Genomic DNA, 57671 nt, shown 5'->3' on the forward strand with positions numbered 1-57671 from the left:
CTCATTGAATAGATGACTGTCTAAAATTATCAGAATCCATTTTCATAGTAAGTCTGTAAATTCCAACAATCTTAGGATTTCTTTTAATTATCATCTCAGCAATATGATCTTTTCTTGTCCTGTTTGCATCAACAATAGCAACCATAACTGCATCAGGATTAATAGATAATACGTTTGCAATTACAGCTTCAACAGTCCTTGTATTAAAGTGTTTTTTTCTGAATTTTCATTTTTAGCAACATTTGTGGATTGCAATATCCTCCCACTTCTGTTGTTTAAAACAACTGTAAATTGATTGGTATCCTCTTCAGGAGTTCTATAAAATACTGCCTTTACATTCTCACCTGTTCCCATAAAAGTCTGATAAACCGGCTCTTTAGAAATTATACTTCCTGTTGTACCGTCTTCCCAATATGCAAATTCTGAACCTGCATTTGCTTCTGCAGTCAACTTTAGTAATGTACCATATTCATAATTATATTTATAATTTACAGGTAAACTTACAGTTTCAGTATTAAGATTTACAGAACCATTTCCAATAATACTGACCTCTAAAAGGCTTTCTGGTTTTTCTTCTGCATATGTAGTTATAATATTTTTAATGTTTCCTTCTAGGTCATATTTATATTCAATAGTAGTCCCGTTGTCATAAACAACCTTAGTCAAACGATCTAAATCATCATATTCTTCTTCCACACCATAAACTGAAACGGATATCAAAATAAACACACAAAAGCTCATTAAAAACAACATTACTTTTTTCATTTTTATCCCTCCCTGATTTTTTTTACTTCTTTTATAATTATAAATGTATTTCTAAATATTTGCAATAAACATTTCATTTAACAAAAAAAAGAAACAATGAATGCAATCAAAACTAAATACCCTGTAGTACTTTATTTGACTGAGTTTCTTAATGACTGTTATCATGTTTTTGATACTGGTGAAATTGAAGGGTTAGATTTTTTTCTAAATAAATACAAAAATAGCAAATATGAACCTGTGAAGAAATATGCGAACAGCTTAATTGCTGACTATTCAGCAGTAAAAAACAGCCTTATTTACAAGAATATCAGTAATGGACCTCTAGAAGCACACAACAATAGGATAAAATTTAAACACAGAAAATGCGGCGGAAGAGCTGGACTAAATTTATTAAATGCTTATTTTGTGCTTTCGGATTATAATTTTGAGTAACTATATTATTTTATAATCGTATTTCCGTAAGAGCCAATTATTGTTCTATTCCGATGTGCTTAAATCCACGACTTTCCATAATATCTTTTTATATATATTTCTAAAATCAAAAAATATATACAAAAATAGCCTCAAAGTATAATTGACAATTAGTGTTATTTAATTTATAATTTAAGTAAGGAAGCTTGGTTTCTTTGCTTGATATTTTTTATGAAAGGAGCATATACTTATGTTATTAACAAAATCAAATCTGGAGGATACACCAATGGAAAAACGTCGAATAACTATTTCTAGCAAGAGACAAATAACTATACCCTCTAAATATTTCGAGGCTTTAGATTTAGATAAGGAAATCGACTGTATCTATGCAAATGATATGTTAATTCTAACACCTGTAAAAAAAGATGATCCTGCTTTTGCAGAAGAAATTTTAGCTGATTTAATTGAGCAAGGTTATTCTGGAGAAAAGTTGTTAACTAAATTTAAGAAAATCAATCGTAAAATAAGACCTGCTGTTGAAAAATTAATTGAAGAAGCCGATAAAATAGCAAAATCTACATCTTCTAATTATGTGGATCCAACAGATGATATCTTTGGTGACGAAGAAACGGAGGCTTAGTAATGCTTCCTGTAGATTAAACTCCCATTGCAAAAAAATATTTTAAAAAGCTCAAAGACAAAAAGCTTAAAGAAATTTATAAAAAAGTTATTATTAGAATTCGTGAAAACCCTTATATTGGGGAAGCCAAAACTGGTGACTTAAAAGGCATTTATAGTGTTGACATTTATCATAGCAAAATAAACTATGAGCTAGCTTACAGGCTTTCTCAACTTGAAAATGGCGATATGGTCATTATCATAATGGCAGGTACACGCGAAAACTTTTATACAGAATTGAAACGATACATGTAGTCAACTAAAAAAAGAGATACATAAAAGAAGATATCCTACTCTTTAATAAGGCTCCTAGGTATTATATGTAGAAAGATAATGTTTTAGCTTTTTTTCATCTAGGTAATGGATTCCCTCTAGACAATTCAGCAATTCTTCAAAGCTGCCTATTTTATTAAAATCTCTTATGCTATCCACCACAGTTCTCTCTAAATCTGTCATTCTAACATCAGTGGTATTTTTAGCTTCCACTACTCCATCTTGCATTCTGGAAGCTAAATAAAAGAACCCCACCAAGTAGCTTGATTACTTCTACTAGGCTACTCAGTGGGTTTTAGTTTTGACTTCAAGTATCTCATTGATTTGGTCTTCTATTGCCATAATCGAATCCGTATGTCTTTTTATCTTGGCAGTATCTTCCTCACTTTCCTCTCCCTCTTCTGCCACTTTATACAATTCCAAGTATTTACTTTGGTTTTCTTCTTATAAATAGGCTAATCGTTGTTTTTCTTTTAAAGTCAGCTTTTTATTTTCAATTACAATCTATTGGCAATAATTACATATGCTTAGGAAAACTTCACTTTAACTTATATGTTACTGCCGCACCACCGCCTGATTTAATTATTATGTTTTTATCTACAAGACTATTCAATATCCTAAGGCTCTTTGACTTATCAAATCTGGTTTTTGAATCAATTTCCTTTCTTGAAAGCTCTACCTCTTCTTTTAATAACTCATAAATAAGACCCTCAGCTTTAGATAAAGCTAATTGATTAATTCTAGTAATTGGAAGTATGATTCTGATTCTATTTTCACTCACATCAAAATCAGGCTTTGATATGCTATAAGTATATTCTTTGTTAATTCTCGCTATTTCTGTTCCAAATTTTTCAATAATATTTAATCGATTAAAAACCCCTGCTATTATTGGATTTCTCAAAACAGAAATATTTCCATATAAATATTCTTCCTTAGAAATACCTGCTGGCAAGCCACCAGGAGAATTTATTTCAATTCTGTCCTCATACATTGCTATTTGTATATATGAGTTGGTATCCCAAACTCTATGCACAATGGCATTTGCCAAAGACTCTCTAAAAGCTTCTTTGGGAATTAACTCTTTTTTTATTCTGTTATAGCCATCAATCTCTTCATATATATAATATTGTTCAAAAATATCTATTGCACCATCGAATTGAGTTAATAACGAACCATTGCTTATGGTTTTTCTGTACAAAATCTTATTAATGTCCTTCCCAAACTTAACGATATCAATCCCTGAAAATGCTATATCGCTCTGATCCGCTAATAGCTCTCCTGCAACATTATAGTATCCATCTTTATTATATAAATTAAGGGTTTTTAGAATATCTAAGTTGAGCCTTTCTATCCCCGCTTCCCTTTTTAACCTAGCTTCTAATATGTCAAATTTTAAGTCTTGAGAAGATGCTTTTCTATCTTCATAATTCATATTAATTCCTTCCATAGCTAGTCTTCTAAGTTCAAATCTATCTACCTCTATGGTTGCAGTATCCGCTCTTTTGTATACCTTTCCTTTGTAATAATAAGGCGTATCTTTACCTTTTTTAACTTCTACAATAATGACCGTCTTACCACCTATTTCCTTAATGTGAATTTCAAAATTTGGAACTGGAGCAAGAGAATCGTTAATCATATTTTCAATTCTTAATGATTCTTCTTTTGAACTCTCTTTTATACCCACCACATTTCCATGGTCATCTACCCCAAATATTATTTCTCCATCACTATAATTAGCATAAGCACTAACAGTTTTTAAAAAAGTTTTTGAAACTATTTCTTTGAATTCTAAATTATAACTTTCCTTAGTTTGCAAAAGGGTCACCTCCTTAATATTTATAGTACGATTTTACCATAAATATTTTATATTTGCAACTCTAACGTCTTCGTTGCATTTTTTGTTGCATTTCGTAACACTTTTTCTTTTTTCGTTGCACAACACTCTACAACGCTTAGGAAATTCATCAGTAAAACAAATTAGACAAGTATCTCGCCTCCTTGATCCATTATTTCAAATAGTCCTTCCGGTACCATCAGTTCCCACTCGTTGTTATAATAACTTTCTTCTTTTAAATCACTAACTAGGTATCTTCTACTCTTTCCTATCTTGCTCTTACAATAATCTATAAACTCTCTTGAAAGCTGCATCTCTTTTCGGTAATGGTCCAGAAGATATCCTACTTTTTGATAAAGCCCCTGGGCATCATATATAGAAAGATAATGTTTTAGCTTTTTTTCATCTAGGTAATGGATTCCCTCTAGACAACTCAGCAATTCTTCAAAGCCACCTATTTTATTAAAATCTCTTATGCTATCCACCACAGTTCTCTCTAAATCTGTCATTCTAACACCAGTGGTATTTTTAGCTTCCACTACTCCATCTTGCATTCTGGAAGCGACATATTTGTAGGTTACGTTGTCATATTCAAAATGATTAAACTTAGTTTCTGATGAAACATAGATCTCATAATAAACTTGATTTGCTAGTCCATAATATTCAAAGGCACTGTGGTGAGAGATATAAGCAGTGTCAGTTATTGCACAGGCTATTTGTAAAGAAAATCGTTCCATTATTAAAAACATCCTTAACACCGCAACATTCGGAGCCATTTTCATTTCCGCTCTGTTTGTTTGAAATTAAAAAGAAACCCACCAAGTAGCTTGATTACTTCTATTTATATTTACCCTTCCTCCTTTTTGCATTTTGAAAATTTTGCGAATGTATTTAAACGTCGGCTTAACTAAGGTTTACAAGATTCTAAGTCTTTTATACTGATTTTATCTTATTCTAAAAAAGACAAGAAATCGTTTCTTGTCTTTTTAAACCCACTTATATTTGCTATTAATTTTTTGAATTTTGAGCTAATAATTAAGCACCTGCAGTATTTAACTCACTGCCATTAAATACTGCTTAGTTCTATTTTTAAGTATTGCTTTTAGAAAAAAATACATATATAATAATTAACTATATGAATCAAGAAACATGATTTTGCAATATCCAAAATGTACATTCTAAAAGGATTATTTCAAATCATGTAAGTAATGTCTTTCTAATATTAATGAGTAATATCTATAAATTAAAATTTGAATAACAAAAATATTTTTTATATTAAGAAAGGAAGTTAATATATATGATTACAGATATGCATTTGGTTTTTTTTATATTGATAGTAACCACAATTTGCTTCTTAGTCCCTCGTTTTCGCTCTGATCTAGTAGCATTGACATCCTTGCTGGCTTTATTTTTAACCGGCCTTTTAACTCCCCAAGAAACATTTGCCGGATTTGCCAATAGTGTTGTTATAATGATTGCAGCTCTTTTTGTTGTAGGTGAAGGCGTATTTCAAACAGGTCTTGCTGATAGAGCTGGAAATGTCCTTGTCAAGTACACTGGAACAAGTGAATTTCGAATGACTTTTTTCATGATGATTCTAGTTGCAGTATTAAGTGGGTTTATGAGCAATACGGGAACAGTGGCTATACTTCTTCCTGTAATCGTAAGTCTTTGTAGGAAAATGAGTATTTCTCCTGGAAGACTTCTTATTCCTATGGCCTTTGCAAGCAGTATGGGTGGTACACTAACATTGATAGGTACAGCTCCTAACTTAATCGGTAGTGAAAGTTTAATTAATTATGGATATGAAGGACTTTCATTTTTTTCTTTTACCGCTATCGGAAGCATTTCACTATTAATAGGAATTGCATATTTATGGTTTGTTGGACGTAGAATGCTTGAAAAACCTGTAGTAAAAAATTCCGACAATTCTAAAAAAGTTGATGATGATGACCTAATCCGTCAATATAATATAAGTCCTTACATTCACTGTGTTGAAGTACCAGAAGACAGTAATTCTTTTAATAAGACCTTAAAAGATTTACAGTGGACATCTAAATACGGCGTTACTGTATTAGAAGCTGTTAAGAAAATTTCAAAAAAACGTTTTCAAATGCTTTCTAAAAATTATTTTAAGCACTTTACCGCTGGTGCCAATTGTGTTGTAGAAAACGGAGATACCTTAATAGTTTACTGTGATAATGAATCATTAAACAAATTGGTTAAAAACACCGACCTTAATATTATTGATTGCAACTCACATAAAGAATCTTATTTAGAAAGAGCACAATTAGCCGAGGTAATACTTACACCACAATCTCAGTTAATAAATCAAAAAATCAAAGATATTAATTTTAGAGATAAGTATAATCTTACAATCATTGCAATTAAACATCAATATGGAAAAGCAAGACGGTCATCTGATGATGAAAAGCTATTATAAGGTGATACTCTGCTAGTTCATGGAGAGTGGAAAGATATAAATCTTTTACATGAAGAAAAAGGTGATACAGTTGTTTTAAGTTATAATCAAGAACCTACTACTAATGTACAACATCCTATTAAATCTGTTGTTGCAGGAGGGATACTTTTGTGGATGATGAGCATGATGATTTTTGAGTGGATGCCTGCTGTAATGGCAGTTGTAATTGCAGCTCTTATGATGATCATTACTAAATGTATTCGCCAAGTAGATCAAGCCTATAGATCTATTGATTGGGGTACCGTTGTACTTATAGCTTGTATGCTTCCTATGGCTACTGCATTAGAAAAAACCGGTGGAATAGAATTTATATCAGAATTTTTAATCTCAAGTCTTGGCTCTATTGGACCTTTAGCCATATTAGCAGGGCTTTATGTAATTGCATCACTCTTTAGTCAATTTATAAGTAATACTGCAACAGCTGTTTTACTATATCCTGTTGCAATTTTAACTTCACAACAACTAGGTGTAAGCCCTATACCTATGGTAATGGCTGTTGCTTTTGCTGCAAGTATGGCCTTTGCTACTCCTGTGGCAACACCTCCTAATGCAATGGTTATGGCAGCAGGAAAATACACTTTTTTTGATTTTATAAAGGTTGGAATGCCACTTCAAATACTTATAGGAATATGCATAGTTTTTATGCTACGAATTTTTTTCCCTTTTTAAAAAAATAAGATTATTCTATTACTCCTCTTGCTCTAATATCACTGTAGACAGTTTTAATTTCACCATTAGCATCTTCATAAATTAAATACCCTCTACCATACCATATATCCCCTTCTTTAACATTTAACTTGCGCACATAAAATTGGTAGGTGGAATCATTATTTATTCTAGCCTTAATAATATTTTCGGTTTCTAAAGTAATTGAATCTTGTAACTCTTTATTTGATTTTAATAAAACCACGCCACTTTCTATCAATCTACACTCTTTAGAAATATTTCTATTTCTTCACCTTGATCCCACTCAATAGTAATATTCCCCTGAGCATTTGTGACTCTAACTCCAGTAGGAGTATTTGGAGGTGTATGGTCTATATAGTATTCTACATATGGTTTTATACTTGATACGTTACCTGCTGCATCATAGGCTTTACTCCTAATATAATATATACCATCATCATATGAAGAAATGTCAAAATTATAGCTTGCTCTAGCGTTTTTAGGTTCATCAGTTAAGTCTATATTTTGAATGTCACTCCAATTTATTTTATCTTGAGATATCTGAAATACAAAAGTTTTCACACCAACATCATCTGTTGCTCTTCCTAAAAGCCTTATGTTATTGGCATATCTTCCGGCTTCTGGCTCTACTGAAGTTATAACTGGTGGATTTGTATCCTCTAGAGTAGAAACTTCAATCTCATGGGAGTACTCTCCTTTGTTACCATAGATATCTGACATGGCATTAAAGCTTTCAACCTTTTCTGACCTACTTGGTGGTGTTGGTTGAACAATTTCTGATTCCTCTAATGTTCTCCATACTGGTATATCATTAAAAAAAACATAACCTGTTACTTTAGGCTTTGTTAATTCTAATATATTAAATTATAACTATCTAAGTGATCACACATGATGTTTTGTTTGTGTATATTAATTTTTCATAATAGCCCCCCACAATGTGATGAGCAATCATTTTATCTGTCAGAATAGTATTTTTGATTTGGGCTTTTGGGTTTATCTGGAATGGTTAACTCTAACAGCCCACCTTTAATCAACGGACTAAGTACCTTTTGACTAAAATAGCTTCTGCTTTTGATTTCTAGAAACTCTTGAATTTCTGATCTTGTTTTAGGCTCTCTACAAAACTCAAGTATCTTCGCTGTCATATCTTGGGTTTCACCATGTTCACTAGCATGTTCACTAGCATGTGCACCTGGCTTAGCGGTCAACGGAATAATCGTCTTAAACACATCTCCCTCGATGAATTCAGGATCGGCACCTGAGTATATCTTGTTGTATTTATAAATGTTCCGAACTCCTGAACCGAGTTCATCAACCCACCCTATCTCTTTGAATAATTTCGCAATCTTTGGATTCTTAGGATAAGGTGAAAAATCCTCAGGATCGATGATGCCATTTCCGTGAGGCTTATTGCCATTTTCAATATAGACTTTGTCTCTTCCTATGACCAACTTCGCAGGAAATGGATTGGAAAACTCTCTATGAATCAACAAATTTGAAATCGCTTCTCTGAAAATCTTATCCCTTAAAGTCACACGCTGATCACCCTCTAGATAGAATTTGTCATTGAGATGCTTCGCAATAAACTGCATTAATCTTTCATAACTTCTTAGAAGATTCACCCTAATATCATCCCGATCATCATACCGATCAAGATTCTCTCTTCTCAAAATTGCATCTGTTCTATAGTGTGGAAGCGCTGTTTGTATCATCAGTTCGCTACCAAAAATCAAAATGCCTGCAAGGGTAATACCTTGCTCACCTGTGATCTGATCCTTCAAATACATTCCTGCACTTTTAAGCAAATCGATGTTATCCATCGAAACCCACGGGTGACCGGGTCTTAAGTTTCCAACCGTTTTTCTAACCCTTGTAAACAATTCATCTTCCAGCTCATCCATGTCAGCATACGGGAAAATTCTGTTTTCTGTATATGTGGTTTGCTTTCTCATGTACAATCCAGACACCAGGTTTGTATTATTTGTAATGTCAAAATCGCCATCTTCGTTACGGTCAAAGATTTTCCCCTTACAACGATGTACCTGAGAACTCTCAGGTACGTTAATATACAAGATCGTCTTACCATCTACTTCAACATCTTCTACTGCCAAGTAAAAAGCAGGATTCAGAGTTTGTGGATTATTAAGCGATGTAACGAAATCTTTCTTCAGCTGATCCACAGAATCTTTATAGACGCCTACAATATCACCGTTATCCTTAACACCAATGAATAGATGCCCACCATGACGATTCAAAAATGCGCATACCGAATCATACACATCCTTATTTAACTTCTTTTTGCTTTCTTTAAATTCTACAGTTATGCTTTCGCCTTGACTGATTATTTTTTTCAGATTCTCTACTTTCATATTCAACACCTTTTATGCGTCTGCATAGCGACGCTTAGATTTAGTTTCTCCATTCGTAGAAAATAATAATCATGAATTTGAGAACTTAGATATCAACCCAAAAATATAAGCGGTATTCATTACTTGTCGAAATCCATTATTCCACACCCTCCTTCAAGCGAATGACATTTCCAGGTAAAGCTTCAAACATCTCCGGATAATGACCACACCTTGCACGAACTTGGTTATATTTCGCTTGGGTTCCATCCTTCTTTAGATAAAGCTTTCTGTTATATATCTCATCAGCAAGCTCTGCGGCATGCATCTTTCTTCCTTCGGCATCTTTTAACACGAGCTTCATGGCTTCTTGTAATGTCAGCTTAGGAGTCGAAGGGGCTAATATTTTTTCTATAGGACCTGCCTTTGGGTCGTACTTCAAGAGAATGTACAGTGGCTCGTTATCTTTTAGTATGACCACCTTGCCATTTTTCTCGACAACCTCGAACACGTCATCTAAATCAGTTTTTAGTTTTTCATAGGATATTAAGCTCTCTAAACTCACTTCCATAATTTTCACCTCATCAGTAGTATACCACATACTTTTATACAAATACAATAATTTTGTATGAGTTTTGTACTCTCGTTTTTCCATACCTTAACTTTGTACTAATTCCACTAACACTCATGGGAAAAGACTTAAGTAAGGCTACACCTATAATTAATTTCCTACAATGGGGAAATCTAATATAAAGAAAGGGAAATAATAAAAAGCCGAGTAGTTAATATATAACCACTCGGCTTTTTATTATAAAGTACTTTCTATATAAATATTTTAACAATCTCTAGTATATAAATCCCTTGTATATACTTTATCTTCTACATCTTTTATTTCATCTGACAATCTATTGGCAACAATAACATCACACATTTTCTTAAATTCCTCAAAATCTTTAATAACTTTTGAATTATAAAAATCATCTTCATTTTTTTTAATTGCACCCTCAATTAGAAGGTCAGCAAACTTTTGAGCTCTATCAGATTTTTCACCTATTACAATTCTAGATGGATACAAATTATCATAAAGTGCCTTGCCTTTTCTTAAAAACTCAGGTGAGAAAATAATATTTTCTGTTTCAAATTTTTCTCTTACCTTTTCTGTATAACCAACAGGCACTGTTGACTTAATTATCGTAACTGCATCAGGATTAATAGATAATACATTTGCAATTACAGCTTCAACAGTTCTTGTATTAAAGTAGTTTTTTTCAGGATCATAATTGGTTGGAATAGAAATAATAACATACTCCGCATCTTTAAATGCAAAATAATTATCACGCTGTACCACCCTTTCAAAGGGTGGTTTGTTTTTATCCCTATAAGGGGTCAATTTTAGATTATCATAAACAGTTCCCATTATAAACTGGTACACAGGATTGTTAGAAAGTATACTTCCATTTCTTTATAACGAAAAGTATAGGAATTTAATTTATTTTTCTTTTGAACAAATCTTAAATAATCATCCCATAATAACGGACTTGGTGTACCATGACAAACGTCATGATACGAGAAGGATGCCTCAGGCTCAATTAAGTACATTTTTATTCCGATTTTCTTGCTCTGACTATGCTATATGCTCTCGAATAAAGGCCTCTATCTTGAAATTCCTCAGAAAAAAACACAAAAAAATAAGCCCACCATAATATGATGAGCTGTAATCTTGATTCATATATACTCTTTATTGAGCTTTTTAATTTGGTTTCTGTTCTTCTAAAATGCTTATACATCAATATGTATAAACGAGTTCCTTCTATTATATAGAGGAAAATAAATAACACACTCAGATTCTCTCTAAGCTCAGCATTTTTCCGAAGCTAGATTCTATCTAGGGGGGTTACATGATTTATCTAGTTTTCCATATGGCCATCGGATGATTCTTTATACGTTCCAGAATCTTTTTATCATCAAATAAAAGCTCAGGAAGGTATTCTCCATTTTCAAATCTATCCAAGAACTCCTTCTCTTCCTTTTTAAGAACCATCAAATCAGAAATGTACTCTTTGACAAGCTTCTTAGCTGATTCCATCTCAAAATTATCTTTTCTTTTAATTACTGGAAGGAGATCAGTTTTAATCTTTCTCTGGGTTATGGAATCTATAGGCTTGGTGTCAAAGGTTTTGTTAATATCTTTAGCAGATACGGCAGCATAGAACACAACGCACTTTCTCAGTAATTCTTCTTCCGATTTGTCAAACAGTCCAAAGTGGATCATGTTTCTAGCATCATATAAATCTCTAGCTGCAGCTCTACTTAATAGTGCATTGATTTTACTTCCGTATATCTCAATAGGTGCTAAGGTCTTCACCTTGTATTCACTGGAGAAATGCTCAGTGATGATTGGTCTTTCCTCGGCTTCAAGTACATGAGATCTTAGAGAATAGTTGATTTCAATTTTAATGTTATCTTTATTACCACTGGCCCCCATGTAATCATGAACCCAGGAATCAAGGCTATGGGGATTCTTTGTCTTAGGATTTTTTGAATATCCCTGGGAGACCATATAACGATTAATGGTACTGTTAATGATTTCTCGGCTCTCAAGCATTTCTTCTCTGCTATTGGTAATTAAATAATCCAAATCTATATCTACCGAGAGACGAGGTAAATTAAAAATGGTAAGATTTATGGCAGTCCCACCCTTTAATGCAAGACTATCCTTTAAGATTGGATTTGTATTAAGATACTCCAAAATATCTGCAAGTCTTGTCACCTTTTCTAAGGTATCCCTGACAAAGCCAAGCTCCTCTGCTTTTTTTCCTAAATATATAATGTCGTAATTAGACAAGTATCTCGCCTCCTTGATTCGTTATTTCAAATAGTCCTTTCGGTACCATCAGTTCCCACTCGTTGTTATAATAGCTTTCTTCTTTTAAATCACTAACCAGGTATCTTCTGCTCTTTCCTATCTTGCTCTTACAATAATCTATAAACTCTCTTGAAAGCTGCATCTCTTTTCGGTAATGGTCCAGAAGATATCCTACTCTTTGATAAAGCCCCTGGGTATCATATATAGAAAGATAATGTTTTAGCTTTTTTTCATCCAGGTAATGGATTCCCTCTAGACAACTCAGCAATTCTTCAAAGCCACCTATTTTATTAAAATCTCTTATGCTATCCACCACAGTTCTCTCTAAATCTGTCATTCTAACACCAGTGGTATTTTTAGCTTCCACTACTCCATCTTGCATTCTGGAAGCGACATATTTGTAGGTTACGTTGTCATATTCAAAATGATTAAACTTAGTTTCTGATGAAACATAGATCTCATAATAAACTTGATTCGCTAGTCCATAATATTCAAAGGCACTGTGGTGAGAGATATAAGTAGTGTCAGTTATTGCACAGGCTATTTGATATCGAGTAGCTACTACCTGCCCTGTTGTCGGATTGACTACAGAGTAGATATTTTTTCGTATCTTTTTGACAAGCCCCTTTTTCATTAATCGATTCATCTGAGAATAAGCTGTTTTCTCATTTCCAGTAAGCTTCTTTACATCTTCTATGGAGAAAACAGGATATTTCGCTAGTTCAGTATAGACATTCACGTCCCTCACCTCTTTTTTTACTTTTATAATGTTTTTCTCTATATTCAAAGAATAACGTTCCGTTATTAAAACATTATGCCCGTTTCCAAAGCCAATATTCATCTTTTTTTAATTTTAGCACGTTATTCTCTATTTGTAAAGAAAATCGTTCCATTATTAAAAACATCCTTAACACCCCAACATTCGGAGCCATTTTCATTCCCGCTCTGTTTGTTTGAAATTAAAAAGAAACCCACCAAGTAGCTTGATTACTTCCATTTATATTTACCCTGCCTCCGTTTTACATTTTGAAAATTTTGTGAATGCATTTAAACATCGGCTTAACTAAGGTTTACAAGATTCTAAGTCTTTTATAATAATTTTATCTTATTCTTAAAAAGACAACCCCTTTGAAGTGCCTTAAAATATCCTTGTCTTTCTTGCTAATATTATTTTTTGCTTTAAGTCAAATATCAAAATCTCCACAAATTAACATTCTTGTCCTTTTGGTTCGTATATTCTAAATTATTTACTAACGAAAAGGACATGTCTGTTATAAAAGTATTAAAGGTTACAACTTTTCGTGGAAATTTCTTAATCAACTTAGCCAAATGCTGTAAATACATTTTTTCTTGTTGTCCATCACATATACATAAATATGTTTTTCTATAGTTTGTCATCTTCATCCCTCCTATCACTGTCTGAACTAAGTAGTTTAGAAAAATCGATGAAGGGAAGCGCTCCATAGTTACCTTTAAAATAATTAATAAGGAAATTATGATCATTCCTTACTTCTTCTGATCCAAAGTCTGCTAGAGAATAAATAGCACTTTGGTAGCTATCAGAATCCTTTTCAACAAATCGTATCTGATTCCTTCTAAAAATCTTATTATTGAGGTATATGGGATTGTGGGTAGTAAAAATCAACTGAGCGCCTGCCTTGTTAAGCTCACTATCATTAAATACTGCCAAAATCCCTTTAATTATTTCTGGATGAATTGCAGCATCGAATTCATCTAAAACAAATACCCCACCTGCTTTAAAGAGTTTTTCAAAGAGCATGGCAAAATCTACTAACTTTAAAGTTCCTCTAGATTCCATAAGTTTTGCAGGTATTACAACCTTCTCATCATTATACTTGTAAATAGATACTAGCGCCATGCTAGATGACTCTTTGTCTTCTGATTTACTTGATTTAAATGCAATCCCTTGAGGACCAAAGTCAGCATTTCTTACAAATCCTTCAAGTATTCTGTTCCAAACAAAAAAATCTTTTTTAGGACTCTCTTCTAAAGAGAACGTTAAATTTGTCTTCTTTAATATAACAAAGCATACTATATAGTGTGGTTCTTTACTCAAGGTTTAGAATCAGCACTTGTTTCAGCTAGTGGACTAAAAATCAGTGATAGAATTAATTTCGTTCGTATTTTACAAAATACATTAGCAAGTGTATAATGTAATTACAAAGATATCAAATATTTGTCGCTCCCTGATATGCGACTCACAAAAGGTCAGGCTCAAATGTTGTAGAGGCTCTATCCTTAAACGGGTAGAACTTTATCTTTGTAAGGAGTTTACTGCCAATGAATAAAGGTAATTTTTATTTTTAAAATAATAAATGCTTCATAGACTTTCCTGATGATAAGTTGATGAAAAACAAAGATAGGGTTTTGGGCATGTCTCCTAATACATAGAAAGAAAGTCATCATCAAAGATCCTTCCAGAATCAGCAAAGACTTCTGTCTTTGACTAAGTAGATTGATTCTCTCCGGCAACCATAATCACGTCATGTAGCTCTATATGCTACTATTATTTTTTTGCGTGTTATGTTATTATTAATTTCATATAGAGCTGTCAACCAGTATCCATTGACGTATTTTGTTATTTGTAGTATCATATAATTAAAAGAGAGCATACTATAGTATTGAAAGGAGGCTCAAACTATGAAAACTTTATCAACTAAAAAACTAGCTGAAGCCATTAAGAGCTTAAGAGAAGAAAAAGGGTATACAAAAGAAGAACTGGGAAATTTAACTGGCATCAATAGAATTATGATTGGTCGCATTGAAAGAGAAGACTTTATTCCATCTATTGTGCAGTTTGAAGCCTTATCAAATGTTCTGGGTTTTGATCTTACAGAAATGTTTGTGGAGAAGGAAAGACCAAACTCTTTTGTTGCTCTTCGCAGTGAAGCATTAAGCGATAGTGAAAAGGAAGGCGTAGATAAGCTGTTCACGATGATGTTGTCGCTTAGACAGCAAATTCAATTAAGGAGATCATTTGAAAATGAATCTGGTCAAGCTAATGAAGTACAAATAGATGAGATCCGCAAACTTGCTGGAGAAAAGCGCCGTTCTCTAGGCTTTGTTGAAACACCGATTGCAAACGATATTTTTACAATTCTTGATAAGCTAGACATCATGTTGCTGGAATATCCCATCGAACCTGATGGTGATAAACCAGCTTTTTCTGCTGCCATTATGTATTCTGAAGAAAACGATAATAAACTTACTTTTTTCGGACTCAACACCGCCGATTACTATGATAAACAGATCTTTGCAATTGCTCATGAGCTGTATCACTATTTCACAAAATCCGGCTCGCATCTCAGTAGGCCGGAAGATGAAGAAAGTAGCCTTATTGAGGTAATGGCTAATCGATTCGCAGCAGAGTTTTTATTGCCTGAAACTGCTCTTGAAAGCATTGTACTCGATGAGTTTAAGACATCTTCATTAAAGAAAGTCCAACATAAAGCGCTTCTAAGATTTATCGCCAGGCTCCACTGCACTTGGTGGCTTCCTTACCGTTCTCTTGTTAAAAGACTTCATGAAATCGAAGCGATATCATCAGAACAGTATACAGAGTTATACGCTGTTAATGAGAGAGATCTGGAAGGTGAGTATGTTAAAACCGGCCTCGCCATTAATAAGGAAGAATTCCATAAACTAAATAAACCAACTAAAAATATTGGCACTTCCCCCAATGAAATCGAAATCATCATTAGAAACTTTGAAGACAATCTCATTGATGAAGATAAATTTGCAGAAGCTTTAAGTCTTTTCAATAAAACGCCTGATGAATTCGGCTATGAGATAAAAGTCTCTCAAGATGACATAGATGAGCTTGATGTTTTCTTCAGTGGGGAGGATGATGATGAAGATTAATCTTGAAAATCCAAACCCAGCATTAATTAAAACGCTAAACCACCAGCTATGCTGGTGAGAGTTGAAAAGGCTTTGCCGAAGTATTGAGAATTTAAAAATCCTCCCGTATACTCAAAAAGCGGTTTGCTTGCAAGAGTAAAGGGAGGAAAAAAATATGAATATAAAAAAATTAACACATACAACTTGGGAATGCAAGTATCACATTGTATGAATACCTAAAAAAAGAAGAAAAGTAATATATGGTAAGCTAAGAAATGAGATAGGGAAATATATTAGAAGACTTTGTGAATATAAGGGAGTGGAGATTTTAGATGCACATGCATGTTCAGATCATATACACATGTGCGTGTCAATTCCCCCTAAGCATTCGGTATCAGAAATAGTAGGATATGTCAAAGGTAAAAGTGCAATGATGGTATTTGAAAGACATAGTAAGATAAGACAAAACTTTAAAGGACAAAGTTTTTGGGCTAGAGGTTACTTTGTAAGTACAGTTGGCAGAAATGAAGCAAAAGTAAGAGAGTATATTAGAAATCAGGAAATGAATGAGGATGTAGAAGATAAGCTTGAACTACCTGATCCTAATAACCTCTTCTAGAGGAGCAAGTAATATAGTAAACCGTGTAGGTTTAGGGAAGTAATAGTTGCAGTTTTAAGTAATATTTGTTGCAAAGCAAACCGCATAGAAATAATTTAATGCCTTTAGGCTTGCAAGTATAATTAGTGCTATGCGCGTTTATAATCAAGCCGCCGGCTATGCCGGCGGTCGTCTGACTTAATACTAATTATAATTCCTAACCATATTATACTAAAACATTCAACTCTATTTAACCTTTCCTCAAGAATGGACTTAATATAATATTGTGCGAATTATTTTTCTTTTACTACTGCAACTTCTTCAACTGCTTCATTTTCTGTTATTTTTGAATACATATCATTATAATACTTCATATAGTCACCAGAAACAATGTTTTCAATCCAATCAGTATTATTTAAATACCATTGGATTGTCTCCTTAATACCCTGCTCAAAGGTATATTCTGGCTTCCATCCCAACTGAGTTGTTATCTTTGTATTGTCAATTGCATACCTTCTATCATGTCCAGGTCTGTCTTTAACATGTTTGATTAAGCTCTCCGACTTTCCTAAAGTCTTAATTATAAGCTTTACAATTTCAATATTGGCTTTTTCATTATTTCCACCAATATTATAAACTTCTCCATCTAAACCCTTATGTAAAACAACGTCAATTGCTATGCAATGGTCAGACACATGAAGCCAATCTCTTATTTGCATTCCATCACCATAGACAGGCAAATCTTTTTCATTGAGACAATTATTTATCATAAGAGGTATTAATTTTTCTGGAAACTGATAAGGGCCATAATTGTTACTGCATCTAGTGATATTTACAGGCATACCAAAAGTCTCATTATATGCCCTTACAATTAAGTCTGCACTTGCTTTTGATGCAGAATATGGACTGTTTGGCATTAACGGCATTGTCTCAACAAACATTCCTGTTTTCCCTAACGCACCATATACTTCATCTGTAGATACCTGAAGAAACTTTACTCCTTCTTTGTACTCTTTACAATACTTATCATCAGGATTTACCTTCCAGTATTTTTTTGCTGTGTCAAGCAAAACTTGCGTGCCAATAACATTGGTAGTCAAAAATACTTCTGGTTCTTCAATGCTTCTATCCACATGGGACTCCGCCGCAAAATTTACTACGGTATCTATCTCATAAGACTTAAATATCTCATCAATTTTCTTTCGATCTCTTATGTCCGCTTTAATAAATTTATAATTATCATTATCCGAAACATCCTTTAAATTTTCCAAGTTTCCTGCATAAGTCAATTCATCAACATTTACAATCTTGTAGTCAGAATGCTTTTTTAACATCAACTTCACAAAATTACTTCCAATAAAACCAGCACCGCCAGTAACCATAATATTTTTCATATTATTAACCCCTCATTACATAAATTTATTCTTCCAACAGTGATAAAATATACTGTCCATAGTCAGTCATTTTAAGACTTTCTCCGACAGTCCTAAACTGCTCGTCATCAATAAATCCTCTACGCCATGCAATCTCTTCTAAACAAGCTATATAAAAACCCTGTCTTGACTGAACTGCCTCAACATACTCTGCTGCATTTAACATGCCTTCAGGTGTTCCTGTATCAAGCCATGCCATACCACGACCAAGTAAAACAACATTCAATTGTTTTTTTTCAAGATACACATTATTTACTGACGTAATTTCAATTTCCCCACGTGCTGAAGGTTTAACATTTTTTGCAATCTCAACAACCCTGTTATCATAAAAATACAAACCAGGAACAGCATAGTGTGACTTTGGATGCTCTGGTTTTTCTTCAATAGAAATTACTTTTTTATTTTTATCAAATTCAACAACACCAAATGAACTGGCATCTTTTACAGGGTAACCAAAAATAACTGCACCTTCTTCATGCTTCTTAGCCCTGTTTAACACTTTTGTCAAATCCTGTCCATAAAAAATATTGTCTCCTAAAATGAGGCAAACATCATCGCCCCCAATAAACTCTTCACCAATTATAAACGCATCAGCAAGTCCTCTTGGCTTATCCTGCACCTTATAGGATAATTTTAATCCAAACGATGAACCATCGTCAAGTAGCTTTTGATACACTGGTAAATCTTCCGGTGTTGAAATAATCAAAATTTCACGTATTCCTGCCAGCATAAGAACAGATAGCGGATAATAAATCAACGGCTTATCGTATATAGGCAGCAATTGTTTTGATACAGCTTTTGTCATAGGATACAAACGTGTTCCTTTTCCTCCTGCTAAAATAATCCCTTTCATTTTTATTCACCCCTATTCTTTAATGATTCTACATATTTTATCAACATCCTGCAAATCTAAGTCTGCATAAAGTGGAAGAGTCAATACCCTATCTGCAATGTACTCTGCCACAGGCAAATGCGTTGAATTAAACATACCTTCATAGCACTCAAAATTACTTGTTAAAGGATAAAAATATTTACGTGCAATAATATTCTGCTTTTTTAATAATTCAAATATCTGATTTCTAGTGTACTTATAACCATCAAACACTACAGGAAAATACGCAAAATTAGGCTTTACCCCTTCTTGTCCTTTAAGGAGCTTAATTCCCTTAATTCCTTCTAAGTTTGACATATATCTTTCTACAACTAATTTTCTCTTTTGAATCTCTCCATCAATATACTTAAGATTACACAACCCCATTGCTGCCTGAAATTCATTCATTTTAGAATTTCCAGCTATAAATTCAACACTTTCAGCACCAGTCATCCCAAAGTTTCTAAGAGCATTTAATGTAGCCTTTATGTTCTCATCTTTAAATGTCAATGCTCCACCTTCGATAGTATTAAAAACTTTTGTAGCATGAAAGCTAAACATGGATACATCTCCAAAACTTCCAATTCCAATGTCATTAAAGGTAACTCCAAATGTATGAGCTGCATCATAAATAACTTTAAGATTATATTTTTTTGCTATTCTTTCTATTTCAAAAACGTTACAAACGCTTCCATAAACGTGAACAGGAACAATAGCACTGGTCTTTTCAGTTATAAGGCTTTCAATTTTTTTGGTATCTATAGTATAATCATCAGGATTAATATCACAAAAAACTGGTTTTAATCCACTCCTTACAATTGCATGTGTTGTAGATGCAAAAGTAAATGGGGTAGTAATAACTTCACCAGTTAAATTAAAAGCTTTAATTGCACATTCAAGTGCTAAGTGTCCATTTGTAAATAACGAAAGATTAGGAACACTTAGATAATCCTTTAAATTAGATTCTAACTTTCTATGCTTTTCTCCTGCATTTGTAAGCCAGTGACTTTCCCATAAGTCTTTTATTTCATCTATATACTCCTCAAATGGAGGCATTGAGGATTTTGTTACGTTAATGTTACCCATTTTTTCCCCTCACTTTTTAAAAGCATTCCAAATAGAAAACCCTTGAAAATCAACTGATATACCTTTTCCACTTTCAACTGCTTGCTTATAAAACTCATATGACAAAGCTACATCAACATATGACAATCCTACGCTATTAAAATAAATAAATTCATCATCATTATATCTTCCAGATTTCTTTCCTGTAATTAATTCATGTAAATCTGCATAAATTCTATCATCAGATAGCTGACCAGATTTATACATTCTACTCAACGTCTGGGTACGATGTTTTACAGCATTCCAATCATCACATATAATCCTGTCTGCTTTTTCAGCAACTGCAAATTCATCCTCCCATCCTCCTACATGAGCATAAAAAGCACCTTTTCCAACCCAGTCTGCTTTTAGTAAAGGAGCTTGAGCACTTGTTGCAGTGACAATTATATCAGATCCTTCTGCTGCATCTTTTAGCTTTGTATTACATCTGATTATTTCTACATCATTAAAAATACCTTTTAACTCATCCTCAAATTGTTGTTCACCTTCTAAAATATTAGATGCGACTTTACAAACCTTCAAAGAAGGTCTTACTGTTTTCATTGCAATTAAATGCATTTTTGCCTGTTCCCCGGAACCAATAATTCCTATTGTTTCTGCATTTTGCCTTGCGTAATATTCAGCTGCAATAGCACTGATTGCTGCTGTTCTCATAAGTGTACAAATGCTCCCATCCATAAAAGCAATTGGTTGACCTGAAACAATTTCAGAAAGTATTATTGAACCTGAAACATTTGGAATGTTATACAAAACAGGATTCCTCGGAAACACTGAAACCCATTTTACTCCACAAATCTGTTCATCAACCAACGTAGAAGGCATACAATTTATCCTATCCTGTGTTTCTTCGTTGAAAATCTGCGAAATCTTGTCTGGAAAAAATATTTTTCCTTCCTGAAAGTCAATAAGTGCTTTTTTTGTAACTGAAATAACATTAGTCATATCAAGACACTTTGATTCCATTAAATCCTTCTGTGATAATATAATAACAGCCTTATTTTTACTCATACTCTACCTCCTTGGAATTATTTTAATTCTTTAGCTTCAAATATATCAAGCAACATGTTATCACCATGTTCATCTAATACTTTTACTTTTTCCTTTATTTTATTTAATATTTTTTCTAAATGCTCAGTATCATCTACATTGATTAAAACATACGCAAAAATCTGTGCTGAAGTTCCATGACTTACAAGGCAATCACCTTCCGAGTGAAGCATAATAAAATTAATAACTCCTGGTAAATTTTTCACTTCATCAACACCTATAACCTTAGTTATAGTTCCTGGAAGCAACGATAGTACAAGATTAAATGCTATAGTTTTAAAAAATGGAGTGGTTTTCTTTAAAGCTTCTACATTGCCCATATTACCAGTTATTGAAAACTCAATTATCGATTCCAATTGATTATACCCATTACAAGCATCTATTAATTCATATGTAGCTCCACCATTTAGTCTGTAACCCATTTCATATATTTTAAACCCTTTATCCGTATGGAATCCCTGAACAAAAACAAGTCCATCCCTCATTCCAAGATCTAAAAACATTTTTTTTATACATGAATTAACAGTTTCTATATATTCCTTCAAGTATCTAGAAGGATGATACAACCCCTTAGGAAGCGGTGCTGTATTATCTAGATAAGTTACATATCTATCAGCCATAGCAGATAAATATACTTCTCCATCACATAATGTATAGTACATATTTACATGATGTCCTTTTATGTATTGTTCAACAATAATATTTTTACTTTTTGAGAATGCAAGAGCTTTTTTGTAATTTTCTTTTAATTCTACCTCATTATCACAAATGAACACACCTCTTGAACCACTGTTATCAACAGGTTTAACCAAAACAGGATATTCAATTTTATCTAAATCATTTTTAGTAAATTCCTTAGTCAAGTAATACTCTTGAATTATAGGAACTCCATTTTTTTTACATGCTTTTTTAAATTTATCCTTATTTATACTAATATCAATTTGTTCTTTTGTTCCCCAAAAAGGCAATTTCATTCTTTCGCAAGCTTTGTAACAAAAAGGTAGCATCGAATCAATAAACCCTGTTATAATTCCATCTATTGATTCATCTTTACAAAGCTCTTCAATAGCTTCAATATCAGTAGTACTTACCATAAAACTTTTATCTGCTATTCTTTTTGCAGGTGAGTTTTCAAGATAGTCTGTTACATAAACCGTTATACCCATTTCTTTAGCTTTTTCTACAATTACACATGAATGCGCAATACCTCCAAGTATCAGCAGTTTTTTCCCTTTTAAATTGCTCATAATTTACCTCCTCAATAATTCTTTAATAAGTTAACTATTTTTTTCATATCTTCCACGTTATTTCTTTGATCGCAAGGTAATGGCAATACATTTGTGGAATAATCGTACTCAACACTGCTTTTTGGAGCATTTCTTAATACATTAGGCCATAGTGTTGGAATATATACTTTGTTTTCTAACAACATTTTTTTAACATTCATCCCATCTTCGATATACATGGGATATGCAAAAGGACCGTTAGGAATTATCAACTTTAATTTATTATATTTTTTAAAATTATTTTCTAAATATTTATAATTTTCATTTCTGGTTTGTATAACATTTTCATAGTCAATAGCTCCTAGAATATTCTTTGCTAGTTTAGACATTTTCTTTAATGGAGCATTTTTAAAACACATATCATTTTCTTTAAAATCACTATAATAATCTGAAGCCTTTCCTTCAAATCTACCTAAAATATGTGTCATTCTATCCTTAGAAACATCTATTTCTAAATCACCATCTAATACACAGTCAGTTGCTAGGTACGCCCCATCTGGGACTCCAAAAAACTTTCTACAAGAATAAATAGTATCAATACCTTTAATTGGTTTTTGAAAAAATGCATGGGTGTTGTCAATAATTATCCTTTCAAAACTACTCTTAAGTAAATTTATTTTTTTATCAGTTAATTGTCCATAGTAATTAACAATATATAAATACTCATACTTTTGAATGTTTCCGCTAATAATTGGATTAAACTCATTGTCTATACAATAATAGTTAAAATCAAAATTGTTTCTTTTCAACATATCACTCACAGAATTGCACAAAAAATATGGTATATGTAGTCTTTTTATATTTTTAGCCTTCAGTAAATATAAAAGTGCGTTTCTTCCAGAATTTAACGATATTAAATTCTTATAATATTCATTTTTAACTAGCTGGTCAAGCTCAAAGTATCCACCAATTTCTTTCATTATTATCACCTAATCCACTATAATTTTAATCTTTTCAGATGAATTATCCATAATATTTATCATTTCGTCCATGGAATTAAATTTTAAAAATATTATTCCTATAGCTTTATTTGCACCATCAAAGTATTGTACCAAATCACCTTGCTTTTTATATAAAACCTTTTTTATTATTTTATTTTCTACTTGTTTATCAAATATTACATCTTTAAGCAAACCTTTCTTATCAGTATGTAAATTAAAAGTAGAAAAATAGGATTCTTTTTCAAAATATTTCACATCAATATTGCTATTTCCCATGGCTGTTTCAACTGTTGCAGCTACTAAATCAACTCCTGTACTTATATTAAGCAATTCTGGAATCATATTTCCACCGTTACGTGGTCCCATCTCAATAAGATAAAGCCTACCTTCGTTGTCAAACATTATCTCTAAATTAAACCCTCCAAATTTAATATCTAATAAGTCAACTACTTTTTGAATTTCTTCTTTAATTTTATTAACTCTTAATTGACTAATTTGAACAGGATAACTTTTTCCAACAGGTACTAATGAATTTACATTAGAATTCCTGTGACAGTTCAACAAGCCACAAAAGGATACTTTTCCATTTAGTACAAAACAATCTCCACCAACCATATATTTATGATCCATCTTTATAAATTCTTCAACAATAACATTTTTTGATTTTGAATTTTCCATAGCTAAATCGAATAATCTTTTAAACTGCTTAATTGAATCAACTCTATTAACACCTTTGCTTCCAGATGAGTCAATGGGTTTTACAATTACCGGCAACCTAAACCTATTAATTGATTTTTCTGCTTCTTCATAACTCTTAAAATATTCAGCGTGTGGACAATTAAAATTATTTTTTTTTAAAAAATCTCTAAATTTATCTTTATACGCTAATATCTCAACAGATTTATATGAATTAGTAGAAAGCCCCATTTTTTCTGAAACATATGCAGCTGTTGGAGCAGCTGGGTCTGATGCATATGCAACCACACCATCTACTTTTTCTTTTTTTGCAATCTCAAGCATCTTTTCTTTATCCGTGGTACTTAAGCAGTAAAACTTCTCTGCATAATGTTGCCCCGGATTATTAGGTAAAAAATCACATAATATAGTATAGTATCCCTTTTTCTTCGAATATTCTATAGCAGGTACTTGCTGAGTAGAACCGCCAAGCAATAATATTTTTTTCATATTAATTCTCCTTAATTAATCATATACTATTATAAAAATTAAATTTAAAAATGATTTTTAATTATATAAGCTACAAACAATCATACACTGGTAGAATTAAATTAATTTTTATGTCTAGCTCTACAATTTAAATTGAGCAATAGGGATTAAAAGTTAATTTTACATATTTTTAATAAAGTCATAAACATATTTAGTATTTTCCTGTATTGATTGCGACATATGGATTTTTAGTATTGGTACATCATAGTTTTCTAGTACTTTAATTTTGTCTTCAGATCTTTTTAAAGCTCTAATACACATTTCTTCAAATTGATCATTTTTTAAATTCATATCAAAAATTATTTTCTTCCCATTATTAATTCTTTTTTTTCTTCTTTCTAAATATTGCTTTTCTTCCATGTAACAATATATAATTCCTCTTGGAATTACATCTGACTTATCATCTATATGCTTTTTTAACACTTGTCCACATAATTCTTCATTTTTAAAAGCTGAATTATTATGTATTATACCTTCATCATAAATAACTAAATTATCTAATTGATAATAATCTAATACCATAATTTCTTTAAACAATATGTTAAAGTAAGAGCTACTAAGTTTTAGCTTGTGTATAGAATTTATATTTTCATTTTTAAATAATTCATTAACATATAAATTTGCAATATCATTATACTTTTCTTGCACATTAGATAATACATCCTGATCATGCTTTTTGAGTATAATTGAAGCCATATTAACTTGTTGACTTTTCATTAAGTTTAGTTTTAAGCAAAGGTGAATAATCCTAAACAAAATAGATTTTTTGTAGTTAATTGATTTTGCTATTTTCACCATTGCTTCCCCTGGAGTCAACCATTTATCATTATTTCTTCTCATTTTTAACACTTCTTGCAAGACAGTTGACTTACCTACAGCTGGGGCACCAATAAATTCAATTCTTTTCATATATCTCTCCACTTTCACTAATTGTGCTTTTTCTACTAACTATTCTATGATAGTTTTCTTTCAAAATAGTTAAAATAGTTTTATATTCCGTTGTTTTTAAAATCAAATTAATCCCAACATATATTGACACTCCTACACAAATCTGTATAAATAATAAGATTATATCATTAATATTAAATATATAATTCATACTAAATACAATAAAAGCCATGGCACCAGACAATAAATAATATAGTGAAATATCCTTAATTTGTTCAAATACTGAATATGATATTACTTTCTTTGAATAAAAAGCATTAATAAAATATGATAAATAAGAGGTTACAACTGCTGACCACATTAATCCCATAATTCCTAACCCCAAAAACAAGACAATTCCTATAAACGTTAATCCTACAATTTTTTTCAAGACGCTAACTAGTAGATATAAGTCAGACCTACCTTTAACTTGCAAAATATTAAGATTAATTGCATGCAACGGGAACAACATTCCAGCTAAGCAAAGTATCTGAAAATAAGGAGTTGCTGCTATCCATTTTTCTCCTAATACAACTCTAAATAATGCAGGAGCTACAGCTGATAGTCCTAGCATTACTGGAAAAATCACAAATACTGAATTTTTAATTATTTGTTTATATCCTCTTTTGAGTCTAGCTGAATCATTTTGAATATTACTAAGTACTGGATAGCTAACCTTTTGTACTGAAATTGTAATTGTATTTGCCGCAGCATCTTTTAACTTTTTTGCATTTGTATAATGACCTAAATCTGTTGCTGTAAAACCTCTACCAATTATTAAATAATAAATATTTTGATAAATAGTAGTTAGTATTCTAGATAAAAGTAGCTTCCAACCAAAATTAAATATTCGAGTAAAAGACTCAAAATTAAAAACTAACTTAGGAATCCAACGATTATAAAAACTAAACAAAACTGCTTTTATAAATTGCATAAAAACTGTTTTTACAACAAGACTCCAAACTCCAAATCCTAAGGCAGCCATAACAATTGCAATAATGCCCGAAAAAAATACTGAAATTAAATTTATTTTTGCAATTGCCTTAAAATTAACGTTTTTCATTAACATAGTTCTTTGAATCAGCCCAAAAGCATTAATAACTAGAATTATGGATAAAACCCTTATAATAGGTACTATTTCTGAATAACCAAAAAACTGACTAATTAAATCAGCTGAAACGAAAAATACTGAATATAATAAAACTGCTATAACAAGATTAAATAGAAAAACTGTGGAATAGTCTTCATGTTTAACCTTTTTTTCTCTAATTAAACCCTGCATAAACCCACTATCTATAAAAGCTTGCGATATAGCAACAAAAACTGTTACCATGCCAATTATCCCAAAATCTTCTGGAAATAAAAGTCTAGCTAGTACAATTTGAACTATAACCTGCAAACCTTGTGTTCCCGTAACATCAATAAAGCTCCATATTGCCCCAGATATTGCTTTGCTTTTCAAAGATGTTTTTTCGCTCATTTTGTATTTCTCTCCTATCCTATCCTACATTTAACCAAAAATTATTATATCACTTAATGTAATATATTTTCAAATTTAAACATTATGAGCTACTATAATGTTCAGTGCAGCAGAATATCCTTTTTCTACTTTAATCATCAAAATTAGCTAAACAAATTTATTTTTAAAATAAGTATTATTCTTTTTCTTCTAGCATAGCATCAAAAATAGTTTGCCAAATAGACTTTAGCTGATTAATATCTCGAGAATCCAAGTACTTTTTTTTATTATGCTCGGCCTTTTTATCATCAAAATCCACAAATTGTTTAAATGACATTGAAGATATGCTAGATATATCAAACAAATGGTATTTTTCCAAGTTAACATATTTATCCCATAATGCCGTGTTGCTTCGCAAGTAAACTTTAGCTCCAAAAAAAAGAAGTTTCCCTATATTACCCATGCCTTGTTGTCGATCATTATTAAATATACCTACATGCATTGTGCTCTGATATTTATTATATGTATACGCATCTGTTAATTTAGTTAAGGGTATAAATTTCTCACCAAAAATTTCTCTTCCATATCTGATAACCTTTTTAGCATATTCATGATCATTGTATGATAATGGAGCATGAATACGAATATTTTCATCTTTATAGCAAGATAATGTGTCAAATACTTCCATGTGGTGATTTGACTTAGTTGCACTATTTCCAACTTGAATATTAATAACCTCATTGGTATAAGATTTTCTCTCATTTCTTAATTGAATAGCTTTTTTAGTATCCGGATTTGCGTATAAACCTTTCAAATGAATGCTTTTGACACCAAATTTTTCAACAGCAACTTTATAATCCCCATCGGCTAGAGTTGTTAAATATTTAAAATTAGCTGCAAATGTACTTTGAACAACAAACTTTAATCGTTTTTTAAAAGATATATCTTTAGTTCCTTTGCTATATACATCTCCCCCCCAAACAACCCAGTTTGACTTTTTTAGTAACCTTCTATTCAAAGCTAGCATTAAAATAATAGATGGATCATACAGTCCATGGAATATAATCCCTTTACTGTCGTTTATCAATCCTTTTATTCTTTTTCTATTATACTTAAATCCATAAATAACATTTTTATTATCTGTAATTTCTTTCTTTTCTTCCTTAACTCCTTTACCATAAACTACTATATTATGCTGTTTCATGTTAAATATTTGTATTATATTTATAATAGTATCTAAAAATTTAGGATCATAGTGTATGAAGTGTAATATCATTTAGTCAACACCCTTTCTAATTATATTACCATTTTGTTTATCGTTTTGTGAATTAATAAAACACTGTGAGTTTATTTCATTATGAGTTAAACAAATAACTAACGCAGTAAGTATATAAAACTCTCTGGATATTACTGTTCCATGTGTAAAGTATAAAACTATGGTTGTTAAAAAAACACTTATTGCTAATGTATTTTTAGATTTTATAATTCTTTTCATTAACTTACACATTATAATACTAAATATGGTAGCTCCTATAATCCCATATGTAAATAAAAAATCAAGAGGAACAGAGTGAGCATATGCACCTCGACTCATAACTCCTCCACTAACACGATACAATTCTCCTGGACCAAAACCAAATAAAATACCAAGTAAATCTTGCGAAAATAACTCAGATAGGTAATATCCCCATATATGGTCTCGATTCCCTAATGTTTGCAGGCGTGATAAGTTAAATAAACGCAAAATATTTATTACACCTTGTTCTTCTAATATAAATATAGATACATATAATGCTGCTAAAATTAAATATATTTTTAATATTCTTTTTTGCTTTGATTTAAGTACAATTATTAACGAACCAAATAAATATGCAAATATCGCTCCACGTGAAACTGTCATCAATAAAACTATAAGTAATACTAAAAACACAAGCGATTTTGAACGCTTATATAGTAAACTCTTACTTTTATTCTTATTAGTTATTAAATCATGTGTTTCAAATAATAATGGTATAACAAGAGCATTAGCCAAAACTCTAATGTTTCCAAAAACAGATAATCGCCCTTGTGCCAATGCTTGCTCAAATGATATGCTAGTAAAAACTATACCAATAAGTAAAAAAGCACACATATAAAATGAGAAAATTGCTAATTTAGAACCATCATATTTAAAATATGTTTTTGCAACAAAAAACAAAGCTATAGAAATAAGAAACCACCCATAATAAACAAAATTCGTGTCTTTGCCAACTAAAAAAGAAATCCCCGAAAGGCAACTTATTATAACAATCAAAAATAAATCCATCCTGTGTATTTTTACATTTTTAATCAAGCCCCAGATTAAAAAAACAACAACACAATAAACAACAAATAGCATAATTACGTTGCCACCTTCTGATGTGATTATTGGAAGAGTTATTATCAATGCATAGAAACTAAGGGAACTTTTGAGCAAGGTTAAAATTAAAATAGGTAAAAACATGCATATATGTAGCAATTGCCCTTCCATGAACTGATAGCAAATCATAGATAAAACGCTATATATTAGCAAATAAATTTTTTCTTTTTTATAGTTTTCTTCATATTCTTCCTTTTCATTAGGATAGCAAGTCATTAATGTGTTTTTATGATTGCTCTCAATAATCATAAATAGCCTCACTTCTTTCTAAAATAGTTAACAAACAAAAATTTATATTGATTTCATATGTTTGTTTTTTCTTGCTGATATAATTATTTTTGATTTAATCTAAAAATTATTATATCAAAATTAATCTTAAACATGTTACATTCCATAAGATGGATTTTTTTAATGCAGAGTTTCAATTTTATACTAAACTAAGTTGTATTGATCTAAATAAATTATTTAGTAAGCCTAAAATGTATTTGTGCATATAACTTATTGAATATGTATAAGCGAAAATATATACTTTTTAAATATACTCTTTTAAACAAACCAAGTTTTTTAATATGTGGGTTTTTTGGCCACTTGGGGTATTCTTCATTGAAAGCTTTTAAAATTCTATAAAGTTCTTTACGGCTAATACCCGCTTTAAACGCATTTAGTGTGACACCGTACAGTATTGTTTTAATACCTATAAACTCACATTCTAAAGGATATCTCTTTTTTATAGAGTTTTGAACAATGCTAAATGCCTCAATTAAGCTAGCATAAACCCTTTTATTAGGTTTTAATGAAATGGAATCTCCCCTTACTAAATAATTATACAATGCCTCATGTTCAACTGCAATTACATCAGATTTAGCTAATAGTTGAGGAACCACTGCTAAGTCTTCTCCATTATATAATTTAGGGATTTTTATATCATTAAATAAACTCTTTTTAATAAATAACCGCCAAAGTGATGTTCTAGAATATGCAATAAAGTCTCTTTTTGTTGAACTATCATTAAAGAAATTCATTGCATTACACTTTTCCAATCTCCCATCACTATACACATAATTGTGATCACACATAACTATATCTGCTTTTTTTTCAACTGCTTTTTTAAGCATTTTTTCTATAAAATCTTCAACGTACCAGTCATCACTATCAGAGAATGCTAACCACTCTCCTTTAGCATAGCTTATACCTACGTTTCTTGATTCTCCTGGTCCACAATTAACTTTGTTTTTATATACTTTAAAATCAATATTGCTGGTTTCTTTATATTTTAGTAAATCATTATACGAATTATCTGTTGAACAATCGTCAATAATAATTACTTCAAAATTTTTATATGTCTGATTTTCTAAAGACTCTAGACATCTCCCCATTAATTTAAAACTATTATAACATGGAATTATTATAGATACATCTATCAATGATTTCACCTCAAACTTGATATTCTTTTTCAAATTCCCTATAATCTTTATCAACATCAACCAAAACTGCATGTCCCTGATATTCTTCCTGCACTTTTGCATCAGGAACCTTCATATAGTCAGAACCAAATCGAACCTCTAAGTAATTTTCAACTTTTTGTGGTACAGGTAAGACTAAGTTAGAAAACTTAACACATCTTGGTTTACCAAAAAAATTACTTGGGAAAATTGCCGAATTATAACTATCTCTCCCAAATAAGTGAGCAACAAAAGCTGTATCTGTTCCATTAAGCCCTCTTACTACATTTATCAATTTTTTGCGCACTATACCACGAACAAAAACACTTGATGTATGTATTACTATTTTTTTTAAAAAGCTACTGGTATTATACCCCCTATCATACAACGCTCTTGATATTAATATCCTAGATGCAAGATATTGAAAATATCTACAAATTCTATTATCAGAAACATTGTTTAAGCAAAATATATCAATATAAACACCCTTATGCATTTTTCTATTTTCAGTATCTCTTTCTATATATGTAGTATTGTTCATCCTTAATTTAGTGTGAAACATTGGCCACTCCTTAGTGTCCTCTTTTTGTAAATAAAACCTTTCCTTATCAAGATGTTTCTTGCAAATATCAATAAATTTATAATAGTCTTCATATGTCATAATAATGTCAAAATCATCATCCCAAGGTACAAATCCATTGTGCCGAATTGCACCTAACGCTGAACCTCCTTCTAAATAATATTTAATATTATACTCATTACAAAATGCATCTAAGTATTTTACTATCTCAAGTATTTTACTCTGTGTTTTTTTTATGTCAATATTCATATTACCCAATCCTTTTAATTCCTTTTTTATAATCTCAACTGTTTTATTTGATTTTTACTATAAACAGATCTATTTTAAAAATAATTGATTTAAGAACTAATTTTTTAAAGTTTATAATATTCACCTAACTTAATTTGTCTTTAGATGTTTACTTTAACAGGTTTAAAAATGTTTTCCAAAGAAATAAATATAATAACACTTTCTTAAAGATTCTATTCTTTTTTAAATCTTACCACGAGCAAACAGTCTAAAAACAACTCCTCTAACACTGCTAGGCATTAATACTTGCAAAATAAATCGTACTCCTACATTATAAACATATAGTCCCATATTGATTATTTTTTTGTCAAGCATGTATTTTTGTAATTTTGCTTCACTTTTAAAATACTTAATGCCACCTCTCCGCTTGTACATATCTAAGCCTACTCGTACATTAACAAGTACATCTTCTAAGTTCCCAAACTTACAACCATTTTCGTACATCCTAATCCATAAATAATAATCCTCATTCCAAAACCAATCTTGATATCCACCTGCTTTTATAACTTCACTTTTTTTAAACATAACTGCCATATGATTAATTGGACATCTTCTTTTTATATATTTAAGAATATCTATATTATCTATTGGTAATATCCTCCTACCTACAACATTTCTTTGGTCATCAATAAATTCTGAGATACTTCCACTTAATATTGATAGTTGCTCATCCTTGGCAAAGTATTGTAACTGTTTTTCGCATCTATCAGGTAAAGAAATATCGTCTGTATCCATACGTGCAATAAGCTCATTTCTACAATAGCTTAAGCCTAGGTTCAACGCTAAACCTAAACCTATATTTACCTCACTTGGTACTATATTGAGCAAATTAGGGTGCTTTAATAAATATTCTTCTATTACTTCTTCTAATTCAGGCGTTAATGGTCCATCTTTAACTAAAACTATTTCATCTGGCATAATAGTTTGATTAATCATACTATCAATACTTTGTCTTAAATAACTAGGATTCTCTTTTATATATAGAGACATCAACACACTATATTTTTCCACATCTACTACCTCTCATATTAAATAATTACTATCACTTTTTTACCAATAATCGCTCACTTTCTTCTATTGCAAAAAAATACTCGTCTTCACTAATTTTTTTCTTTCTCAATAAGTAATCACCTAAATCTTCCGCTGTATCCAACCCTTCAGTTGAAATATCTTCTTTCATAAAAACTTTAGCAACAGTTAAAAATATAATACTCCAGTCTTTAATAAAGGAAATATCATTGATATACTCTAAATCAAGCATCAACTTTTCTTCCCAAGTCACGTTGTTTCTACCATTTATCTGTGCCCATCCCGTAAGTCCAGGGTGAACAGAGTGCCTTTTCCTTTGTTCCTGGGTCATAAAAACCATATCTCTTACAAGCTGTGGTCTCGGACCTACAATACTCATATCACCTTTAATGATATTGAATAACTCTGGAAGTTCATCTAAAGAAGTTGATCTTAAAAATTTCCCAAATTTAGTTAGTCGTAATGAATCTGGAAGCAAGTCACCATTTTCGTCTTGTTCATCAGTCATTGTTCTGAACTTATACATAGTAAATATTTTTTCATTGAGTCCCGGTCTTTTTTGCTTAAAAAGCACTGGGCTACCTAATTTTAACCTAACAAATACTGCAACCATTATAAAAACTGGATTCAAAACAATAATTGACATCAACGCCAAAATAAAATCCATTGGACGTTTGATAATCCTTTCATATACGCCACTACTTTTTGAGCTATGTATATTAGACTTAACTTCTTCTTTAACTTCACTCTGCATCTATTCCACCTACTTTTTAATATCAAAGTCCTTTTATAATTGAACAAATCTTTTTTAAATCTTCATCTGTCATCTTTGTGTCAGAGGGCAAACATAAACCATTTTTAAATAAACATCTCGATACGTTTACACCAACATAATCACATTCTATAAAAAATGGTTGCATATGCATAGGCTTCCATATTGGTCTTGACTCTATATTTTCTTTTTCTAAGACCTCAATTACATCAGCCGGTTTTGTTTTTCCATTTAAAGTTATGCAACTTAACCAAAAGTTCGGCTGATTCCATTCATTAACAGGCATAAATTTAATGCCTTCAAGTTCACTCAACTCTTTTTTGTAAAACTCAAATATGTATTTCTTTTTTTCAACTCTTTGATCTAAAACCTTAAGCTGTCCTCTTCCTATACCAGCAACAATATTACTCATACGATAATTAAATCCTAATTCACTGTGCTGATAGTGCCTTGCTGAATCCCTTGATTGAGTTGCCCAAAATCTTGCTTTTTTAATTTTTTCTTCATTATCAGAAACAAGCATTCCACCACCTGATGTTGTGATAATCTTGTTTCCATTAAATGAGAATATACCGTAATCACCAAAAGTCCCAGTATGTTTCCCCTTATAATATGTTCCCAAGCTTTCTGCTGCATCTTCAATTAAAACTACATTATGCTTTTTACACAGCTCAAGAATCTTATCTATATCAGCAGATAATCCATATAAATGAACCAATATAACTGCTTTTACATCTGGATACTTTTTAAAAGCCTCTTCTAGTGCTTTAGGACACATATTCCAAGTTTCATAATCACTATCTATAAAAACTGGAATTGCATTTTGATATATAATTGGATTTGCACTAGCTGAAAAAGTTAACGATTGGCAAAAAACAACATCACCTTCTTCAACACCTGCTGCCTTTAAAGCTAAATGCAATGCTGCTGTTCCACTAGAAAGTGCTGCTGCCGATTTAGAACCTAATTTATTTGCAAACTCTTTTTCAAATTCATTTACATTTTTACCAAGTGGAGCAATCCAGTTGGTATCAAATGCTTCTTTTACGTATTGCATTTCGTACCCTTCATCACTCATATGTGGTGATGATAGATAAATTTTATCTGCCACTTTAATATGTCACCTCACAAAACAAATAACTGCTGCTTATATTTTTAGTACTAACAATCGACTCTCTAATATTATAAATTTTACAACTTATATGTATAGCTTCGCCCACTCACATAATTAATAATTATGCTACAGTTAGGAGTGCTATCACCTCTTTAGTATTATACAGGGCCGAAACACCTATATTCAACATCAGATTTTGTCTACAAGTTCAACACCAAGCTCTACAATTCTTTCTTCATTTAAAAAATCTAATCTTACCTTTGCTCTTCCTTTTCTTCCATTAACACTTACAATTTTTCCTTCAAATCCAGTTAAAGGACCATCTATAATCTTTATTACATCATTCTCTTTATATACAGTTGAAATTCCAATGATATTTTCTTTTTTATCAATAAGTATCCTTAGCGCTTCCAATTCATTTTCATCAATTGTAAGCACCTTATCCTCACTTTTTAAAGGTTTTAATATACCTGGAACTGTTTTAAGATAGTAGTAATCCTCTAAAGATAAAGTTCCTCTCAAAAGTACATACCCTGGAAACAACTTTCTTTTTACAAAGTGCCATTTGCCACCTTTTCTCTCTCGTAGTTTTCTTTTGGGGATGATAATGGAATAATCATCCCCTATTTCTTTTTCCAGTATTTTTTTTACTTTTTCTTCACTATTTGCGTTAACGAATAATGCATACCAAGCTTCCTTATTTTCGATAAACAAAATTCGCCTCAACCTTTCTTTGATAATATATATCTTTAAAATTATACTAAAAACTCAATTTTCTTTCAACAGTTTAACGTGAATTAACTAATGCATATAGCTTTACTACCCAACCTTTTTCGATTTTTCAGTATCGGCTTTCTTGTATTCTGCTACAATACTTTGCATTATCTTATCCACCTTATCTGCTCTTTCCTGCACAAGAATCTCTCTTAGCCAATTTAACTTATTATTTAATTCATTATAATCCACCAATACTGGTTTTCCAATAAAAATCTTTTCATGTCTTGTATGAGAAATGCCCTCTTCCGCAAGCAACAGTTCCTCATAAAGCTTTTCTCCAGGACGCAAACCTGTATAATGTAGTTTAATATCTTTATCAGGTTCAAAACCAGAAAGCTTAATAAGATCTCTTGCCAAATCTACAATTTTAACAGGCTCTCCCATATCAAGTATAAATATTTCTCCTCCTTTTGCCATAGAACCAGCCTGTATAACCAGCTGTACAGCTTCTGGAATGGTCATGAAATATCTTATTATTTCTGGATGGGTTACTGTAACAGGTCCACCATCAGATATTTGCTTTTTAAAACGGGGTATAACACTACCGTTACTGCCAAGTACGTTTCCAAATCGAACAGCTACAAATTCTGTTTTACTTTTCTTATCAAGAGACTGTATAACCATTTCTGCCGTTCTTTTGCTTGCTCCCATTATATTTGTTGGGTTTACCGCCTTATCTGTAGATATCAATACAAAGCGTTTTGTACCAAATTTATCCGCACACTCAGCCACATTTAGTGAGCCAAATACATTGTTTTTAATGGCCTCTGCTGGATTTGCTTCCATTAAAGGTACATGCTTGTGAGCTGCTGCATGAAATACAACCCCCGGTCTATATTTTTCAAAAATGCTTTCCATCCTTTTTCGATCTCTAACTGAAGCTATTATAACTTCAAGGTTTAAATTACTGTGATTTTTAATAAGTTCCTGCTGTATTTCATAAGCATTATTCTCATAGATATCCAGAATAATAAGTTGTTTTGGGTTAAATCTTGCTATCTGACGGCAAAGTTCCGTTCCTATTGAACCTCCCCCGCCTGTTATTAAAACAACTTCAGAGCTTATATACTTACATATCTCAGTTAAATTTACCTTTATAGGGTCTCTTCCAAGTAAGTCTTCAATATTTACATCCCTTATTTTTTTAACATCAACTTGTCCATTTATCAATTCAAAGACACCTGGAATTGTCTTTAGTTTACATCTTGTTTCTTTGCAAACATTAGCCAATTCTTTTATTTCAGCTTTACCGGCTGAAGGAATTGCAATTATTATCTCATCTACCTTCTTTACCTTGACAATTTCATGTATATCTGCTCTTGTCCCCAAAATTGGCACACCATGAATTTTGGCCCTATTCTTTGATGGATTATCATCAACAACAGCTACAGGATATTTTAAAAGCTGTGGATTGTCAAAAAGCTCCTGAATTATCATAGATCCAGCTTCTCCTCCACCAACAATTAAAACTCTTTTTCGTTCTGAGACAAATCCATTAAAATATACATTTTTTGCACGCCTTACTGCACGATAGGAAAACCGCATTCCTCCAACAAGGAATACAATTAGAATTGGCATCAAGACATAATAACTTCGTGGAAAATTGACACTAGGGATAAGCAACTCGTATAAGACAAAAAGTGTTCCTCCCCCAGCAATTGATGCAAATATCACATTGTTCATTTCTTCTATACTTGCATAACGCCAAACACTTTTATAAAGATTAAAAAGACGAAATACAATAAGAAAAATTAAAGTTGTTATTATGTACGAATCTCGAAAGCTGGCCAAAAATTCTTCCGGTATTCTAAAATCAGTTCTCAAAAACACTGCCCCAAATGACGCAACATTTATAAGTATTATATCAAGTAATAATAAAAGTGACTTTCTGTAGGTTAAATTGAGATTAAAGCCTTTCATAAGCTTTCCAACTACAGCATACATTCCAAAATCCCCCAATGTATCTTATATTTTATAAAATGTAGAGTATTTCTTATATCTTTTTAAGAAACCCCCAAATAACTATGTCGTTTGATTTTTTTAATTAGTTATAAACTATTTTTAATATAATTACATATACTCCCAATTTAGTCCCATTTTAATTTTATTATTTTTGCATTCTTTATATTTTTACAAAAATATTTATTTAATATAATCTTCCATAAAAATATCATACCACTTTACCAAGAAAAAATCAATAAAATCATAAAATGTTGTTATATGGAACTCTGTATCATTTATTCATATTTGTAACTATAATTATATCCATAGTAGGATGTCTTTTTAAAATCAATCTTGGTAAGAACAGTTCCAACCATATGTGCATTTACCCCTTCAAGTGCCTTACATGCACGTTTTGCCATATCAATTCTAGTACCTGCACTTGCTAGAACAAGCATGGTTCCATCAGCTAACCCTGCTAGAATGGCTGCATCTGTAACTTGTCCCACAGGTGGAGTGTCAAATATTACTATGTCATATTCATCTTTAACTTCATCAACAAAGCTGTGCATCTTATTAGAACTTAACATCTCATATGGATTAGGTGGTACAGGCCCACTTGTTATTATTTCTAGGTTTGAAATTTCTGTGTTCCCAATTGCCTTAGACTTAATACTATCCTTTGTATCAGTAATAATGTTTGTTAAACCAACATTATTTTTAACTCCAAAGTAATGATGTACTTTAGGTTTTCTAAGGTCTGCATCAACTATCAAAACCTTTTTACCTGACTTAGCCAGAGTAACTGCTAGGTTTGCAGCAGTAACAGACTTTCCATCTCCCATAGATGGGCTGGTAAGTACTAATGTCTTTACCTCTTTATCAATATTTATGTAGTGAAGGTTTGTCCTAAGCTCTCTAAAGGCTTCTGTAGCAGCTGCCTTTGGATCATTTTTTACAATTAAATTCTTAAGATATTCCTTCTCCAATTCTTTTCTATTCTTTGACTTACTCTTTCCTCTTTTTCCACCACGAAACTTAGGAATGGTTCCTACCACATTTAGTCCTAAATGTTTCTCTACTTCTTCCGGCTTTTTAAATGTGTGATCTACATACTCTAGAAGAATAATAAGTCCAACTCCCAGCATAAGTCCCAACAATCCTGCCACTGCAACATTCATTGTTCTATTGGGTCTTACAGGTGACGTTGGAAAACTTGCTTCGTCTATAATCATTACATTTTTTACTTCTATAATATCTGCAGCCAGCTGCTGAATTTCATTTGACAATTCATCAACCACTTCCATTGCAAGATCTGGATTGGCATCTTCATAAGCAATCTTAAATATCCTAGAATCCCTAACGATACTTACATCAATGTTTCTGCGAAGTCTTGTTGGACTTACATCAAGCTTATCTCCGACTCTCTCTGCAACACTTCTTGATTCTAGTAACCCTCTGTAATCTGCAATAAGCTGATTATTCAACTGAATATCACCAATACTTAATCCACCTACATTGCCACTTTCCTTTCCTAAAAACAATGTAGCCTCTGATCTGTAAATTGGCGTTAGGTAATAGCTTGTAACTAAAAACGTCGAAACAGTAACAAATATAAAACAAATAGCAACTAAATACCATTTTCTAATAAGTAAGAACATAATTTCTCTTAAATCTATTTCTTCAAACTCATTTCTTTGCATCAGCATTGACCCCTTTTCAATAATTCTAATATTCTAATTAAATTTCTATTTCCATCATTAGATAGGAATACTTATAGAATAGATCTCTTCCTCTTGCATAATCACTGCCAAGTGTTTCTTGAAGATATGCCCTAACTTCTTCAATATCTTCTTCGGTATATCCACCTTCTATCACTCCTTGTAAGTAGGCAATATCTACTTGTGCATAAAGCCTTCTCAAATCTTCAATGTCATCATCAAGAATATGATGGTTATATTCCTCTATCATCTCCTCAACCCATGACTCTGACAAAACTTCACTTTCCTCATTTGAGTTATCATTGATATCATCAGACGTTTTGTCATCTTCTGAATCACTGTTTCTAATATTATCCGTTCCATCATCTTGTATATCGTCTGATGTATTTAAATCTTTAGCATCATCCTTCCCTTCTTGATTATTTTCTCTGTATTGTCCGTCACCTTCATCATATATAGAAACTTCTTCAGATTCTTTATTAGAGCCATTACCCTCATTTTTTGACTCATAAAAATCATCTCCATTTGCTTTTTCTTCACTTCCGAAGCTATTCTGGTTTTCATCAGGTTTATTTGTATTTACACTCTGCCCTTCAGAACTTTCTACCTCTGATTCATCTTCCATATTTGAGCTCCCAGTAGCATTGTTATTTACAAGAATAGGTAATATGATTCCTATGAAAACAGCTAGCAATATGGCGAGAATAACAATAATTATTTTTTTCATAATAAGACCCCTTTTAAAAATCATACCAGCTATAAAATCCAGTCAAACACAAGTCAACATTTCTGGTCATTTTTATGTATTATATCTAATATTTTTGAATAATTCTGCTAAAAAAAAGCTTTTTTTTACCTTGTTTAAATATTCAACTTCTTTATTTTCAAGTACCTGTAGTGGATTTGTATACATAAGCCTTTGTGTGTTTTCCAATCCACAAAATTTAATTAATTTAGTCTCTAAATAATCCTTGTTTTTTAACAGTCTGTGTTGCCCATGAGAGTCAGATGCGACGATATGCACCATCTCATTATTTATAAGGGTAAAAGCCTCTTTTTGAACTTTTTTCCCATGATCACCAAGAATGCTCCCTGAATTAATTTGAACCAATGCACCATTATATATAATGTCTTCTAAAACACCAGTCTTTCTATATTCTGATGTGTATCGCTCAGGGTGAGCAATTATAGGTATGTATCCTTCAACCAGCAAGGAAAACACTACATTAGATGCATGTTTAGGTACAATATCCATAGGAAACTCAATAAGTATGTACTTTGTATCATTAAGTGAAATAATCTCGTTATTCTTTAACCTGTCAACTACATCATAATCTGCAAATACTTCCATACCAGGATAGATATTCATGTCAATATTCTTGTCCTCAAGGACATTTTTTAACTTATCCATCTTAGTTTTAATTGTTTTCAGTGTAGGCATATAACCTCCACCTGGTATGTAATGAGGCGTTGCAATAATTCCACTTATTCCGGCATCCTTAAGCTTTCTACATAATTCAACAGACTCATCCAAGGACTGAGGGCCGTCATCAACTTCATTTAAAATATGACAATGTATGTCTATCATCTTTTCTCATCCCTTTTACTTATATTATTTTGTCACATTACTGTATATCATTTTAATAATGTTATTTTATCTATATATTTATTACACCCCTATTACAGCGTAACCATTATATCATCATATTATTGAAGTCTCAAGACATTTTACTAAAATTTAATAAATCAGACAACTGGATTATTTATCCCCAGCTGCCTGATTTATATACGTCCTTGCTTCCTAATTAATCTTCACTGTCATCTTCGTCGTCTTCATCTTCGTCATCGTCATCTTCATCATCATCTTCATCGTCATTATCATCAGCTTCATCTACTTCTTCATCTTCTTCCTTAAAAGATATTAAGCCTCTGTCATCCATAGTATTATATAATACTGCAAAAGCTTCCGCCCTTGTAACACTTCTCTTAGGTCTAAATGTATTGTCTGGATATCCCAGCACAATATCTTGCTCTACTGATTTTGCTATGTAGTCAAGAGACCATGAACCCATTTCTTCAACATCTAAAAATGCTGGTGGTTCTAAACCTGCCTCAGTTGCAATATCAAATGCTCTTAGAATCAAGACAACCATTTCTTCTCTACTAAGATTTCTTGCAGCTCTAAATGTATTGTCTTCATATCCTACTATTATGTCATTGTCTACAGCTGTTTGAATAAAGCCTGCTGCCCAGTCTGGAATTTGAGCACTATCCTCAAAGTCAAGAGTTATTTCCTCTGCTGGCTCTAAACCTGCTGCATGAACAACAATTACTGACATTTCTGCTCTTGTTATATTCGCATCAGGTCTAATGGTTCCATCAGGATAACCATTTACAATACCCATATTAGCAAGTTTTAATATCATTTCTCTAGCCCAATGTTCATCTAAATCTGTAAAACTAATTTCGTCTTCAGGGCCTGCTGGTACGTCTTCGTCTGGCTCTTCAATTTCATCATCTTCATCATCATCATCGTCTTCCGTTGGTGTTGGTGTAGAAATAGGTCTTCCAGCACCTGGTCTTCTTGAATCTTCATCGTCTTCATCATCTTCATCATCTTCATCTTCATCATCTTCATCATCTTCATCATCTTCATCATCTTCATCATCTTCATCATCTTCATCATCTTCATCATCTTCATCATCTTCATCATCTTCGTCATCTTCGTCTTCATCATCTTCGTCGTCTTCATCATCTTCATCTTCGTCATCTTCGTCATCTTCGTCATCTTCGTCTTCATCATCTTCGTCATCTTCATCATCTTCATCGTCTTCGTCATCTTCATCATCTTCGTCGTCTTCATCATCTTCATCGTCTTCATCATCTTCGTCATCTTCGTCATCTTCGTCATCTTCATCATCTTCATCATCTTCGTCATCTTCGTCATCTTCGTCATCTTCATCATCTTCATCATCTTCGTCTTCATCGTCTTCGTCATCTTCGTCTTCATCGTCTTCGTCATCTTCGTCATCTTCGTCATCTTCGTCTTCATCATCTTCGTCATCTTCATCATCTTCATCGTCTTCATCATCTTCATCGTCTTCGTCATCTTCGTCTTCATCATCTTCGTCATCTTCGTCTTCGTCATCTTCGTCATCTTCGTCATCTTCGTCATCTTCATCATCTTCGTCATATTCAGGTTTTGGTAAATTTCCTGAATATCTTAGACCTCCAAGTTGAAAGGCTAATTCTTTTTTAAAGTAGTATATTTCTAAATCATCATGACGATTAATCATATTATTAGCATATTCAAAGAAATCATCTACTTCTGTTACGCCTCTTCTTTCAAATATATCGAAGAAACTAAAAAATCTATTAAACTGACTCTCAAATGTTGGAAGAAAATTCACAGATATTTCAACTTTATATGGATCATCTAAATCATCATGCACAGAAGGCATCATATTAACAGTACTTAGAATATCCAACACAATAAAAAATGTTTTTACTCCAAAATCATCTCTTGAATGTCCTGCTATCTCACTGTTTAAATCAGCTGCTATTGTTTCAAAACCTGTTACATCAAGGTCAAACTCAACAGCTCCTATGTACCTCATGAATTGAATAATGGAATCTCTGTTACTTTGTGAATATCTAGCTATTCTTCTAACAACCTCTTCTGCTTGTTCTTTAGTCATGTTTGGCAATGTACCACTTAGAATCAAAGCAGCATCCATATAATTATTTTCTGTCAATTCCTTGAATTCTTTTGCTAATTCATCAACAAAACCAGCAAACTCTTCACGTCTTTCTCCCGTTGACAACATAATTGTTTCTGTTATCAACTGCTCAAGTGGATCAACCACTCTGTCTCTGACAAGCTGTTTAAGTTCTGCCACCTGTAAGTCGATTAAATCATCAGTTAGAACAACTTCTCTAAGAAATTGATCTAAATTGTCGTCACTAGCCATCAAAGGTAATAGTTTGCTCTTTTCCTCAAATGACATGTCCTTTACGTCATCTCTTATTCTGTCTAAATCTTCTTGTGTCAGTTCATCTAGCAGTTCTTCCCTTTCACTTTCCGAAAGATCCATAGCTTCATCAATTAAATCGTCTATTGAACCTTCTTGTCTCCACTCATCTAGCAGTTCTTGCTTTTCGCTTTCTGAAAGATTCATAGTTTCATCAATTGAATCATCTTGGTTCGCAGACACTATAGGACTTGCTGCCACAACTCCTACAATCATTGCAAATACAGTAATACAAGAAAGAATTCCTTGGAACGATTTCATAAGGTTTTTTTTCATTGTTGCCCCCCCTAATTTTAATCCTTATTATTTTTAAACTACAAAAACTCATTTGGGATTTGAATTTTTGTATTTTAATACATAAATAGCACAATACATATCTAACTACTACAACATATCTTTTTTCTAGAAATATGATATACATAAATCAGAAACACAACTTAATAAAATACTATCACAATTTACATTATATTGCAATACAATTGCAAAAAATAAATACTATTTCATATTATTTTTTCTGTCATTTCCACTCCGCCTAAAAGATGGTAGTGCAAGTGAGGAACTGTCTGCCCCGCACCTTTTCCCACGTTTGTAATCAGCCTATATCCTTTTTGGGAAATATCAAGTTCTTCTGCAACTTTGTTTGCCGCTAAATGTATATCAATAAGTAGCTGTCCATTATCTTTATCTATATCTTTTACGTTTTCAATATGTTTTTTAGGAATGATTAATACATGAACTGGAGCTGCTGGATTAATGTCTTTTATAGCTATTATTTTATCATTTTCATAATAAATAGTTGAAGGTATTTCTTTTTTTATAATTTTACAAAAAATGCAATCACTCATTTTTTTACTCTCCTCTTTAAAGTTAAATTTCTTTATTCCTTACTAAAACTATTCATCCAATATAATAACTTTTTTGCTGATAATTACAATTTCTTTTAAATAAAAAAAATTTTGTTTTACTAAATTATATAAAGGCTTAGAATGTTACTTTAAAGAATACCTAGCTTGCAAATACTCCCTTACCAATCTTAGGCATGAGAAGCCGTTAAGTAAATTATATACAAGTATTTATTAGATGTCAAGAACTAAACTATAGCTTCTATTAATCTTTTTGTTATCACTTTTAATACAGCCGCAACAGGCACTGCAAGCAACATCCCCACAATTCCAAAAAACTCTCCCCCTATCAGCACTACAAGTATTGTTGTCACAGGATGAAGCCCAAGTCTTCCTTCAATTATTTTTGGGGAAATAAATGCATTATCTATCTGCTGTATCACCACAACAGTAATTATAGTCCACAAAGCTTTTAGTGGAGAATCAATAAGAGCAACTGCTACTGCCGGTATTGATCCTATTACAGGACCAAAGTAGGGGATTATATTTAAAACTCCTGCTATTATACCTAATATTAGAGGATATTTTAGATTAATGATAAAAAAGCCTGTGGTTATCATAGCCCCAACAATCAAAGCAGTTAACACCTGACCCTGAATAAAATTTGAAAGAACTGTGTTTATTTCCCTGCAGCATCCAACAACTCCACTTCTCCACTTTCTTGGTATTAATGACAAGCTACCATCTCTAAAACTCTTAGCATCTTTAACCAAATAATATGCTATTACCATTGCAACTAGTAAATCAAAGGCAACAGTTGCAGTCTTTGCAATTCCCCAAAGAGATTTTTTTAGTGTATCCATAACCATCTTCTCTATAAAATGAGTGCTATTATTTATCTCTTTAAATATTGACTCCTTTATGTCAGGGGGCCATTTACTCATTTTTATATTTTTCATAATGTCATTAAAATTATTTCTAAATTCCATAGCTACATCAGGGAGTGTATTCACTAGTTCTTTGGTATTGTTTATTAAATGAGGAACAATAAATATAATTAATACTGTAAGAATTCCACTGATTAGAAAATAAATAATTAAAATTGACCATGTTCTGGGAATTTTCTTTCCTTCCAGCCATAAAACTATTGGATGAATCAAATAGGAAATTATTCCAGCAAAGATTACAGGTGTTATTAGTTTTAGGATTTTTACTCTATAGTTATAAATAAGGTACGCAAATAATAAAAAAACCACTACAAATAAAATATAGGCAAATATTTTTCTTTTAGAAGTCATTTTTAAAACTCCCCTAAGTCTTATTCTGAAAAATCTTTCATGAGATTCTAAGTCTTTAAAATACTAAAGACTGGATTTCTCCAGTCTTTATACAAGGATTTAAGAGTATTTATCGAAATAAATCAATCACGTCTCCAATGATAGAGCCGGATTTTCTCATTAGCTCAGCACCGCTTTTTTTAATTTTCTTTCTTGATCTGCCATTTACCATATCTGAATTCATAGCCATACCTACAGAGGCTCCAATAATGCTTCCCATTACCAAACCTCTTGTAAAATTATTTCTCATTATATCACCTCTTTATTATTATATCCCTTAATTTTTATTAATTATTCCCTTTATTCCTTTACCTGTTTCCATCATTTCTTCAACAGCTGCTTTCTCTACCAATATGTTTTCTTTCCCGAATTCTACCTTGCCCAGTAATGGCAATAAATTTCTGCCCTGCACAATGTCATTTATTAATCCATCTGAAACCTCCACACCATCCAATGTATCTTTTTGAAAATCAAACAATACATCTTTAATGATGCCAACATCTTGTCCATACTTAGTATATATTTTAAGACCAATTATTTTACCCTTACTCTTAATCCCCAAGCTTTCTTTTGCTTTTCCAAATCCAATCAACTTTTTTTCATTGTCGATTATCATTGCATCTTTGCCCAAATTTAAAACATCTTCTTTTAAAACTAGTTTTTTTCTGATTTCACAGCTGTTTCGCTCAATTTCAAAAGCTACTATCTTTTTCTTTTCAGGAAAAAAAACTATATCTTTTACAACACCAATTTTTTTACCATCAGCTGCACATATAACTGGCAATCCTATAACCTCACTGTATCTTTCCACTTGTCACCTCTCAATAATATTTATATTTATTATTCCAACTTTATTTTAAAAAATACATATAATTTTCACAGCAAAAATATGGAATAAAGTTTGACTTAGGTTATATATTCATATAAAATTTATTCGGTACATAATTTAAAAAATAGATATTTGTAAGGCAGGTGTAAAAATGTTAAATTCTAAAATTTACAGTGAAAAAATCGGTGTTCTTGCACCCCAAATATTGTTGCCAAAAACAGGCACAGATATGGAGGCATGGGCAGTAGTTGCATGTGACCAGTATACTTCTGAACCTGATTACTGGTCAGAAGTTGAAGAGAAAACTCAGGGAAAACCTTCAACTTTACATCTAACATTTCCCGAAGTCTACCTTGAAGAAAATGGCAGCGAGGATAGGATTAAGAAAATCAATGACACAATGAGAGAATATATTGACAAAAATACTTTAAACTCTCAAGGTTCATGTATGATTTTTGTTGATCGAAAAACATCTCATGCAGAATCAAGAAAAGGGCTTATGTTGGCAGTGGATCTTGAAAAATACAACTACAACAAAGGTTCTCAAACTCTTATAAGAGCTACTGAAGGCACAGTAATAGACCGACTTCCACCAAGAATAAAAATTAGAAAGAATGCTTCCTTAGAGCTTCCCCATGTAATGGTTCTTATTGATGATCCAGAAAAAACAGTAATAGAACCACTTGCAAAAAAGGTTAATGATTTTGAAAAAGTTTATGATTTTGAACTAATGATGTCCGGTGGACATATAAAAGGTTATAAAATTGATGATGAAGAAACTCTTTCAAACATTATTAATGCTCTAGAAAAGCTTTCAGAACCTTCTACCTTTAAAACCAAATACCAAGTTGGCGATGATAAAGGTGTATTGCTTTTTGCCGTTGGAGATGGAAACCATTCTCTGGCATCTGCAAAAGGTCACTGGGAAATAATAAAAAAAGATTTATCAAAAGATGAAGTGGAAAGTCACCCTGCAAGATTTGCTCTAGTTGAACTATCTAATGTACATGATGATGGTATAACTTTTGAGCCGATTCACAGAGTTGTATTTAATGTTGATAATAATGATATCTTTAATAGCATGAAGAAATTCTTTAATACTTCGGAAATTTTTATTGAAAAGTTTGACTCTCTGGATATGGTTAATAAAAAAATTGAAGAATCTTCAAAAAATAATTCAATACACACTTTTGGATTTGTTAACTCTGAAGGATACGGTTCTATAAGTGTAAAAGATCCAAGTCACAATTTAGAAACAGGCACGCTTCAAAGTTTTTTAGATAATTATATTAAAGAAAATGAACAGGTTAAAATTGACTATATACATGGGGAAGATGTTGTAACAAAACTTGGAGCAAAAGAAAAGAATATAGGTTTTTATCTACCAACAATGGACAAACATGATTTATTTAAAACGGTAATAGTAGACGGTGTTCTTCCTCGAAAGACCTTTTCTATGGGAGAAGCAGAAGAAAAAAGATTTTATCTAGAATGCAGAAAAATAGTATAACATTCATAAAAGAATAAAACTAACATAAAAGCTAATAATACAAGAAAAAGAGAGGGATTGTTTTTGAGTAGATTTGCATTAACAAGAAAAGTTGCTATCTTAGGTATCATTGCTAACATTGGTTTGCTAATTATAAAATTAATAGTAGGTTTTATGAGTAAAAGTCAAGCCATGATAGCAGATGGTTTCAACAGTGCTGGAGATGTATTTGCTTCTACAGTAACTTTTATAGGAAACAAAATATCCAGTCAGCCAAAAGATCACGATCATCCTTATGGTCATGGAAAGGCGGAATACATATTTTCTATGATTATAAGCTTTTCCCTCTTTCTTGTGGCTTTTAGCATATTTAGAAGTTCCTTAAATTCCATACTTCAAAATAAATCATTTGAATTTTCAGTCTATCTTGTTGCTGTAGCTATCATAACAATAGTCTTAAAATTTTTCTTATTTCTTTACACTCACAGGGCAGGAAAAAAGGAGGAAAATTTACTTATAACGGCTAACTCAGAGGATCATAGAAATGATATTTTCCTTACTACGTCAACACTTATAGGTATTATATTTGGTTATAATGGGATTTTCTGGGTAGACGGTGTTGTTGGAATTGCAATATCTTTATGGATTGCATTTACTGGTGCTAGAATATTTATCAGTTGCTATAAAGTTCTTATGGATACAGACATAGATAAAGTTTTAAAGGCAGATGTAGTAAAAGCCATTGAAACTACAAAAGGTGTTGAACATATTGATGAAGTAAAAGCAAAGCCTGTAGGCATATCCTTTATTATTATAGTCAAAGTCTCTGTCTTAAAAGACTTGACTGTTGAAGAAGGCCATTCAGTAGCTGCACGAATTAAAGAAAATTTAAAGACCTTTAAACATGTAAGTGATGTAATCGTACACATAAATCCAGCTTGAGCAAAACAAGACAAGGGGACGGTTCTCCTGTCTGCTTTTAAAAGCAGACAGGAGAACCGTCCCCTTGTCTTCTTGTTAGCTTCCAACTTCTAGCCTCTTACTTCTAACTTCCATCTTTTTGCGTATATCATCAAACAGTGTATAGATAACTGGTATAACTAAAAGTGTAAGCATTGTAGCTAATGCAAGACCAAATATTACCACAGTAGCAAGCGGAGCCTGTATTTCTGCTCCTTCTCCAATGCCTAAAGAAAGAGGTATCATTGCAAGCACTGTTGTTAAAGTGGTCATAAGTATAGGTCTAAGCCTTGTAGGTCCTGCTTTTATTATTGCATCATTTCTTTCCATTCCTCTTTTCCTCAGCTTATTTATATAGTCAATAAGCAATATTGCATTGTTTACCACAATACCCGAAAGCATTATTACTCCTATAAATGAGGCCACATTAAAAGTTCTTCCGGTAATAAATAGTCCAAGTGCCGCTCCTGAAAAAGCAAGAGGAACTGAAAACATTACAATTAAAGGCTGTGAAAGAGATTCAAACTGTGCAGCCATCACCATATATATCAGTAAAATTGACAGCATCAACGCTTTTGCAAGACTTTCAAACGACTCTACTATCTGTTCATTTTCTCCACCTATCTGAATATAATAACCATCAGGCAGATTAAGTGTCTCCAATCTTTCCTCTATTTCACTGTTTACACTTCCCACATCTCTGTCATAGAGATCCGAACTAACCGTTACATATCTGGTTTGATTTCTTCTGGATATACTAATAGGACCTTCTTCCATTTTTATTTCTACAAGTTCTCCAAGAGGCACATTAATACCTGATGGACTTAAAACACTTATATTGCTAAGCCCCTGATAAGTTCTGGTAACTTCATCAGGAAATTTCAGTCGCACATCAATTTCATCTCCATCAACTCTGTAGCGTGTAGCCACCTGCCCCTGAAGAGATGTACTAATTGCAGATGAAACCTGCATAGTTGAAAGCCCGTATTGAGAAGCCCTGTTTCTATTAACATATACTCCAGCCTCAGGTCTTCCGCTGGCAACACTGCTCTCAACTTCTCTTGTTCCTTCAACATCTTCTACAATATTTACAACTTCATATGATATTTGGCTCAATTCATCTAAATTATCACCATATATTTGAAGCTCAACAGGACTGCCTCCCATAGCTGCCATATCCATCCCCGCATCTCTCACTGTAATATCTGCCCCTGGAATTCCTTCCACTTCTTTTCGTACAAACTCTACTATATCATTTGTACTTCTAGAACGCTGAGAAAGAGGCACAAGAGTAACGTCAATAGATGCATAGTGAGACTCCCCTCCTGAGAACATCATGTCGCTTGAATCTCCTCCAACTGTAGTAAACATAACTTCAACTTCAGGAATATCAGCAATTATCTTTTCAACTTTTTTAGAAACTTCATCTGTTTCTTCAAGGACAACTCCATCACCCTTATCTATACTTACACTGAATAATCCTTGGTCTGTACCTGGAATAAACTCCACTCCTGCAAAATAAATTGATACCATACTCAATGAAAAAACAATAAATGCAATAACAAGTGTAAGCAACCTTAGCCTAAGTACACCTTTTAGCACTTTTCTGTAAACATTGTCTATTCCATTAATCACTCCATCCCACTTATTAACAATTTTATAAATTAGCTTCTCTCCATTTTCCACTCTGTTTGATATCCTGAGCATTTTTGAACTCAGCATTGGTACTATAGTTAAAGCCACAGCTAAAGAAGCAAGAAGCGAAAAAGTAACTGCAAGAGCCATTTCTTTAAAAATCTCTGCTGCCATTCCTTCTGTAAATATTATTGGAATAAATACCACTACTGTTGTAAGTGTAGCTGCAATTATAGCTCCACTAACTTCCTTTGCTCCAACTAAAGCAGCTTCAAATTTACTCTTTCCTTCTTTTTTATGCCTGTGTATACTTTCAAGTACAACAATGGCATTATCAACCATCATACCAACTCCAAGGGCAAGCCCTCCCATTGAAATCATGTTTAACGTTGTATTTGATATATAAATTAGAATAAAGGTTGATATTACAGATGTAGGAATTGCTATGGCAATTATCAAAGTAGGTCTTATACTTTTTAAAAACATAAAAAGTATAAGCATAGCCAATACAGCACCTATTAATCCATTTCTAGCAACTCCACTTACAGCTTCCTCAACAAATACACCTTGATCAAAGGCAATTTCTATATTTATATCCTGGTATTCATTTAAAATATTATCCAATTCATCTTTTACAAGATTTACAACCTCAACGGTATTTGCTGTAGTTTCCTTTTGTATGGCCAGACCCATACTATTTACTCCATCCATTCTGTTTATGGAAGATCTGTCTGCATGCTCATCATGTACCGATGCAATATCTCTTATATATATAATATTGCCCTGAGGCAAAACTAACGGTATATTTTCTATTTCACTAATAGAGTTAAATTCACCTTTACTTCTCACATTAAGATTTCTACCACCATGTTCAACACTTCCTGCAGGAAGATTGATATTCTCCATTTGAAGAGTACTTGAAACCTGATCTATAGTTAGCCCATAGTTTTCCATTTTGGATCTGTCCATATCCACAACTATTTCTCTTGTCAATCCACCACTAAGGGTAAGAGATGCCACCCCCTCAATTCTCTCTAAACGGTTTAGTATATTATTTTCCACAAAATTTTTAAGGCTTTCCTCATCTCTGGTTTCAGATGAAACACCTATCTGAGCTATTGGCATCATATTAGGATCTAGCTTAATAACCATGGGATTTGATACTTCATCAGGTAAAGCATCCCGAACCATATCAATTCTTTCTCTCATATCTAAAGCAGCAAAATCCATATCTGTTCCGTCATTAAATTCAACCATTACAATAGAAGTCCCTTCAGATGACTGAGAACTTACAGTTTTCATATTATCAACTGTCGCTACAACACTTTCAATTGGCCTTGTTACAAAGTTTTCAACTTCTTCAGAACCTACGCCATCATAATCAGTCATAATAATAGCCATAGGTATATTCATATTTGGCAAAAGATCCATAGGTATATTCAAAAATGAAACCGCTCCAAATACAACAATCATAAGCATAACCATTATAATGGTAACAGGCCTTTTTATAGATAATTCTGAAATATTCACAAAAATCACTCCGTTTCTTGGTCATTCCCTGTAACAATTACTCTTGAATTGTCGCTAAGAAAGTTTTGGCCTTTTATAATAACCCTGTCACCTTCTTTTATATCACCACTTATTTCTATAAGCTTGTCGCTAGATATACCTGTTGACACTTCACTTCGCACAGCCCTATCTTCATCTATAACATAAACAAAACTTTTTCCGCTTTCATTAATAATGCTTTCAACTGGAACTGTCATTACATTTTCTTTTGACTCAAAAGCTATTTCTACTTCAGCTGACATACCACCCTTAATGAATTTATTTTCATTTGGAACTTCAATTTTAGTAAGATATGATTGGGTCATCTGATCTACGTTAGGACTAACACTAACAACCTCACCTAAAAAGGGCTCTTTTTGCACAGATTTAATATAAACTAGATATTCATCCCCTGTTTTTATACTATTTACTATGTTTTCACCAACATTTACATCTACGATAATAGTAGAAATATCAACTACAGTAGCTGATGGTGAAGCATTTGATGCCATTTCCCCCTCACTTACATTTAATGCTGAAATATATCCATTAGCTGGTGAGGTTACAACTGTATTTTCAAGCTGTGTTTTAGCTAAATCATATGCAGCCTCAGCCTGCCTTAACTGTGCTACAGCCGTTTCAGTGTTTTCTTTATTAATTCTTGCTTCTGTCACTTCAAACGCTGTTTTTGCACTTTCATATTGTTCCTTAGCAAGTTCATATCCTGTCTCTGCTCTTTCAAAATCTTGCTTTGACGCCATTCCATTTTCGTATAGTATCCTTGCGTCATCATATGCTTTCTTGGCATCATTCAGGTTAATTTCTGCACTTTTTAATGATGACTCTAACTGTGCCATCTGAAGTTCTAATGAACCTCCCTGTGCCATGTTAAGATTTGACCTTGCCACATTAACTGACGCTTCTGATTGAGCAAGCTGTAGCCTTATTTCCTTGTCATCAATTTTAAAAAGAGTCTGCCCCTTTTCAACCTGTTCTCCCAAACTCACATAGAGTTCTGAAACCTTTCCTGGCTGTTTAGGCACGACATTTATTTCCTTTAACGGTTTTGCCTGCCCTACTATCGTTTGAACTCTTTCAATATCGGCTCTTTTAACAACGTCCACCCCCACCGAAACAGGCCTTTCTTCATTATTTTCATCATCATTTGATGCTGATGTACTACACCCAACTGCCATTAACAATATAAAAGCTGTAAGTAGCACTAAAATTTTCTCTTTCATAAAAAATCCTCCTTGCACTAATTAACATTTTTAAGTTTTGAAAATATAACTTGAACTTCTTTTACTATATCATTTAAACGCTCTATATCTTCATCACTGAAGACAGAAAGCTTATCCAAAAGATGCCTTGTGAATTTTGTCATTTCTTCATCTAAAAAATCTCCTCCCCTTTTTGTAAGCTTAAGTGTACTAACTCTTTTATCATTCTCAAGAGTACCTTTTTCAACCAAACCCTCTTCTATCATTTTCTCAGCAAGAACAGACATATTAGGTTTTGAAACCATTATTTTTTTTCCATAATAGTTCATCGGCATTCCGCCTTCAATTTTCAAGTGATATAAGAGTTCCATTTGCAGTTTTGTTACACTGCAATCTGGAAGGCCTTTAAACATAGTTTTATAAAGCACGGGTAAAACTGTTAAGTAATTTTCTATTAAACGTCTTCTACTCATCTTATTTCCCCCATTATAAATATACTTTCTTTTTTAATAAATGTCTGTTTTTTTAAATAGTTATGAATCATAACTATTTACATATAATAATGTAACATATCCTTTTTCACAGGTCAATAATAAAAGTAAATATATTAAATAGAATGCACCTTGCTTGATTTAAATTTATATTATAAACTATTTAAGGTACTGTTTAAATGCCATATGGAAATAGAAGGTAAAATCAAAGTTTATTTTATAAAATTAGGAGGTTTTTAGTTTGAGCGTTGAATTAATGGAATTTTTAAAAGAAAAAGAAAAGGATCTTGTAAAATACATAAAAGGTAGTGATGTGCAAAAATATTTTAGACCTAAGCACATGTACGATGCTGTAATAAGTTATGTTTACAGAAGTGCAAAACGTTTAAGACCTTCTGTCCTTATCATGTCATGTGGATGTTTAGGAGGAGAAGAACGAGTTGCTATACCCGCTGCCGCCGCAGTTGAACTTTTTCACACTTGGACTTTGGTACATGACGATATAATAGATAATGACAGTTTGAGAAGAGGTGAGCCTACTACCCACCTTTTACTTAAAGATGCTGGTAAAGCTGATTTAAAACTAAGTGACAAGTTAGCCGAAGATTACGGAAAAGATATTGCAATTTTAGCTGGTGATGTACAACATGCCTGGTCAATAACTTTCCTCATTGAAACAACCACTAAAATGGGGATAGACCCATGTATTACCTTGGAAATTATTAAATATATGGAATCATACGCTGTTGGCAACCTTATTTATGGGGAAGCTGTTGATGTACAGATGGGAATGACAGACAGCAAAGCCGCTATGAAATTTACCGAAGATGATATAATAAACATGATGTGGGGAAAAACTGGAGTGCTATACGGCTTTTCCGGACTGGCAGGAGCAATGATTGGTAAGGGAACTTCCGACATAAACGATAGTCAGGTTACGTCCATAAAAGATTTTACAAGTAACTGTGGAATTGCATTTCAGCTACAAGATGATATTTTAGGTATTGTCGGAGATGAAAAAATACTTGGAAAACCAATTGGTTCTGACATAAGAGAAGGTAAGAAAACTACAATTGTTCTAGAATCTTTAAAAAATGCAAATGAAGAACAAAAAAGCCTTATATTTAATGTCTTAGGAAATAAAGATGCCTCTGAAAACGATGTTAAAAATGTGATAAAACTCTTTAAAGAGTTAAATGGAGTAGAACACACCAAAACATTAGCCCAAAAATATATAGAAAAAGCTCTTCCAAATCTTAATGAAATAGAAGATTCAAAGTACAAGAACTTATTGCTGTGCTGGGCTGATTTTATGATTAACAGAGATTTATAATCACCAAAGGCGGGGGAATTTCTATAATTCCTCCCCTTTATTCTATTTTGCTCACATCAAATGGAGTTTCTTGGTAAACGTAATAATTTAGCCAATTTGAAAAAAGAAGATTTGCATGACCTCTCCAATCTACTATTGGATGGTTATTTGGATTGTCACCTGGAAAATAGTTTTCAGGAATTTTAGTCTTAAGCCCTCTTGCGATGTCTCTCTCATACTCAGTTTTTAAAGTCAAAGGATCGTACTCAGAGTGACCTGTCACAAATACCTTACGTCCATCCTTAGTTGCAATTAAGTAAACTCCTGCCTCTTCAGACTCAGATAATATTTCCAACTCGCTAACCTTTTCAATATCCTCTTTTCTGGTTTCAGTATACCTTGAATGAGGAGCACAAAAAACATCATCAAAACCTCTTATCAATTTTACATTCTTTTTGGTAACTTCATGGCTAAAAATCCCAAACTTTTTTTCTTTTAAGGGATACTTTTTAATACCATAGTGATAATATAAAGCAGCCTGAGCTCCCCAACATATGTGAAGTGTTGACATAACATTGTGTTTTTTCCATTCCATAATAACTTCAAGTTCTTTCCAGTAATCTACCTGCTCAAACTCTAAATGCTCCACAGGTGCACCAGTTATAACCATCCCGTCAAACTTCTGATTTTTAATTGTATCAAAAGTCTCATAAAACTCAGTAAGATGTTCTTCAGGTGTATTTTTAGACGTATATGTTTTAGGCTGTAAAAGCACTATATCAACCTGTAAGGGGGAATTACCCAAAAGTCTGAGAAGCTGCGTTTCTGTTATGATTTTAGTAGGCATAAGATTTAAAATAGCTATTTTAAGTGGTCTAATATCCTGATGGAACGCTCTATCTTCCCCCATAACAAAAATATTTTCATTGTTTAAAACATTAAATGCCGGCAAATTATCCGGTATCTTAATTGGCATATTTCATCATCCATTCTATATAACATTACTTACATTATTATAAATGATACTACATATTATTAAAATCAGTCAATGTTTTTTCTAAGTTGAATTATTAAAGACCTAAATTATGTCGAAGATTTAATATATAATTTAAACACTTTTCTGTATCTCCAACCACTTCTCCTCTTTCTCTTTTTATAGAATAATTTTTTTTAGTATCACCAAATAAAATATAATTTTTATGAACTGCATATGGATCCTTGTGTTCATAGTATTTTATCTCAAAATCCTTGTTATCCTGCTGGGGACATTTTGTATAGTATATTTTCACCCACTGGTGTTCAATAACTTTTTGTTTTTTCAAATATTCTATCATAGAATTATAAAGCATTAATGGAGCATTTTCTTTATCCTTATTGTCTGTTTCTTCATCTTTCTTATTGTCTATTTCTTCGTCTTTCTTATTATCTTCACTAATCAATTGCTCAATAGTTGTTTTTTGTTCCTCTAATTCACTCCAGTAAAGTCCATTATGCTTTGACATTTCGTCAAATGCTTTATCAGACAAATTACCCGCAGCCTTTAGGTACTGATTTATTGCTCGAGACATTACCTGCAACAGCTGTTTGTCTTTCTCTTCAATCATAGTACTCCACCTTTTCATTTTAAATTTAGAAATACCTCAATGGAAAAATCCGACTCTGAATCGAAAATTTCATCATTAAATTATTCCTTGTATGCAATTAATATATCAAACAAATACATAAAATTCAAGGAGCAAACCTGTGGTAGGAAATAAGGAAATACACTTTGATTGCAGCTATCAATGGGATATGATATAATTATAGTTAAAAGTGAATATTTTACTCATGGAGGACTAACTTATGCAAATATTAAAGTATACATTAGAAGCATTCATACCTTTTGACAAAGACAGTATAGAAAAATTTCTTTTTCTATGTGAAGAAACTATAAACAATTTAACTTCCGATGAAAAAATAATTTTCAAACTTAAAAGTGCTACCCATGAACTATTGATTAACTCTTTAGAACATGGATATGGTAAAAATTCTGGAAAGGTTTCTTTTTCAATGCAAAAAACAAAGCATTCAATACTTCTTGAAATGACTGATGAAGGTTCTGGCTTAAACCCTTCTATATTAAATTTGGAAAATCAATGTAAGGATTTAAATAGCATAAAAGACAGAGGCTGGGGACTTATGATACTTAACAAACTATCAGATAATATGGTAATTGCATCAAACAAACCTAAAGGAACTAAAATATCAGTTTTCATATCTGTCTAACATCTTTGGTTCTTTTAAAAATGTTTATATAAAAACTATAAATCAATTTTTTTAAACTCAAAAAGCCCTAAAACTTTACTCTTTTTATTGTAATTAAATAGAATTATTTCTAAATTTTCTTTTCGTTCGAATTTATTTGTAACATCAAGCCTAAATGGCTCAAAATGAATATTCTTAATTATTTTTTTTACTGATGCACCTAAGTATTCAGGAAGATACTTGTTTACATTTTCTTTGTTTTTCAAAAACTCCGATACTTTTCCTCTTAGTTTTGGCATATGAATTTTTTCTATGCCCTCTGGTATATTAGTGTTTTTGTGAGATGTTAAAAAGTCAAATTTCATTAATTCAGAGATGATTTCCTTATCAATGCTTAAAACATCTATAAACTTTAAAAGTATTGTATACAGCTCTCTACTTGAAATTGAACGATTAAAATAACCTTCTTTTTCATAAAAGGAAGCTAAATCTTCATAAAATTCAAAGGGTGAAGAAAAATAATTTTTAATAATATAGTCTACACTTTTACAAAACCTT

General features: G+C 32.1%; 58 protein-coding genes (1 of these 58 running past the window's edge). 11 read left to right on the top strand and 47 right to left on the bottom strand.

Annotation, left to right across the window (positions count from 1 at the left end; translation table 11 throughout):
- Window position 1 precedes the first annotated feature (1 nt).
- Together RBH29_RS04180 and RBH29_RS04185 are read right to left on the bottom strand one after the other, a co-directional pair.
- On the bottom strand, window positions 2–145 hold the full coding sequence (locus RBH29_RS04180) for a hypothetical protein (RefSeq protein WP_373463289.1): 144 nt from the start codon (window positions 143–145) through the stop codon (window positions 2–4).
- Window positions 146–180: 35 nt separating this feature from the next.
- The gene (locus RBH29_RS04185; protein ID WP_306695396.1) at window positions 181–765 is read right to left on the bottom strand and encodes an InlB B-repeat-containing protein; all 585 of its coding nucleotides are present in this window, start codon (window positions 763–765) and stop codon (window positions 181–183) included.
- A 96-nt stretch (window positions 766–861) separates the two neighbouring features.
- Between RBH29_RS04185 and RBH29_RS04190 the strand changes: the two genes are divergently transcribed.
- From RBH29_RS04190 to RBH29_RS04200, 3 genes are all read left to right on the top strand, one after another.
- On the top strand, window positions 862–1197 hold the full coding sequence (locus tag RBH29_RS04190) for a transposase (RefSeq protein WP_306695399.1): 336 nt from the start codon (window positions 862–864) through the stop codon (window positions 1195–1197).
- A 265-nt stretch (window positions 1198–1462) separates the two neighbouring features.
- Window positions 1463–1816, top strand: coding sequence for an AbrB/MazE/SpoVT family DNA-binding domain-containing protein (locus RBH29_RS04195; protein WP_306695401.1), 354 nt, complete (start codon window positions 1463–1465; stop codon window positions 1814–1816).
- Window positions 1817–1842: 26 nt separating this feature from the next.
- Window positions 1843–2109, top strand: a complete 267-nt coding sequence (locus tag RBH29_RS04200; protein ID WP_306695571.1) for a type II toxin-antitoxin system RelE/ParE family toxin — start codon at window positions 1843–1845, stop codon at window positions 2107–2109.
- A 54-nt stretch (window positions 2110–2163) separates the two neighbouring features.
- On the opposite strand, the gene RBH29_RS04205 is transcribed toward RBH29_RS04200, so the two are convergent.
- The 4 genes from RBH29_RS04205 to RBH29_RS04220 form a co-directional block, all read right to left on the bottom strand.
- Window positions 2164–2355: a hypothetical protein gene (locus RBH29_RS04205; RefSeq protein WP_306695402.1), complete on the bottom strand. Its 192-nt coding sequence runs from the start codon at window positions 2353–2355 to the stop codon at window positions 2164–2166.
- Window positions 2356–2412: 57 nt separating this feature from the next.
- Complete coding sequence (locus RBH29_RS04210; protein WP_306695404.1) at window positions 2413–2550, bottom strand: hypothetical protein; 138 nt, start codon at window positions 2548–2550, stop codon at window positions 2413–2415.
- 115 nt (window positions 2551–2665) lie between these two features.
- Complete coding sequence (locus RBH29_RS04215) at window positions 2666–3943, bottom strand: RNA-binding domain-containing protein (RefSeq protein ID WP_306695406.1); 1278 nt, start codon at window positions 3941–3943, stop codon at window positions 2666–2668.
- Window positions 3944–4104: 161 nt separating this feature from the next.
- A complete protein-coding gene (locus RBH29_RS04220) occupies window positions 4105–4698 on the bottom strand; it encodes a type IV toxin-antitoxin system AbiEi family antitoxin domain-containing protein (RefSeq protein WP_306695408.1) in 594 nt (197 codons plus the stop codon).
- Window positions 4699–5258: 560 nt separating this feature from the next.
- On the opposite strand from RBH29_RS04220, the gene RBH29_RS04225 reads away from it, so the two are divergent.
- Together RBH29_RS04225 and RBH29_RS04230 are read left to right on the top strand one after the other, a co-directional pair.
- Complete coding sequence (locus RBH29_RS04225) at window positions 5259–6404, top strand: SLC13 family permease (RefSeq protein ID WP_306695410.1); 1146 nt, start codon at window positions 5259–5261, stop codon at window positions 6402–6404.
- A gap of 36 nt (window positions 6405–6440) precedes the next feature.
- Window positions 6441–7112 (top strand): SLC13 family permease, encoded by a 672-nt coding sequence (locus RBH29_RS04230; protein WP_306695572.1) that lies wholly within the window; start codon window positions 6441–6443, stop codon window positions 7110–7112.
- A 10-nt stretch (window positions 7113–7122) separates the two neighbouring features.
- Here RBH29_RS04230 and RBH29_RS04235 read toward each other — a convergent pair whose 3' ends face one another.
- The 9 genes from RBH29_RS04235 to RBH29_RS04275 all read right to left on the bottom strand — a co-directional run bounded on the left by RBH29_RS04235 (window position 7123) and on the right by RBH29_RS04275 (window position 14418).
- Window positions 7123–7368 (bottom strand): hypothetical protein, encoded by a 246-nt coding sequence (locus RBH29_RS04235; RefSeq protein ID WP_306695412.1) that lies wholly within the window; start codon window positions 7366–7368, stop codon window positions 7123–7125.
- Window positions 7365–7850: a hypothetical protein gene (locus tag RBH29_RS04240; RefSeq protein ID WP_306695414.1), complete on the bottom strand. Its 486-nt coding sequence runs from the start codon at window positions 7848–7850 to the stop codon at window positions 7365–7367. The genes RBH29_RS04235 and RBH29_RS04240 overlap by 4 nt, the downstream gene beginning before the upstream one ends.
- Window positions 7851–8083: 233 nt before the next feature.
- Complete coding sequence (locus RBH29_RS04245) at window positions 8084–9499, bottom strand: RNA-binding domain-containing protein (protein WP_306695417.1); 1416 nt, start codon at window positions 9497–9499, stop codon at window positions 8084–8086.
- A gap of 136 nt (window positions 9500–9635) precedes the next feature.
- Entirely contained in the window at window positions 9636–10046 is a 411-nt protein-coding gene (locus RBH29_RS04250; protein WP_306695419.1) for a hypothetical protein, read from the bottom strand.
- Between the two features lie 264 nt (window positions 10047–10310).
- Window positions 10311–10907, bottom strand: coding sequence for a UDP-glucose 6-dehydrogenase family protein (locus tag RBH29_RS17830; RefSeq protein WP_373463290.1), 597 nt, complete (start codon window positions 10905–10907; stop codon window positions 10311–10313).
- A 471-nt stretch (window positions 10908–11378) separates the two neighbouring features.
- A complete protein-coding gene (locus tag RBH29_RS04260) occupies window positions 11379–12320 on the bottom strand; it encodes a nucleotidyl transferase AbiEii/AbiGii toxin family protein (protein ID WP_306695421.1) in 942 nt (313 codons plus the stop codon).
- Window positions 12313–13089 (bottom strand): type IV toxin-antitoxin system AbiEi family antitoxin domain-containing protein, encoded by a 777-nt coding sequence (locus RBH29_RS04265; protein ID WP_306695423.1) that lies wholly within the window; start codon window positions 13087–13089, stop codon window positions 12313–12315. The genes RBH29_RS04260 and RBH29_RS04265 overlap by 8 nt, the downstream gene beginning before the upstream one ends.
- A gap of 443 nt (window positions 13090–13532) precedes the next feature.
- Window positions 13533–13739 carry a hypothetical protein gene (locus RBH29_RS04270; RefSeq protein WP_306695425.1) on the bottom strand — a complete coding sequence of 69 codons (207 nt, stop codon included), beginning with the start codon at window positions 13737–13739 and terminating at the stop codon, window positions 13533–13535.
- Window positions 13726–14418, bottom strand: coding sequence for an AAA family ATPase (locus tag RBH29_RS04275; protein ID WP_306695427.1), 693 nt, complete (start codon window positions 14416–14418; stop codon window positions 13726–13728). Before RBH29_RS04275 ends, RBH29_RS04270 begins: the two co-directional genes overlap by 14 nt.
- Before the next feature lie 584 nt (window positions 14419–15002).
- On the opposite strand from RBH29_RS04275, the gene RBH29_RS04280 reads away from it, so the two are divergent.
- Together RBH29_RS04280 and tnpA are read left to right on the top strand one after the other, a co-directional pair.
- A complete protein-coding gene (locus RBH29_RS04280) occupies window positions 15003–16223 on the top strand; it encodes an XRE family transcriptional regulator (protein ID WP_306695428.1) in 1221 nt (406 codons plus the stop codon).
- Between the two features lie 211 nt (window positions 16224–16434).
- Window positions 16435–16821, top strand: coding sequence for an IS200/IS605 family transposase (tnpA, locus tag RBH29_RS04285; RefSeq protein ID WP_306695573.1), 387 nt, complete (start codon window positions 16435–16437; stop codon window positions 16819–16821).
- A gap of 272 nt (window positions 16822–17093) precedes the next feature.
- Here tnpA and rfbB read toward each other — a convergent pair whose 3' ends face one another.
- The 26 genes from rfbB to RBH29_RS04415 form a co-directional block, all read right to left on the bottom strand.
- On the bottom strand, window positions 17094–18194 hold the full coding sequence (gene rfbB / locus RBH29_RS04290; protein ID WP_306695429.1) for a dTDP-glucose 4,6-dehydratase: 1101 nt from the start codon (window positions 18192–18194) through the stop codon (window positions 17094–17096).
- Between the two features lie 25 nt (window positions 18195–18219).
- The gene (gene rfbA, locus RBH29_RS04295) at window positions 18220–19086 is read right to left on the bottom strand and encodes a glucose-1-phosphate thymidylyltransferase RfbA (protein ID WP_306695431.1); all 867 of its coding nucleotides are present in this window, start codon (window positions 19084–19086) and stop codon (window positions 18220–18222) included.
- A 12-nt stretch (window positions 19087–19098) separates the two neighbouring features.
- Entirely contained in the window at window positions 19099–20190 is a 1092-nt protein-coding gene (locus RBH29_RS04300; protein ID WP_306695433.1) for a DegT/DnrJ/EryC1/StrS family aminotransferase, read from the bottom strand.
- A gap of 9 nt (window positions 20191–20199) precedes the next feature.
- The gene (locus tag RBH29_RS04305; RefSeq protein ID WP_306695434.1) at window positions 20200–21237 is read right to left on the bottom strand and encodes an ornithine cyclodeaminase family protein; all 1038 of its coding nucleotides are present in this window, start codon (window positions 21235–21237) and stop codon (window positions 20200–20202) included.
- A 17-nt stretch (window positions 21238–21254) separates the two neighbouring features.
- The gene (locus tag RBH29_RS04310) at window positions 21255–22523 is read right to left on the bottom strand and encodes an ATP-grasp domain-containing protein (protein WP_306695436.1); all 1269 of its coding nucleotides are present in this window, start codon (window positions 22521–22523) and stop codon (window positions 21255–21257) included.
- Window positions 22524–22534: 11 nt separating this feature from the next.
- Complete coding sequence (locus RBH29_RS04315; RefSeq protein WP_306695437.1) at window positions 22535–23482, bottom strand: hypothetical protein; 948 nt, start codon at window positions 23480–23482, stop codon at window positions 22535–22537.
- Window positions 23483–23491: 9 nt separating this feature from the next.
- The gene (locus RBH29_RS04320; protein ID WP_306695439.1) at window positions 23492–24688 is read right to left on the bottom strand and encodes an ATP-grasp domain-containing protein; all 1197 of its coding nucleotides are present in this window, start codon (window positions 24686–24688) and stop codon (window positions 23492–23494) included.
- Window positions 24689–24847: 159 nt separating this feature from the next.
- On the bottom strand, window positions 24848–25636 hold the full coding sequence (locus RBH29_RS04325) for a nucleoside/nucleotide kinase family protein (protein ID WP_306695441.1): 789 nt from the start codon (window positions 25634–25636) through the stop codon (window positions 24848–24850).
- On the bottom strand, window positions 25623–27134 hold the full coding sequence (locus RBH29_RS04330; protein ID WP_306695443.1) for a lipopolysaccharide biosynthesis protein: 1512 nt from the start codon (window positions 27132–27134) through the stop codon (window positions 25623–25625). Before RBH29_RS04330 ends, RBH29_RS04325 begins: the two co-directional genes overlap by 14 nt.
- A 175-nt stretch (window positions 27135–27309) precedes the next feature.
- The gene (locus RBH29_RS04335; protein ID WP_306695445.1) at window positions 27310–28389 is read right to left on the bottom strand and encodes a TDP-N-acetylfucosamine:lipid II N-acetylfucosaminyltransferase family protein; all 1080 of its coding nucleotides are present in this window, start codon (window positions 28387–28389) and stop codon (window positions 27310–27312) included.
- On the bottom strand, window positions 28390–29406 hold the full coding sequence (locus RBH29_RS04340; protein ID WP_306695447.1) for a hypothetical protein: 1017 nt from the start codon (window positions 29404–29406) through the stop codon (window positions 28390–28392).
- 566 nt (window positions 29407–29972) lie between these two features.
- A complete protein-coding gene (locus tag RBH29_RS04345) occupies window positions 29973–30944 on the bottom strand; it encodes a glycosyltransferase family 2 protein (RefSeq protein ID WP_306695449.1) in 972 nt (323 codons plus the stop codon).
- A 1-nt stretch (window position 30945) separates the two neighbouring features.
- Window positions 30946–31782 (bottom strand): LicD family protein, encoded by an 837-nt coding sequence (locus RBH29_RS04350; protein ID WP_306695451.1) that lies wholly within the window; start codon window positions 31780–31782, stop codon window positions 30946–30948.
- Window positions 31783–32004: 222 nt separating this feature from the next.
- Window positions 32005–32832 (bottom strand): glycosyltransferase, encoded by an 828-nt coding sequence (locus RBH29_RS04355; protein WP_306695453.1) that lies wholly within the window; start codon window positions 32830–32832, stop codon window positions 32005–32007.
- A 31-nt stretch (window positions 32833–32863) separates the two neighbouring features.
- Complete coding sequence (locus RBH29_RS04360; RefSeq protein WP_306695455.1) at window positions 32864–33604, bottom strand: sugar transferase; 741 nt, start codon at window positions 33602–33604, stop codon at window positions 32864–32866.
- 22 nt (window positions 33605–33626) lie between these two features.
- Window positions 33627–34700, bottom strand: a complete 1074-nt coding sequence (locus tag RBH29_RS04365) for a DegT/DnrJ/EryC1/StrS family aminotransferase (protein ID WP_306695574.1) — start codon at window positions 34698–34700, stop codon at window positions 33627–33629.
- 225 nt (window positions 34701–34925) lie between these two features.
- A complete protein-coding gene (gene loaP / locus RBH29_RS04370; protein ID WP_306695456.1) occupies window positions 34926–35450 on the bottom strand; it encodes an antiterminator LoaP in 525 nt (174 codons plus the stop codon).
- 105 nt (window positions 35451–35555) lie between these two features.
- Window positions 35556–37457 carry a polysaccharide biosynthesis protein gene (locus RBH29_RS04375; protein WP_306695459.1) on the bottom strand — a complete coding sequence of 634 codons (1902 nt, stop codon included), beginning with the start codon at window positions 37455–37457 and terminating at the stop codon, window positions 35556–35558.
- 293 nt (window positions 37458–37750) lie between these two features.
- Window positions 37751–39157, bottom strand: a complete 1407-nt coding sequence (locus RBH29_RS04380; RefSeq protein WP_306695460.1) for a tyrosine-protein kinase domain-containing protein — start codon at window positions 39155–39157, stop codon at window positions 37751–37753.
- A 37-nt stretch (window positions 39158–39194) separates the two neighbouring features.
- Entirely contained in the window at window positions 39195–39902 is a 708-nt protein-coding gene (locus tag RBH29_RS04385) for a hypothetical protein (protein ID WP_306695462.1), read from the bottom strand.
- Window positions 39903–39974: 72 nt separating this feature from the next.
- A complete protein-coding gene (locus RBH29_RS04390; protein WP_306695464.1) occupies window positions 39975–40763 on the bottom strand; it encodes a tyrosine-protein phosphatase in 789 nt (262 codons plus the stop codon).
- Between the two features lie 217 nt (window positions 40764–40980).
- Complete coding sequence (locus RBH29_RS04395) at window positions 40981–43482, bottom strand: S-layer homology domain-containing protein (RefSeq protein ID WP_306695466.1); 2502 nt, start codon at window positions 43480–43482, stop codon at window positions 40981–40983.
- 224 nt (window positions 43483–43706) lie between these two features.
- A complete protein-coding gene (locus tag RBH29_RS04400) occupies window positions 43707–44051 on the bottom strand; it encodes a histidine triad nucleotide-binding protein (protein ID WP_306695467.1) in 345 nt (114 codons plus the stop codon).
- 245 nt (window positions 44052–44296) lie between these two features.
- A complete protein-coding gene (locus RBH29_RS04405; RefSeq protein WP_306695468.1) occupies window positions 44297–45346 on the bottom strand; it encodes an AI-2E family transporter in 1050 nt (349 codons plus the stop codon).
- A gap of 109 nt (window positions 45347–45455) precedes the next feature.
- On the bottom strand, window positions 45456–45635 hold the full coding sequence (locus RBH29_RS04410; protein WP_306695469.1) for a YtxH domain-containing protein: 180 nt from the start codon (window positions 45633–45635) through the stop codon (window positions 45456–45458).
- Between the two features lie 27 nt (window positions 45636–45662).
- Window positions 45663–46196: a PRC-barrel domain-containing protein gene (locus tag RBH29_RS04415; protein ID WP_306695471.1), complete on the bottom strand. Its 534-nt coding sequence runs from the start codon at window positions 46194–46196 to the stop codon at window positions 45663–45665.
- 169 nt (window positions 46197–46365) lie between these two features.
- Between RBH29_RS04415 and RBH29_RS04420 the strand changes: the two genes are divergently transcribed.
- Both RBH29_RS04420 and RBH29_RS04425 read left to right on the top strand, forming a co-directional pair.
- Window positions 46366–47724, top strand: coding sequence for a DUF1015 domain-containing protein (locus tag RBH29_RS04420; protein WP_306695472.1), 1359 nt, complete (start codon window positions 46366–46368; stop codon window positions 47722–47724).
- A gap of 63 nt (window positions 47725–47787) precedes the next feature.
- Window positions 47788–48645 (top strand): cation diffusion facilitator family transporter, encoded by an 858-nt coding sequence (locus RBH29_RS04425; RefSeq protein WP_306695473.1) that lies wholly within the window; start codon window positions 47788–47790, stop codon window positions 48643–48645.
- A 75-nt stretch (window positions 48646–48720) separates the two neighbouring features.
- Here the strand turns inward: RBH29_RS04425 and RBH29_RS04430 are convergent, their stop codons facing one another.
- Genes RBH29_RS04430 through RBH29_RS04440 form a run of 3 tightly spaced genes read right to left on the bottom strand, consistent with a single transcriptional unit; the run spans window position 48721 to window position 53539 of the window.
- Window positions 48721–51828 carry an efflux RND transporter permease subunit gene (locus tag RBH29_RS04430; RefSeq protein WP_306695474.1) on the bottom strand — a complete coding sequence of 1036 codons (3108 nt, stop codon included), beginning with the start codon at window positions 51826–51828 and terminating at the stop codon, window positions 48721–48723.
- A gap of 5 nt (window positions 51829–51833) precedes the next feature.
- Window positions 51834–53087 (bottom strand): efflux RND transporter periplasmic adaptor subunit, encoded by a 1254-nt coding sequence (locus tag RBH29_RS04435; RefSeq protein ID WP_306695476.1) that lies wholly within the window; start codon window positions 53085–53087, stop codon window positions 51834–51836.
- Window positions 53088–53104: 17 nt separating this feature from the next.
- A complete protein-coding gene (locus RBH29_RS04440) occupies window positions 53105–53539 on the bottom strand; it encodes a MarR family winged helix-turn-helix transcriptional regulator (RefSeq protein WP_306695478.1) in 435 nt (144 codons plus the stop codon).
- Between the two features lie 259 nt (window positions 53540–53798).
- On the opposite strand from RBH29_RS04440, the gene RBH29_RS04445 reads away from it, so the two are divergent.
- Window positions 53799–54890 (top strand): polyprenyl synthetase family protein, encoded by a 1092-nt coding sequence (locus RBH29_RS04445; RefSeq protein WP_306695479.1) that lies wholly within the window; start codon window positions 53799–53801, stop codon window positions 54888–54890.
- Window positions 54891–54927: 37 nt separating this feature from the next.
- Here RBH29_RS04445 and metA read toward each other — a convergent pair whose 3' ends face one another.
- Both metA and RBH29_RS04455 read right to left on the bottom strand, forming a co-directional pair.
- A complete protein-coding gene (metA, locus tag RBH29_RS04450) occupies window positions 54928–55845 on the bottom strand; it encodes a homoserine O-acetyltransferase MetA (RefSeq protein ID WP_306695480.1) in 918 nt (305 codons plus the stop codon).
- Between the two features lie 94 nt (window positions 55846–55939).
- Window positions 55940–56473 carry a hypothetical protein gene (locus tag RBH29_RS04455; protein ID WP_306695482.1) on the bottom strand — a complete coding sequence of 178 codons (534 nt, stop codon included), beginning with the start codon at window positions 56471–56473 and terminating at the stop codon, window positions 55940–55942.
- A gap of 238 nt (window positions 56474–56711) precedes the next feature.
- Here RBH29_RS04455 and RBH29_RS04460 point away from each other — a divergent pair, with 238 nt between their 5' ends.
- Window positions 56712–57134 (top strand): ATP-binding protein, encoded by a 423-nt coding sequence (locus RBH29_RS04460; protein ID WP_306695483.1) that lies wholly within the window; start codon window positions 56712–56714, stop codon window positions 57132–57134.
- 35 nt (window positions 57135–57169) lie between these two features.
- Here the strand turns inward: RBH29_RS04460 and RBH29_RS04465 are convergent, their stop codons facing one another.
- Window positions 57170–57671, bottom strand: partial view of a B12-binding domain-containing radical SAM protein gene (locus tag RBH29_RS04465; RefSeq protein WP_306695485.1) — the 3' end only. The gene runs 1238 nt beyond the window's last position; only the last 502 of its 1740 coding nucleotides appear in the window; its start codon lies beyond the right edge, outside the window; its stop codon occupies window positions 57170–57172.

It is taken from the genome of Herbivorax alkaliphila, from assembly GCF_030848475.1.
Taxonomy (GTDB): Bacteria; Bacillota; Clostridia; order Acetivibrionales; family Acetivibrionaceae; genus Herbivorax.

Bases quoted from the DNA above. Each gene is read 5' to 3' on its own strand.
- rfbB (WP_306695429.1), bottom strand. From the start codon at position 18,194: ATGAAAAATATTATGGTTACTGGCGGTGCTGGTTTTATTGGAAGTAAT.
- RBH29_RS04460 (WP_306695483.1), top strand. From the start codon at position 56,712: ATGCAAATATTAAAGTATACATTAGAAGCATTCATACCTTTTGACAAA.
- RBH29_RS04315 (WP_306695437.1), bottom strand. From the start codon at position 23,482: ATGAAAGAAATTGGTGGATACTTTGAGCTTGACCAGCTAGTTAAAAAT.
- RBH29_RS04245 (WP_306695417.1), bottom strand. From the start codon at position 9,499: ATGAAAGTAGAGAATCTGAAAAAAATAATCAGTCAAGGCGAAAGCATA.
- RBH29_RS04395 (WP_306695466.1), bottom strand. From the start codon at position 43,482: ATGAAAAAAAACCTTATGAAATCGTTCCAAGGAATTCTTTCTTGTATT.
- RBH29_RS04280 (WP_306695428.1), top strand. From the start codon at position 15,003: ATGAAAACTTTATCAACTAAAAAACTAGCTGAAGCCATTAAGAGCTTA.
- RBH29_RS04320 (WP_306695439.1), bottom strand. From the start codon at position 24,688: ATGAAAAAAATATTATTGCTTGGCGGTTCTACTCAGCAAGTACCTGCT.
- RBH29_RS04325 (WP_306695441.1), bottom strand. From the start codon at position 25,636: ATGAAAAGAATTGAATTTATTGGTGCCCCAGCTGTAGGTAAGTCAACT.
- RBH29_RS04310 (WP_306695436.1), bottom strand. From the start codon at position 22,523: ATGAGCAATTTAAAAGGGAAAAAACTGCTGATACTTGGAGGTATTGCG.
- RBH29_RS04375 (WP_306695459.1), bottom strand. From the start codon at position 37,457: ATGTATGCTGTAGTTGGAAAGCTTATGAAAGGCTTTAATCTCAATTTA.
- RBH29_RS04190 (WP_306695399.1), top strand. From the start codon at position 862: ATGAATGCAATCAAAACTAAATACCCTGTAGTACTTTATTTGACTGAG.
- RBH29_RS04270 (WP_306695425.1), bottom strand. From the start codon at position 13,739: ATGACAAACTATAGAAAAACATATTTATGTATATGTGATGGACAACAA.
- RBH29_RS04385 (WP_306695462.1), bottom strand. From the start codon at position 39,902: ATGAAAAAAATAATTATTGTTATTCTCGCCATATTGCTAGCTGTTTTC.
- RBH29_RS04410 (WP_306695469.1), bottom strand. From the start codon at position 45,635: ATGAGAAATAATTTTACAAGAGGTTTGGTAATGGGAAGCATTATTGGA.
- RBH29_RS04195 (WP_306695401.1), top strand. From the start codon at position 1,463: ATGGAAAAACGTCGAATAACTATTTCTAGCAAGAGACAAATAACTATA.
- RBH29_RS04455 (WP_306695482.1), bottom strand. From the start codon at position 56,473: ATGATTGAAGAGAAAGACAAACAGCTGTTGCAGGTAATGTCTCGAGCA.
- RBH29_RS04400 (WP_306695467.1), bottom strand. From the start codon at position 44,051: ATGAGTGATTGCATTTTTTGTAAAATTATAAAAAAAGAAATACCTTCA.
- RBH29_RS04180 (WP_373463289.1), bottom strand. From the start codon at position 145: ATGGTTGCTATTGTTGATGCAAACAGGACAAGAAAAGATCATATTGCT.
- RBH29_RS04420 (WP_306695472.1), top strand. From the start codon at position 46,366: ATGTTAAATTCTAAAATTTACAGTGAAAAAATCGGTGTTCTTGCACCC.
- RBH29_RS04300 (WP_306695433.1), bottom strand. From the start codon at position 20,190: ATGGGTAACATTAACGTAACAAAATCCTCAATGCCTCCATTTGAGGAG.
- RBH29_RS04405 (WP_306695468.1), bottom strand. From the start codon at position 45,346: ATGACTTCTAAAAGAAAAATATTTGCCTATATTTTATTTGTAGTGGTT.
- RBH29_RS04185 (WP_306695396.1), bottom strand. From the start codon at position 765: ATGAAAAAAGTAATGTTGTTTTTAATGAGCTTTTGTGTGTTTATTTTG.
- RBH29_RS04360 (WP_306695455.1), bottom strand. From the start codon at position 33,604: ATGCAGAGTGAAGTTAAAGAAGAAGTTAAGTCTAATATACATAGCTCA.
- RBH29_RS04225 (WP_306695410.1), top strand. From the start codon at position 5,259: ATGATTACAGATATGCATTTGGTTTTTTTTATATTGATAGTAACCACA.
- RBH29_RS04240 (WP_306695414.1), bottom strand. From the start codon at position 7,850: ATGTCAGATATCTATGGTAACAAAGGAGAGTACTCCCATGAGATTGAA.
- RBH29_RS04220 (WP_306695408.1), bottom strand. From the start codon at position 4,698: ATGGAACGATTTTCTTTACAAATAGCCTGTGCAATAACTGACACTGCT.
- rfbA (WP_306695431.1), bottom strand. From the start codon at position 19,086: ATGAAAGGGATTATTTTAGCAGGAGGAAAAGGAACACGTTTGTATCCT.
- RBH29_RS04380 (WP_306695460.1), bottom strand. From the start codon at position 39,157: ATGCAAAGAAATGAGTTTGAAGAAATAGATTTAAGAGAAATTATGTTC.
- metA (WP_306695480.1), bottom strand. From the start codon at position 55,845: ATGCCAATTAAGATACCGGATAATTTGCCGGCATTTAATGTTTTAAAC.
- RBH29_RS04205 (WP_306695402.1), bottom strand. From the start codon at position 2,355: ATGCAAGATGGAGTAGTGGAAGCTAAAAATACCACTGATGTTAGAATG.
- RBH29_RS04365 (WP_306695574.1), bottom strand. From the start codon at position 34,700: ATGAGTGATGAAGGGTACGAAATGCAATACGTAAAAGAAGCATTTGAT.
- RBH29_RS04390 (WP_306695464.1), bottom strand. From the start codon at position 40,763: ATGATAGACATACATTGTCATATTTTAAATGAAGTTGATGACGGCCCT.
- RBH29_RS04335 (WP_306695445.1), bottom strand. From the start codon at position 28,389: ATGATATTACACTTCATACACTATGATCCTAAATTTTTAGATACTATT.
- RBH29_RS04330 (WP_306695443.1), bottom strand. From the start codon at position 27,134: ATGAGCGAAAAAACATCTTTGAAAAGCAAAGCAATATCTGGGGCAATA.
- RBH29_RS04250 (WP_306695419.1), bottom strand. From the start codon at position 10,046: ATGGAAGTGAGTTTAGAGAGCTTAATATCCTATGAAAAACTAAAAACT.
- RBH29_RS04440 (WP_306695478.1), bottom strand. From the start codon at position 53,539: ATGAGTAGAAGACGTTTAATAGAAAATTACTTAACAGTTTTACCCGTG.
- RBH29_RS04350 (WP_306695451.1), bottom strand. From the start codon at position 31,782: ATGAATATTGACATAAAAAAAACACAGAGTAAAATACTTGAGATAGTA.
- RBH29_RS04435 (WP_306695476.1), bottom strand. From the start codon at position 53,087: ATGAAAGAGAAAATTTTAGTGCTACTTACAGCTTTTATATTGTTAATG.
- RBH29_RS04305 (WP_306695434.1), bottom strand. From the start codon at position 21,237: ATGAGTAAAAATAAGGCTGTTATTATATTATCACAGAAGGATTTAATG.